Genomic DNA, 57,671 nt, shown 5'->3' with positions numbered 1-57,671 from the left:
GAATGAGAAACATGTTGATCTCGATAGTTGGGCGAAAGAATTCAACGATCAGAAATACGGAAGACAACTCGACCTGATCAACGGGCTCGGCGCTTACAAAGTCACAGCGTGGGACGACATGCAGGGAATTGTTCTCTCAAGAAAAACAAATCACTGGACCTCGAAGCTGGTCAAGCCCGATATGTACAATGTCAGTTATCCTGAAAAAATAATTTTTAAAGTCAATCTCGATGATGCGGCAATCGGGCAGGAATTGCTTCAGCAAACTATCGACGCTTCTTCGTGGGTGAGTACACTTGGTCTCGCAGAATTACAAAAAGACAGTTCCTTCAATAAAAATTATTATTCTGCTTTTGTCCAGAATTTCGATTACGAATTTCTGGGAATGAATGAAAAACCGGAAGCGGTGAATCGTCCGCCGTTCTTTACAGACATTCGCGTGCGTAAAGCCATCGCATTAGTCACACCGGTGGAAGAACTGAATAAAAATTATTTTATCGGGAAAGGATTCCGCATGACGAGTATGGTTTCACCGATCAAGCGTGATGTATTTGATAAAACTTTGCCACTGATTCAGTACAACCTCGATTCCGCAAAAAAATTACTTGACGAGGCAGGTTGGAAAGACACAGACGGAGATAATATCCGCGACAAAATGATCGATGGAAAAAAAGTGCAGTTTGTTTGTGAATGTCTTATTGCCACAGGGCCGGTTTATCAGCAGATCGCAAATGACATTGCTGCTGCCATGTATCCTGCAGGAATAAAAGTGACAGCTCGTGCGCAGGAACTTCCCGTATTGCAGCAAACTGTTACTGCTCACCAGTTCGATCTTTATCTCGGCGCGTGGCAAAGCACATTTCTTCCTGAAGATTACAAACAGATCTGGCACACGAGTTCTTATTCGAATGGCGGATCGAATTTCTGCGGATTCGGGAATGCAGCTTCCGACGCACTCATCGATTCTATTCGTGTTACGCTGGATGCATCAAAAAGAATTCCGATGGAAAAACGATTACAGAAAATAATTTACGACGATCAACCGTATGTTTTTATGTTTTCCACACTGAGAAAAGTGGTGGTGCACCGTCGTTTCGATCACGGTGATATTTATTTTGAAAAGCCCGGCCTTTATCTCAGTAATCTCCGCGCAATGGCGCCCGGAAAACTTTCGGAAATGACAACGATCAACTGAGTTTCTTTTCCCGATGCTGAAATATATTCTCAAACGGCTCGCGATCTTCATTCCTACTTTATTTGCAATTTCCGTTCTTGCATTTGCGATCAGCGTAAATTCTCCCGGCGATCCTGTCGAAATTTTTTATTCAGGCGCGAAAGGCGGCAATGGCGAAGGTGCGAATGCGCAGAATCAATCCATGATCCGCGGCAAACAGCAACTTCGCCACCAGCTCGGACTCGATCTTCCTGTTTTTTATTTCACACTCACTTCTTACGCTTACCCCGACACACTCTATAAGATTTCAGATCCACAAACTAAAGAAACACTCGATCGTCTCATCAGCGAATACGGAAACTGGAACGAGATCAGTCTGTGGTATCACTCACTTCTTGAAATGAAAAAGAGGATGATGAATATTATTCCTGATTCTATTTCGTGCTCCACATTGGGAAAAGAAATTGCTGAAAAAAATATCGACGATGCACAGCAGGAGATCAACGCACTTTTTCTCAGTTATGAAGAAGTAGTGATCCAAAGCAAATTCGACAAGTTGCAGAAATTGATGCGGAGTGAAAAACAACTCGGCCGGCACAGCGCTCTTGTTGTCCTCGATGAACCGCTTACGCAATGCAGAAATATTTTTGCTTCCGTGAAAAATAATTCCACCTCCTGGAAAACATGGATTCCCGCACTACATTTCTACGGTTACAATCAATATCACCGCTGGTTGCTCGGCGATGGAAATCCATTCACAGGAAATGGTGCCGTAAATACAAAAGGAGTTGTGCGCGGAGATTTCGGACGTTCGTGTTTTGAGAAATTACCTGTATCTGAAATAATCGGCGATGCACTTCCATGGTCGTTGTTCTTTACGTTAACTTCAGTTCTTCTCGCGTACCTCGTGAGTATTCCGGCGGGCGTGCGGGCGGCGGCCAGGCGCGGTGGAATTTTCGACCGCGGATCTTCTATTATTTTTTTCATGCTTTATTCGCTTCCGGTTTTTTTTCTTGCCACTTTACTCATGATCACATTTGCAAATCCGCATGTGTTTGATATTTTTCCAGCGCATGGCGTAATGCCCGGGCACGGTTACCCGGATGGAATTTCACTCTGGGGAAAAATAAAACTCTCGCTTCCGTACATCATTCTTCCGCTCATTTGTTACACGTACAGTTCACTTGCATTTCTCAGCCGCACCATGCGCGTTTCCATGCTCGAAGTAATTTCACAGGATTACATGCGCACGGCAAATGCAAAAGGCCTCTCTTATTTTCGCGTCATTTACAAACACGGAATGAGAAATGCTTTGCTTCCGATCATCACCATCTTCTCCAATATTTTTCCCATCGCTGTCGGAGGTTCTGTCATCATTGAAGTGATCTTCGGCATTCCCGGTATGGGACAGAAGATTTTCGATGCGATCGGTTCAAGAGATTACACCATGATTGTAGCGGTGTTCACACTTTCCGGTTTCATGACACTCGTCGGATATTTAGTCGCTGATATTCTTTACGCGGTTGCTGATCCGAGAATTTCTTATTCGAAATAATCCGATGGCAGAAGAAAAAATAAGTGAAACGCATTCGGTGGAACGGTCGGTGATCGTTACGCAGGAAACCGCTGTTTCAGGCGAAGCGGATTTTTCATTCAGGAAATATGCATGGAAACAATTCAAAAAAAATAAGCCGGCATACATTTCACTTTACATTCTTGGATTTCTCGCGCTCGTATCTATACTTGCGCCTGTACTTGCGAACGAGCGGCCGCTTTACATGAAATACAAAGGGCAGACATTTTACCCGGCATTTTCTTTCAAAAATAAATATTCGATCACAGATCCGAAGAATGGAAAGACAGAAGAACTTCAACTCGACATCACGAACTGGAAACGCCTCGATCTCGAATCGGTGATATGGGCTCCTGTTCCGTGGTCACCGCATCAACTGGAGCCGGATAAACCCAACCGGAAATTTGTCGGGCCGAACGATCCGCAGAAATTCATTGACAAAAATGGCGATACTCTTTACATGCCGCCGCGTTTCAAACATATCATGGGAACAAATCACGATGGAGATGATGTGCTCGCTGGAATTATTCATGGCGGAAGAATTTCATTGAGCATCGGTTTTCTCTCCATGGGAATTGCTGCTCTTCTCGGACTTTTTCTTGGCGCAATCGCAGGTTACTTCGGTAACAATGGTTACCAGGTAGCACGTGCAAGATTCTGGCTGGTGATCCTTTCAATTCCTTTTGCTTACTTCTTTGCATTCGGCAGAAGAATTTTCATTCTCAAAGATGCAATGGCGGAATCCGGTTTCACTTTTCTTTTTCAATTGATCTTCAGCATTTTTATTTTTTCACTCGTCATCGCAATATTTTCTTTTCTCGGAAAACTGATCAGCAAAGGAAAATTTCTTTCGAAACAGGTTACAGTGCCCGTCGATTCGTATGTTTCCCGTTCCATCGAAATACTGAATTCCATTCCTACGCTTATTCTTATTCTCTCACTTTCCACATTAGTGAAAGAACGCTCCATCGTTTATGTAATGGTGATCATCGGGCTCACCTCGTGGACAGGAATAGCGCGATTCACGAGAGCAGAATTTCTGCGCATCAGGAGTCTTGAATATATCCAGGCCGCGCAAGCCATGGGATTCACCAACAAACGAATTATAATTCGTCACGCGCTTGTGAATGGAATGGCGCCTGCCATGATCTCTATCGCATTCGGAGTCGCGGGTGCCATACTTATTGAATCGAGTTTATCTTTTCTGCACATTGGCGTTCCCGATGATTGTGTGACATGGGGAAAATTACTGAGTGAAGGAAAAGAAAATTTCAATGCGTGGTGGATGATCGTTTATCCCGGGCTCGCAATTTTTCTCGTAGTAACAATTTACAATTTGATCGGTGAAGGATTGCGTGATGCACTGGATCCAAAATTGAAGAAGTGAGGAACGCGGCAACAGAATGCTGAAATTGCGGATTTACTGAACGTGTATTTTTTGAACATTTATTTTCCACATACCTTAATTTTCTGCATTCCGATCCCTTCAAAGATTCTCCCGAAAAAAATTTATCGTCACTTGCAAAGCTGCCTTTGTTTCTTCCGGCAGCGTTGGAATTTCCCACGGATGCCTTCCGCCGAAAGTATGATTCGCATTTTCGATCAGCTCCAGCTGGGAGAACATATTCCACGAATGAAGTAATTCTGCTTCCTGCACCGGAACAGTTTCATCTTTTTTTCCATGAACGATCAATTGCGGGATTAAAAGTTTTTCCACCGCCGACTTAATATCGAGCTTTTCTCTGTTCGCATAAAAATCCTCGCGGAGAATGATCTTCTGCGGCATATCCTGCCCGGTTCTTGAGTTGTGTTGAAATACAACACCATTTTTCAGCCACTCTTCCAGGTTCGGAGGATTCACACGCGGTTCAAAATCACTCACGCCTGCCCATGTGCATACGGCGCGTATGCGGTCTTCATTTTTCGCAGCGAGTAAAGCGATCCCTCCTCCCCTGCTGTGCCCGAGCAAACCGATGCGGCAAGGATCGATCTGCGAATGAAATCCTGTTCTCCACCACAGATCTTCGATCACAACAGAAATATCTTTCACTTCCTGCGAGTAGGTATTGCGCGAGAACGCATCAAGATCAACAAATTCTTCAGGATGTTCCGGTGTTGTTCCATTCATGGAAAAATTGAAACGTACCGCAGCAAATCCCGATCGTGTGAAATGTTCCGCTATCAGTGGAAAATGTCCCCAGTCTTTAAAACCTTTCAAGCCATGAAGAAAAATAATTACCGGAACAGGGCGGACTCCTTTCGGTGGAAAATGAAAATCTACCGCAATAGGCGGATGATCGTCGTGGTGAATGATATCACTGATCACTTTATTCATTTCACTTCATTAAAATATTTTCATGTTTGCAGAGTTCTGCCTGGCCAATGCAATATTCCATTCTCCTTAAATTATCATTAACAAATTTGAATTTCACTTCCACTTTCGAATAATCATAGTCTTTGTAATACTGTTCATCTTTTTTCTGCGGATGATAAGTAAGCACGAGCGTGTCACTCTTCATTTCCTGTTTCATTTTCTGATCGGTGTACACATTAAGCAAATACGACTTCGGCATGCCAAGATAAATTCCGTGGCCGGTAACAAATTTTTTTTTCCCGATGAACTCCGGCCTTTCCCCGAAGATCGGTACAGGAAGATCATCTGTTTTCTGAAGCACAATGGAAAACGGGATCTCAAAAGTTTTTTTATCGATCACCCACACCTGCATCCACTCCGATTTATCGGAAGAGAAACAAAGTGTGACTGCAGTAGAATCATTTACCTTGTGTAAACTTGCCCCATGACGCAGGAGATATTTCCCGAATGAAGTACGGCTGCCGATAACAAGCGAATCGAACAACGTGTCAGGAATGAAAGGATAAACTGCACCTGTGCCGTTCATTATTTCTTTTGCAAGCGGATCTTTTTTCTTCGATGCAGAATCGAATGCAGAATCGTCGTTAGCGGGAGTAAAAAATCCTTCCGTTCCGCAGGAAGAAAGAATACAAACGAAGACAACAGAAAAAATAATTCTCATGATGAGTGAACATGACAAACTTAATCAAAAGGAAAGTATGGTAACTTTGAGAATACGAACCGCTGGTGTCTTACGAAAAAAATAATGATCCCTGGGCTTCGCTGAAGATCCGCGATTTTGCCCTTTATCTTTCAGCAAGATTTTTTCTTACGCTTGGCGTGCAGATACAGGGTGTAGTGGTTGGCATCCAGGTTTACAAAATTTCGCCGGGCTCTACCACAGACAAAGCACTCAGTATGGGATTCATCGGACTTGCAGAAGCGATCCCATTCATTGGCCTCGCAATTTTTGCCGGGCACGTTGCCGATATCATAAAGAGAAAAAGGATTATTCTGTTCAGCACTGCATTTCTCCTTCTCGCATCCTGGTGTTTGTTTTATATTTCATTTGATAAAAATCTTTTACTGCATCTTGGCCTTGCTCCGATCTATGGAATAATTTTTTGCACGGGAATAGCGCGAGGATTTCTCGGCCCTGTTTTTCCTGCTTTCCAGTCACAACTTGTTCCGCGTGCACTCTACGCGAACGCGAGTACCTGGAACAGTAATCTCTGGCAGACTGCAGCGGTGCTTGGCCCGGCGATCGGCGGCTTGCTCATGGGATTCATCTCTATTCGTTTTTCTTATGGCGTAAGTTCATCGCTGATGACGATCTGTTTTGTGCTGATGTGTTTTGTCAAAGATCATCCGCTTCCATTGCGTGAACAAAAAGAAAAATTTTTTAAAAGTCTCACGGCGGGATTTCGTTTTGTGTTCACGAATCAGGTTATGCTCGCGGCTTTATCACTCGATCTCTTTGCGGTTCTTTTCGGCGGAGCAGTTGCCCTCATCCCGATCTTCACGCATGAAATTCTCAAACTCGGTGACAAAGCCGACATCGCGGTGGGATTCCTGCGCGCCGCACCCGCCATCGGTTCCATTCTCACGGGATTGCTGCTTGCTTATTTTCCGCCGACAAAAAAAGCCGGAAGGAATTTATTTTTCTCCGTTACGTGTTTCGGATTGTGCATTATTGGTTTCGCATTTTCCACACATTTCATTCTGAGTTTTATTCTTTTATTGTTGAGCGGATCGTTTGACATGGTAAGCGTGATCATCCGCCACACAATATTACAACTCACTACACCCGACAATATGCGCGGAAGAGTTTCGGCCGTAAACGGAATTTTCATTGGCTCTTCAAACGAGATCGGTGAAATGGAATCGGGTGTTGCTGCGAAGATGATGGGACTCATTCCTTCCGTTGTTTTCGGCGGATGCATGACGATCGTGGTTGTTGCAATTATTTTTCTCTCTGCACCGAAATTGAGAAAACTGAATCTTGATAAATTAGTTTGAAATCAATCCAATAAAAATCCCGGTAGCAAACACTATCGGGACCGAAAAGCAACAAGGGCTTTTCCTGACCAGCGCCGGGGTTACGCGCCTACTTTAAACCATTTTTCTTCCGCGCGAATTGTAACCGAAAGAAATTCCGAATCTCCATCCTCCTCTTCCTGGAATTGCAAAAAAGTTCACCGGTATATTCAGATTTCCGCTGCGGAAAGTTTTTCCGAATGCAAAAACAAAATTCGATCCGAGCGAAGGAGTGCCGCGGCTGTCGAGTCGCTGAAAAAATGCCGGTGCCGTTTTATTAATATTCGCCGTATCATTCTGCCATTGCGTTCTCGTTATCCAATTGTGTTCGGGATCGTAATAACCATAATCGCGCTTGTAAACATTGAACGTGGGGCCGAATGCAAATTCCCACCCGTGTTTGTTTGCACGCAATCCGTTCATGATCGTAAAACTTGGAATGAATAATCCCTGGTCGAGTCCGGTTACCATAGGAACAAATTCAAACAGCGCCTGGAAATCTCCGGCTGCAAGATATTGCGCCTCGAACTGGTAACCGAATTGAAACATGAGCGGGAACGCGCTGTAACCTCCCTGCGAGCGCGGTGATGCAAGTACGCGCGCGGTTTCGCTCGTAAAAAAAGTTCCTCCCATTCTCGGCCCGGAAAGATTTATTTTTTCCGTAACAGGATTCCGTGCACGCGCATCATAACTGTCGGGTTTCATCAATTGCGTGATCACATTCGGATCGACCGGCTTATTGAAAAGTTCACGGATCATCACGGCGGTCATCGTCTGCAATTCATTCGGCAGATTTAAAAATTCAGTGACCTGCGTCCGCTCGATACTTTCTGTTTGCACATTAATGAATCGCATCGTGTAAATGATCACATCCCCGATCTGCTCCACACTTCCTGTAAGAATTTTATCTGCGCCGAGAACTTTGCCTACTTCCACGAGACAGATCTTGCCGTAACAATCGCCGATCTTGAGATTATTTTTCTGAACAAGATAATTCACATCATAGCGATCCATCACATCAAACGTGTCGAGTTTTTCCAGTTCTACACGAACCAGGTTTCCCATTTGTTCCGGAGCATACACGATTCCTTTCGTGTCGATGTTGAGTACGATCACTTTTTCTTTCACATTATCCGCAGAAATTTTTCCGAACGGATAAATAAAAAGCAGGAGTAGCAACAAGCTGTTACGGATTTGTGTTTTCATTGGCGATTGGTTTAGGTTTGATTATTAGTTTTGATTTTCTTTTTTTCTTTTTTTCCGGATGGCCATCAATTTCAAAGCCGCTGGTAAAATAAATCCGGATCCGAACAAAGCGAGGTACGACAGAAAAATGAAAATGAAATTCAACACAGACATCAGTACAGATAAACGGAACAACATTCCCCACATGGAATCATCCTGCTGCTTTACTCCGTTATTTAAATTCTTTTTTAACGGATCGGAATTTTTCTGTGCGAATGGCGCATTTCCTTTCACACCATCATCTCTCATTTCTTTTTTCCTGCGCACGGTAACACTCATATCCCTGAACTGCGAATTCTGCACAACTATCATTTGTTTTCCGGAAGCAGGTATAGCACGCGGGCGCACGGGAGGTTTTACAACAAGAAAATTTTTTCTCTCCACGGTGGAATCATTTCCATTTTTTCTTTCGCCCGCCATTTTCATGTAATACCCATTCGAGTAATGACATTTCTCGATCGTCACCGGCAGGTTGCAGGAATAAAAACCGGTCATTGTAATAATGATGCACAATACAACTGCACTGCGTTTCATTTTCTGAACGATGGCTTTCATAAGAATTGGTCTTGGTGTTGAGATCAAAACTATCATGACTATCACATGGACTAAAACGGGGAATCGCGGCACAACTCCTGCTTGTTGCAATAAGAATTAAAAAGGCATTTATAATTAGGAAAGCCCATGCTTTTTTGCGATTATTGCAAATAGTAATTTAATTTTAGTATTTTCCGCAACAAATAACCCCTCACAACTGCTCCCAAAAATGGCCAAACAGGAATTCACCGTCCAGTCTCAATTCATCAAAAAGTTAAAAGAAACCGTTTCTTCCAATACTTCGCTGGTAGATGAAATGGCAGATCTTCTGAGTGTGAGTACCGACAGCGCTTACCGGAGAATTCGCGGCGAGACAGCGCTTACTATTGATGAAGTGACAAAACTTTGTACCCATTATCGTATTCCTTTTGACTTCGTGGGCAAGCCGGAAAAATCTTTCGGCAGTACAGTTACATTTCATTACCACCATCTCTCCGATGATCTCGAAAATTTTCGTGGCTATCTCATGAATATTCTGAACGACATGAAACGGATAAAAGCGGCGGACCAGAAGGAAATTATTTTTTCCGGTGTAGATATTCCGATATTTCATCACTTCGGATTTCTGAATCTTTCTGCATTCAAACTTTTCTACTGGACAAAATCCATTCTGAACGTGTCGCAGTATGAAGGAAAAAAATTCGACATCACTGCAATTCCAACAGAGCTGAAAGATTTCATCGCTGAGATCTATTCGCTTTACCTTGAGATTCCTTCTATCGAGATCTGGTCGGAAGACACGATCAACAGCACGCTCAAGCAGGTGGAGTATTATTGGGAATCGGGATTATTCAAACACAAAGAAGATGCATTGCTGGTGCTGGAAGATATCAGGAGCATGATAGGCGGAATTGAAAAACAAGCTGCAGCAAGTACAAAATTCCGAGGAGAAGTTCCGCCAGCGGGAAGTACAGAAAATTATCTCCTCTACCTTTCTGATCTCATGATCGGGAACAATTGCATTCTTGTAACGATGAATAATAACAAAGTGACTTACCTCACGCATAATACTTTCAATTCCATGGCCACACTCAGTCCGTCTTTCTCTGAAGAATCGGAACGATGGCTGAGAAACCTGATCAAAAAATCGAATCTCATTTCGGGCGTTTCTGAAAAACAACGTTTCCGTTTTTTCAGGATGATGAATGACAAGATTGATCGCGTGGAAGAGAATGTGAACAAGGGTTGAATTATTTTTTTTTGAATTTTTTCTGATGAATCCTGCGGAGCTGAAAGATTTTCTCGATGCAAAAGTGCTGCAGTACAACTGCGAGTCGTTCATCAAAAATGACCCGATCTCCATCCCGCATTTATTTTCAAAAAAAGAAGACGTGGAGATCGCAGGATTTTTTACAGCAACCATTTCCTGGGGACAACGCCCCGTTATTGTCCGCAATGCAAAAAAATTAATGGAACTGATGGATATGGATCCTTTCCGGTTCACCATGAATTCTTCCGCCAAAGAAATGAAACGGCTTGGCCAATTCACGCATCGTACTTTCAACTGCACCGATGCACAATTTTTTATTCTTGCTTTGAGAAATATTTACCGGAAGCACGGCGGGCTTGAAAATTGTTTCCGGAAAAAAAACAGGAAAGAAGCAATTATTCATTTCCGGAATATTTTTTTCAGCGTAAAGCATCCTTCACGTTCTGAAAAACATATTTCTGATCCGGGAAAAAATTCTTCTGCCAAAAGGATCAATATGTTTTTGCGATGGATGGTGCGAAAAGATAAAACCGGAGTCGATTTCGGAATATGGAAAAATATTTCTCCTGCGCACCTGTGTGTGCCGCTCGATGTGCATGTGGGCAATACCGCGCGCGCGCTCGGGTTACTCACGCGCAAGCAGAACGACTGGAAATCGGTGGAAGAATTGACGGCAAAGCTGCGCGAATTTGATCCGAAAGACCCGGTGAAATATGATTTTGCTCTTTTTGGATTGGGGATCAATGAAAATTTTTCCTGATCAATGATCAATGATCTCGAATGAATCGAGAACTTTCCTGAGTTCTTCCCAAACTTCAATAGCATAATGCGACTCCGGAGACCACTGAATCTGCAGCATATAAATACGCTCATCCGTTTCAATGAATTTATAAGCACGGTAAATATTAAAATCCTGAAGCAGGCCATTCACATTGACTTTGATGAATGTCGCTCTGGTAATCATTATTATTGAATTTTCATTGTGAAATGAACGAAGCTCATCAATAGGTTCAATTGTTATCGACATCACAAATTTCATGAAGTTTGGAAGGATCTTGGATTCATCGTTCACATATTCAATTAATTTTTTATCAAAGACAGCAACGATCGCTCCAATTGTAAATGATAATTTTAATTCCAAGGACTCTCCCCGTACCAGTAATACCCTTGCCTGGCGAATTTCATCCGGAGTCATTTCACGTTTCTCTTCCTTGAGATAATTCTTCTTCTCCTTATCTAAAAGGTATTCTACTTCCTTCATCGTAGATTCATCGGTGAATTCCAGTACCACATCATCTCCAAACTGGAAAATGATAAATTGAGATTCCCAATACATTCTGCTGTATTGATGTTGCGACTTGTTTTGCGATTCAAGTTGTGCAATGTTTTCTTTCGTAGCCATTCCGAATTTTATCATATACTCAGCATAGCTCATGTATTGTTGTTTTTTCCATCCTCTTTCAGCCGGCCTGTAAAGTATGAATGAATTTCTTTCTTCTTTGAAATTCTGAACCAGCCTTTCCTTCTTTGAAATATCCATTTTAGCAATTGTCAGTCTATTATCTTCTGTAAGTCTGACTGACCCCAACTCTTTTGCCTTTAACTTTCTCTCCCCTGCCCTGTCGATCAATATTCCGATTATAGAAATCGGGATGATCACCACCATTCCAATCGGGTAAACGCAATAGTAGGATTTATCGGTTGGCGTGATGATCATTCCCACGCAGAACAAAAGAAAAAAAACAAGAACACCGAGTGCAATCAGTTTCTGCATATTCGAAATAGAATCGATGATGTTCTTCACCGATCTGAGCGCACGCAGAATGAAATTCAATTTGGGGTCGTCTTTTTCATTTCCCATATCGGAAAATATTTTTTATTTATTTTTTGTCATTTCAAATTCCTGATCGCTGAAAGGATTTGATTCCGGAATTTTTATTTCATTGAATTCAAACTTTGCATTATGATGGCAATCATTACAGGTAGCGGTCATGTTCGTGTAACTTCTTTCAAAAAGAGGTTCGTCATTCCTGTTAATTGCATCACTCACACTGTCGAGATCAGGAAGGATGATGGATGCAAGTTTGGTTTCCGGCCGGTCGGTTTCATAAGCAGCAATATCTTCGAACGATTCTATGATCTCGTGTATCTCGAAATCAGCCAGCGGCCAGTTTTTATTTTTTCCGGCAAACCAGAGTTTGATGTGATGCGTTTGAATATTACTCATCAGTTCACCAAAGCCGGGTTTGTAAAATTTTTCCGAATTTTTTTCAAGCGAATCTACACGCGTTGCAAGTTCATTCACTTTGTAATTGTCCTGCGGATGATCGCACGCAAAAAAAGCAACGGTAAATAGAATACCGGCAAAAAGAAAATATTTCATGGCAGGAATTTGCGGATAACTGAAATCAAATATAGTTTTTCCTTTTATTTCATTATAAAATATTCTCCGTTTCCAGAAATCTATTTTCGAAATCCTCTTATCGAATTCCAAAATCTCAAATCCCACTGCCCGAAACTCATAACTCATAACTATCAACTTTTTCCTAATTTCACACCACCTAATCTTCCACTATGAATCTCAGCAAATATTTTCTCCTGCTTCTCCCGCTTCAGCTTTTCTCACAAAAAGTTTCTCCGCCTCCTGCAGCACCTGATCCCAAAGGAACTTCTGCAACAGAACGTCTTGCCGGCCTCGACAAAAGAAAAAAATGCGAAGAGAATTCCATTGTTACTAATGTCAATTGCCGCAGCGTAGGCCCAAGCGTGATGAGCGGGCGCGTGGTGGACATTGATGCAAATCCCGATGATCCGACAATTTTTTTTGTAGCGTATGCATCCGGCGGTGTCTGGTTCACGAACAATAACGGAACAACTTTTTCTCCGGTGTTTGATAATGAAGCAATGGTTGACATCGGCGACATCGCGGTGAACTGGGAAAATTCTATTGCGAAAGATATCTGGGTGGGAACAGGTGAATCTAATTCCAGCCGCTCTTCTTATTCAGGAACCGGAATTTATCACAGCAGCAATGGAGGAATGACATGGGAATACAAAGGCCTGCCGGAATCGCATCACATCGGAAAAATTATTCTGTCAAAAACGGATCACAATAAAATATGGGTCGCCGCTATCGGCCATCTTTATACTCCGAATAAAGAGCGCGGAATTTTTAAAAGTACAGATGGCGGCGCAACATGGAAACAAACTCTTTTCATTGATGAAAACACGGGAGCCATTGATCTTTTTTCCGATCCTTCCAATGAAAATGTATTGTATGCAGTGGCGTGGCATCGCGAACGTAAAGCATGGAATCTTGTGGAAGGCGGAACTTCATCCGGAATTTACAAAAGTACGGATGGTGGCGATTCATGGAATCTCATCACCGGCCCTAAAAGCGGATTTGCGCAAGGAGAAAATGTAGGTCGCATCGGCCTCAGTATTTTCCAGGGCGATCCGAAAATGATCTACGCGATCGTCGACAATCAGAATCTTCCTTTAGATTCCGTGAAAAAGAAAGACCATCTCTCCCCGAATGATTTCCGTAACATGACGAAGGAACAATTTCTCTCGCTCGATCCTGGCAAACTCAGAAAATATCTGCTCGAAAATAATTTTCCGGAAAAATATTCAGTGAATGCTGTGAATGAAATGGTACGTTCCGGAAAAATTCTTCCTGTTGCACTTGCCGATTATGTTTCGGATGCCAACAGCGATCTCTTCAGTAAACCCATCATTGGCCCCGAAATTTATTTTTCCGCCGACGGTGGAGCAACGTGGAAAAAAGTGAACACGCAGCAACTCGACGGATTATTTTTCACTTACGGTTATTATTTCGGAAAGATATGGGTGTCACCTGCCGATGTGAATGAAATTTTTATTGCAGGCGTGGAGTTGATGAAAAGTACAGACGGCGGAAAAACTTTTCATTCTTCCAATGGCGCAAATCAACATGGCGATCATCATGCTTTCTGGATCGATCCGAAAAGGAAAGGACATCTCATCAATGGAAATGATGGTGGCGTAAATATTTCGTGGGATGATGGAGTCACTTGGTTCAAAGCAAACACACCTGATGTAGGACAATTCTATTCGGTGAATGCAGATATGGCAACTCCTTATAATGTGTACGGCGGATTGCAGGACAACGGCGTGTGGTGCGGGCCTTCTGATTATTCGCCGGATCTTTCCTGGTATGACGATGGCGCGTATCCATACAAGCGTGTGCTCGGTGGCGATGGCATGCAGGTGCAGGTGGACACGCGCGACAACAATACAGTTTATGCCGGTTACCAGTTCGGATATTATTTCCGCGTGAATAAAACAACAGGTGAATCAAAACAGGTTCGCCCCGAAATGGAGCTCGGTGAAAAACCAATGCGTTTCAACTGGCAAACTCCGATTTTACTGAGTGAACATAACCAGGATATTTTATACATGGCGTCGCAAAAACTATATCGCTCCATGGATAAAGGCGATCATTTCACTGCTATCTCCGCTGATCTTACGCGTGGCGGGCGCGCAGGCGATGTCCCTTATGGAACCATCACTACCCTCGCAGAATCGTCAATGAAATTCGGATTGATCTACACCGGCAGCGATGATGGATTGATCTATGTTACAAAAGACGGCGGCGTTTCATGGACAAGAATTTCCGATAAGCTTCCGCAGAACATGCGCGTGAATCGCGTTATCGCTTCTTCTTTCGTGGAAGGAAGAGTGTATGCCGTGCTCAGCGGATTCCAATGGGATAATTTTTCTTCACTGCTGTATGTCTCTGAAGATTTTGGCGCAACGTGGACGCGCATAGGAATGAATTTACCAATGGAACCTCTGAATGTTATGCGGGAAGACCCGGTGAATGAAAACCTTTTGTTTGTCGGAAGTGATCAGGGACTTTACCTGAGTTTCGATCGCGGAAAAAATTTCATGCGAATGACAAAAGGAATTCCTCCCGTTGCGATTCATGATCTCGTGGTACAGCCGCGTGAGCATGACCTGGTGATCGGTACTCACGGGCGATCAATTTACATCGCACACATTGCTGCGCTGGAACAAGTGAATGATACCATTATGGGAGAAGCAATTTTTGCTTTTGATCCCGGCTCTATAACTCAATCAATTTCTTTTGTTACGATCGGCGGGGACGAAAAAATGTTTCCGGCAACTTACGCATCACTCAGCTGGTACTGCGGTGCAAAAACAATCACCACCATAGAATTGTATTCCGGCGATGAGAAATTTCTTTTCGCTACTGCGAAGGACACGAGTGAGAAAGGATTCAACTTTATGCAGGAAGATCTTCTAGTTGATTCAGTGAATGCAGTCGCTTTCAAAGAATGGATCAAAGAAAGCGGTAAACCACCGAAAGCTGCCGGCCATGGAAAGTATGGGCTTGTACCGGGCGAATATGTTCTGAAATTTACGGATGAGTATATGGATGTAAAAAAAATAAAAGTGCATGTTCTCGCTGCAACAGAACGTTCGCATGAAAATAATATTCCATTGGAACCCGGAGAAAATATTCCTTCCGGTAAATAATTCCCGGCTATGAAATTAAAAGCGCTCACCATAAATATCATGTCGGAAAATGTGGACCGCGCTGCCGGTTTTTACCGCGATACATTCGGTTTTGAAATTCTCACCACTGTTCCCGGCCAGGACGAAACTATTTTCGCAATGATCAAGCGCGATGAGGTCAGCATCATGATCCAGTCGATGAAAAGTTTTGTGGAAGCCAACCCGGAATACAAGGATCACAAAGTGGGCGGAACCGTTTTACTTTACATGGATGTAACCGCCATCGGCAAATGGTATGAAACCGCGAAAAAGAATAACTGTGATTTTGTAAAACACCTGAACAAAACTTTTTACGGCACCAATGAATTCACGATCAGAGATACCGATGGGTATAGGGTAAGTTTTGCTGAAGATGAAACGGAATAAAGTTTTTCCTGTAAAAATTTCGCGGTACCTTTTTAAAAATGCTGCAGCCAACGCATCAGGAATTTATCATAAACTTCGTAATAAGGATTTTCCGCCATTGTATTCTGAAAGATCAGTTCTTTTTCCAGTAACGCCTCCATGCTCCGCGTGACCATGGATGAAGTGCCAAGCCCGTGTGCGCGGATAAAAAGGTGCGCATGTGGTTTGTACAAACGTGTTTCCTTCGCAATTGCCGTCAACAGTTTCCATTGTGGTTTGGTGATCAGGTTTCTGTACTGATAAAATAAATTTTCATTCCGCATAAGAATTTCAGTCGCAGCATTTCTTGTATCCTGCAGGCGAATATGTTTATTGCCGGTCGAAAAAAGATAATTACAGAAATACTGGATATAAAAAGTGTGTCCCAGCGTCCAGGTATAAATAAAGGAAATACTTTCCGGATCAATGACCCGCTTATATTTTCTGAATACCCGCTGTATGAATGATTCATATTGTTTGCGGTCAATGTAATCAAGGTGAAGATTGCTGCAACTGGCGAAGAATGGCCGTTTGCCGCTGTTGAATATCTCATGCATCATTTTCTGGTTGCTCCCGCTGAAAATGAAAATCGTGTTTTTTGAATGCTGCATACAGGAGCGCAGTAATGCTTCGGTATTCTTCTCGGGATATTCCAGTATCTGCTGGAATTCATCGATAGCGAAAACTATTTTTATTTTCTGCCCGTCAAGAAAGTTGAAAAGCTGGTGGATGGTATTTTCTGTTCTCCTGATCTCACCGGTTTCAAAACTCACTTCCGGCTGGCCGGAAAGCCCGTCATAACTGATCACCGGCCGCAGCATTCTTATAAAATCAATGATCTTTTTTCCCAGCGAACGCTGTTCAGGAAATCGCTGATAAATAGCTGTAGCGAGATGGTCGCAGAATTCCTTCAGGCTGGAAGTGCCGAGAATATCAATATAAATACAGGACGTTCTCCTACTGTCACGGTAACGGTCAAATACGTGATGAATGAGCCCTGTTTTCCCAATCCTTCGAATGGCAAATAACGTAGTATTGATATCATTCCTGATATTTCTCTGCAACTCCGCTGTCTCTTCCTCGCGATCGCAGAAATGCGCCGGCCCTTTATAAACGGTCAGCGGAAAGGGATTGAATTCTTTTTCCACACCCAAAGATATTTCTTTTCATCAAATTATACAAATTATATCACACATTTTGTGTGATACATTTTGTATGAAATACTTTGACACGGGAATGTGGAGAAAATACCATAGGGAGGAATGGAGAAAAGAACTATTTTTACACTGAACAAACCAACTCAAAAATGGAAAACACTCCAAACGCTGCTCCCGATCAGAAAGATATTGATACGGGGAAAACAAATGCTATTCTCGCTTACTGTACTCCCATCGGATGGATCATCGCCTATATCCTGCATGGAAATCAGAAAACAAAATTCGCTGCCTTTCATCTCCGCCAGGGACTTGGCCTGATGTGCATCGGGCTGGCGATCGTGATCATTTCTGTCATGCTCATCTTCATCATGCCTTATGTCGGGCTCATGCTTTTCTGGCCTTTACGCCTGATCAATCTTCTCATTCTCGGCGCTGCTATCATGGGAATCGTGAATGCCGCAGGCGGAAAAGAACAGGCCGTTCCTCTTCTCGGCGATATGTTTTCAAAAACTTTTTCGGGCATTAACTGATTTTTCTTCATGCAGAAAATTTTTCTGCTGTTCCTGCTTTACCCGTTTCCTGTTTTCTCTCAAAAGGAAGACAGCGTCATTATCTGGCAGAAAAATCATTACCAGGATACGCTTGCGCCACACTTTGATCTCACAGATGTGCATGGCATTCGCTGGAACAGCGATTCACTGCGCGGGAAAATGGTCGTTCTTAATTTCTGGTCGGTGCATTGCCCCGGATGCTATACAGAAATGCCTGAACTGAATAAAATACCATCGGAATTTTCTGCAGATAGCATTGTTTTTATTTCTGTAGTATTCGAAAATAATTCCTTCGCAGATTCTGCAATAGCCGCTCACCAGTTCAATTATCACCTCGTGGAAGGCGGAGTGCCCGTTCATGGCGATTTTTATAATAATTGCTATCCCACTCACATTATCATTGATCAACAGGGCATCATCAGGTACAATGTGTGTGGTGTGCTCAATGAAAAAATCCTCGTCACGGAAATCCGCCGCTCATCAGCAAAATGAATTTTATTTTTTAGCAATTTTTCAGAAAGCATTTCACACGAAAGGCGTCTTACCAATCACAAACTTTTAATTTTACAAAACAAATTTCACTATTGAAAAAGACTACGCTCCTGTTTTTTCTATTTCTTTTTCTCACCAGCACATTTCAACTTGCTGCGCAAACTCATGTTGTAAAAGGAGTGGTCACCGATTCGACGGGCAATAAAAAAATATTCGGCGCAACCGTTATTCTTTTTCATCCGCATGATTCACTCGCAGTGGCGGGCGCAATGACAGATTCTCTCGGAAAGTTTTCCATCGGCGGACTTGCAGATGGCCCTTACCGTGTTAAAATCCTCGCACCGGGCTATTCACCCGGAAGAAAATTTGCAATGGTGCAGAGCGCTGATATTGATCTCGGAAATATCTTTCTTAAAAACGATGGAGTGATCCTTGATGAAACTCAGATCAAAGAGATCCAGACGCGCGTAACGCAGAGTGGAGATACGACGATGTTCAACGCAAGTGCATACAAAACGAACCCGGATGCCACTGCAGAAGATCTGCTCAATAAAATGCCCGGCGTTACCAATGATGGAAGCGGCCCGAAAGTGCATGGCGAAGATGTGAAGCAGGTGCTTGTTGATGGAAAACCTTTTTTCGGTGACGATCCGAATGCTGCTTTGAAAAATGTTCCTGCCGATATGGTGGACCAGGTGCAGGTGTACGATGCATCAAGCGAACAATCACGCCTCACCGGTTTCGATGATGGTAATTCCAAAAAAACGGTGAACATCATTACCAAGAAAGGCGGGATGAACGGAACATTCGGAAAAATTTACGCCGGGTACGGAACCAATTCAAGATACAATTCCGGTGTGACAATGAATTATTTCAATCACAATCGCCGGCTTACATTCATCGGTATGAGCAACGACATCAACCAGCAGAATTTCAACACGCAGGATCTTTTCGGTTTACTCGGTGGCGGAGGCGGAATGAAAATGATGATGGGCGGAAAAGGAGGAAGCGGCGGAAATCACGGAGGCGGATCTTCCGGCAATTTCATGGTGGGCCAGCAGGGAGGAATTTCTACTACGCACGCATTCGGTACAAATTATTCCGACATGTGGGGGCCGAAAATAAAAGTCTCCGGAAGTTATTTTTTCAATTATTCTTCCAATTTCAATAATACAAAGCTCACCAGGAATTATTTCACTACCAACGATTCCACACTTATTTACAACGACACTTCCTCCGCGTACACGCGAAACGTGAATCACCGTTTCAATTTCCGTTTCGAATACAACATTGATTCCATGGATGTACTCGTCATCAATCCCCGCTTCACTTCACAATTCACCGATTATAATAAAACGGATAACGGCGTGAATGTTCTCGCCGAAGTGATCAACCAGAGTATGACGAACACGAGAAATGCTTCTGACAATCTCGGATTCACTTTTACAAACAACATCACTTATCGCCATCGGTTCGCAAAACAGGGACGTTCCATTACGTTCGATGTCGGGAATTCTCTGAACCAGCGGAACGGAACAGGAATTTATTATACCCGCAATATTTATTTTCCGAATGATACGACGGTACTCGATCAGCATTCCTCCCTTAATTCACTGAGTACTTCTTACACTCCGTCTTTATCGTGGACAGAACCTTTCAGGAAGAAAGGACAATTTCTTTTCACGCTCACACCTTCTATTACAAAAAATGATCTTCAGAAAGAAACGAACGATCACAATCCGAACAATGAATTGTACGACATGCTCGATTCTGCTTTGTCGAACAAATACAAAAGCACCTATACCACCGGAAGAAGCGGCGTTGCTTATCGTTACGCCGGAGAAAAACTCACTGTGATTATCGGATCGGATTACCAATATGCAAATCTTGAAAGTGACCAGACCTATCCTGTGAGCGGAATGGTGACAAGCAATTACCAGAATATTTTACCGAATGCGAATATCAATTACAAATTCAATAAAACCACGAACTGGAAAGTGATCTACCGCACATCAACAGTAGCGCCTACCATTTCCCAATTGCAGAATGTAGTTGACAATTCGAACCCGCTGCAATTGAAATCCGGTAACCCAAAACTCACGCAGGATTATGAGCATACTTTCATTTCGCATTATGGAAAAACAAATTCAGATAAAGGAACCGGATTTTTTATTTTCTTCTATGGTGGGATCACGGAACATTACATTGGCAACTCCACAACCATCGCATCGCGCGACACAACGGTGAACGGAGTTTTTCTCAATCGTGGCAGCCAGCTTACCCTGCCTGTTAATCTTGAAGGTTATAAGAACGGAAGAATGTTCGTGAATTATGCAGTGCCGCTCACAAAACTGAAAATGAATCTTGGCTTCAATGTTTCGACAGGATTCACGAGAACGCCGGGAATGATAAACGGGCGGATGAATCTCGCTGATAATTTCAATGTCGGGCCCGGTCTTACACTCAGCAGTAATATTTCGGAGGATGTTGACTTCACGATCATGTACAACGGAAGTTACAACATCATCAATAACTCGCTTCCATCGCAGGCCGGTTCCAATTCCGACTATTTCACACACACTGTTTCCGCAAGAATGAATTTGATATTTTTTAAACGACTTGTCGTGAATACATCACTCGATCAGAATTTTTATTCAGGGCTTGGCAGCGGGTACAACAGTAACTTTTTATTGTGGAATGCTTACGTCGGTTACAAATTTCTGAAAGATAAATCGCTTGAAGCAAAAATTTCTTCTTTCGACCTGCTGAAACAGAATTTGAGTGTGACGCGTTCCGTAACGGAATCGTACGTTGAAGACAGCCGCACCAATGTACTCAGCCAGTATTTCATGTTCACCATCACGTGGAATGTGCGGAAGATGCAAATGCCTGCCGATGCGGGCGGCGCAGGCCAGGGTGATAGCCATGGCGACGGCCATTGGGGAAAATGAGGATCATTCCTGGTCTTTAAATTAAATTTTTTCGCAATTTTATTTTAACTTTAAGTCAACATTCTTTGCAACTGCCCGCAAAGTTTTTTTCAGAGAAAATGGAAAGAAGATTTTTTATCAAAACCGCCTGTGCATTCTGTGGCGTTGCGGCAGTCGTGAGCTTAGCAGAAAGCTGTAAAAAAGAAAAAATAAATTTTACGGTCGACCTTGGTGATCCTGCCAACGCAGCGTTGACGCATGCCGGTGGTTACATTTATTATGAGACAGTGATCGTCGTTTGTGTCACAACATCAAATTATATGGCTTTCGCCAAAACGTGTACGCACAGCGGATGTACAGTTGCATTCAATGGAAGCAACGATCATCTCGAATGTCCGTGTCACGGCGGAACTTACGACACCAACGGAACGGTGATCGCCGGTCCTCCGCCGAAAAATCTCAAAAAATATACGGTTGTGCAGAACGGAAATATTCTCACTATCAACGGCTGATGTTATTCAACCATCTACTTATTGCCGGTAAACTGGAAGAGAATGCAAAAATATTTTCTGTTCTTCTAAGTAATAAAACGAGTGAAGAATTTTTGTGGAGGCCGGCACAGGGAAAATGGAACCTTCTTGAAATTGTTTCTCACCTTTTTGATGAAGAGTGTGATGATTTCCGCGCAAGAACAAAACATACACTTTCCACTCCCGAACTTCCATTACCAAAAACAGATCCGCAAGGTTGGGTAAAAGAAAGGAATTATGCTGCTAATGATTACGCGATTACGTTGAAGAAATTTCTCTCGGAAAGAAAAAATTCTGTTCAATGGCTGCGCGATCTGAAAAATCCGGACTGGGGAAAAACACATCATCATCCGAAAATCGGGCCGATCACTGCAAAACTATTTCTCGTGAACTGGCACGCACACGATCTGCTTCACATGCGCCAGATCATTCGCACCCAATTTGAATTGCTCAAACAAACCGGCGGGGAAAAACTGGATTACGCCGGCGATTGGTAAACTAAAAATTAAAAACATGGTGACTGTAAAATGTGCAATAAGCGGAAAAGATGTTCCGGAAAATGAAACGATCCGCGGCGAATTGTTGCGCGAAGAATTATTCGGACTCATTGTGACAGATCATCCTTCTTTTTCACGCAAAGATTATATCTCGATCGAGGAACTTATCCCGTACCGGAAAAAATATGTGGAAGGACTTATTCAGCAGGAGATCGGTGACCTCGATAAACTGGAGAATGAAGTAGTAGAAGCGATCACGCATAACAAAATTCTCTCAGAAAATATTGAAGATAATCTCGAAGATAAACTGACTTTCGGTCAGCGTATAGCTGATAAAATTGCGGAATTCGGCGGAAGCTGGACATTCATTATTTTTTTCTTCTCGTTCATCGTCGGCTGGATGGGATTGAATGCGTGGATACTTATGACACATGCATTCGACGTGTATCCGTTCATGGCGCTCAATCTTATTTTATCCTGTCTTGCCGCAGTGCAGGCGCCGATCATCATGATGAGCCAGAATCGACAGGGCGACAAAGACCGCGTGCGGAGTGAACACGATTATAAAATAAATCTGAAAGCAGAACTGGAAATAAAATTGCTGCACGAAAAACTCGATCACCTCATGATACACCAGAGCAAACGTTTGCTCGAGATCCAGGAAGTACAAGCCGAATTCCTGGAAGATATTCTCCGCGAAGTAAAAGAGAAAAAACAGTGAGAAAATATTTTTCGTTTCTTTTTTTTATTTCGATCGCTGTTTCCTGCGTTACCTACGATCCTTCGATCATTTATCACAGAAATTTTTCTCCCGGGACAAATTCATTACTGAGATTCGATGGCTATTATTCCGATACTTTATCGCCCGAAAAAGATCACGACGGAAAAAAAACTGCAAAGCCCGTGTTATTTTTCAGGGACGGCTCTGCATTTTCATTCGACAATTATTTTACCGGGGAAGGAAATGTTTTTGTGTATAAAGGTTCCTGGGGAAATTATTTGCTGAAAGGAGATTCCATCACACTCGAAAAATTTCAACTCATCGAAAGTAATTACACAAGAATAATTATGAAAGGAACTGTGGAAGAAAATAAAATTCACTGGACATCGCGCAAAGAACACAATGAAGATTACCAACCGGTGGACTATTCCATTTTATTTACGCCGTCTGTTTTAAAAGCGTCTCTCGACTCGACAAAAAATTTCACGAGAACGAAGAAGAAATACAATCAGTGATTCGTTGCTTTTGTTTCCTGGTTTCTTAAGTTTCCTATTGAAATCTATCGAATACCTACAACAAAGCAACACAAGAAACAAAACAACTATTTCGTACTGTAGTTCGGCGCTTCCCTCGTAATCACAATATCATGCGGATGACTTTCGCGAATTCCCGCGGAAGTGATGCGGATGAATTTCGCTTCCTGCAATGCAGCAATATTTTTCGATCCGGTATATCCCATTCCTGCGCGCAGTCCGCCAATCAATTGATAAACCACTTCACCCAATGTTCCTTTGAACGGAACGCGTCCTGAAATTCCTTCCGGAACTAATTTCTTGATATCATCTTCCACATCCTGGAAATACCTATCCTTCGATCCTTTTTCCATCGCGTCGAGCGATCCCATTCCGCGATACGATTTGAATTTTCTTCCTTCGTAAATGATCGTATCTCCCGGCGCTTCTTCTACTCCTGCGAATAAAGATCCCGCCATGATCGTGCTTGCACCTGCGGCAATTGCTTTCGGAATATCTCCGGTAAAACGAATTCCTCCATCGGCAATAACAGGCACTCCCGATTTTTTCAACGCATTCGCCACCATCATCACCGCAGAAAGTTGCGGAACACCCACGCCCGCGATCACACGCGTAGTGCAAATGGATCCCGGACCTATTCCAACTTTCACTCCATCTGCTCCTGCTTTCACTAATGCGAGTCCTGCTTCGGCGGTCCCAACATTTCCAACGATAATATCGGTATTAGGAAATTCTTTTTTCACGCGTTTCAGCATTTCGATCACACCTTTCGAATGACCGTGAGCAGTGTCTATGATCAATGCTTCCACTCCGGAATTTACCAATGCAGTCGCGCGCTCCATCGTATCATGCGTCACACCAAGCGCTGCAGCGACCATCAATCGTCCCATCGAATCTTTACTCGCATTCGGATGTTCTTTTACTTTGATGATGTCGCGATACGTGATGAGCCCTACGAGTTTATCGTTTTTATCTACAACAGGAAGTTTTTCTATTTTATGATGTTGCAATATTTGTTCTGCTTTTTTCAGATCAGTTCCCTGTTTTGTGGTAATGATATTTTCCGACGTCATCACTTCCTTCACCGGGCGTTTCAGATTTTTTTCAAAACGCAGATCGCGATTCGTAACAATGCCAATGAGTTTTCCATCTTTCGCCGTTACAGGAATTCCGCCGATCTTATTTTCTTTCATCAATGCAAGTGCATCGGCAAGTGTTGCATTATCATGAAGCGTTACCGGGTCCATGATCATTCCGCTTTCCGAACGTTTCACTTTGCGCACTTGTTCCGCCTGCGCTTCTATCGACATATTTTTGTGAATGACCCCAATTCCTCCTTCGCGCGCCATCGCGATCGCGAGACGGAATTCAGTCACAGTATCCATTGCAGCGGACACGATAGGTGCGTTGATCGAAATGTTTCTTGTAAACCTGGTGCGAATTTCAACTTCGCGTGGAAGTACATCGGAATAAGCAGGAACTAAAAGGACATCATCATAGGTGAGTCCTTCGCCGAGGAACTTGGAATTGTCAGATGACATAGAACGGTGAATTTTATGGTGAATAAAATTCGGGCAAAGATAAGGCAAGAAGTACGATTTACGATGTACGATTTACGATTATTGGGAACTATTTGTAGCGGCACACCTGTGCGTTAAATGACCTGTGTTCCTGCTCTCCGCTGCTACTCCTCGCAAGTTATGTGGCTATGAACTTTCATCACTGTGGGGTATCCGCTGCGATCAGGACTGGGAAAATTGGTCTGCGTTTCAAAAAATCTCTACCCGCCTGTTCAAATGAATCCAACGATCTAATCAGCCATTCCGGTTTCATCACATTGCTGTTCATTCCTCCAATTATTAATCAGCACATTATTAATTACCGGAGCAGCGTCACAATTCCCTTCTCGTCTATGTATTGTCCCGAAGCTGTTTTAAAAGTCAGCAACCACACATATACATCCGGTTCGCATCGGTGTCCTGCATATTTTCCGTCCCATCCGGCGGTGCGATCATTCGTTTCAAATATTTTTTCTCCCCAGCGATTGAACACGGAAAAATTATAATCTACAATGTCAACATAACCTGTCGATGGCATGAAAATATCATTCAGCCCATTATTATTCGGCGTGAATGCATTCGGAACATACACGAGTGGTTTCTGAACAACATCTGCAATATTCGACCAGGAACTATCTGCAAATCCATACGGATTTCCCGGAGCTTCCATCGCTTCCACCTGGTAAGAGAATTTTCCGATGTACTGAATATAATTCTGCACATCATCGGTGTAAATATTCTCGCCGGCATTTGTGAACGGAACTGTATTGACCGGAACAGGATCCCATACGCCATCAATGCTACGGTAAATATTATAATCCGCCACATTAGCCGGCCACTGCGCATAATCATTCCAGTAAAGTGTATTCGTAATCTCGTCATTACTTATTGCCTGCAGAAAAATTGTTCTTCCATAATTTGATATCATCGTATCTGTACCGCAACTGTCAACCGCCGACATCCTGTAGAAATAACTTTTCTTTCCTGTTTCCGCCTGGTTGTCTGTAAACACAACCATGCTGTTCGGTGGATTCGCAGCAACAGAGCCAATGAAATTATAAGGGCCGATGATCGTATCTGCACGATAGAAATTATAACTCACCACATCTGCATTCACATCCACATAACCGATCACATTCACAGAATTAGTTCCGGCAACAGTTGCCGTGCGCAGATAATTGAAAACAGGTTCCGTGAGAAAATTCGCGAAGAAACAGATCTCCTGCGATGTGGCAGTGATCGTAGTCGGATTATTGAACGCCTGCACATAACAGCAATACGTGTGAGCAGGAACAAGTCCGGCAATAGTGAAAGTAGTATCGCCCGCCGCGGTAGAACCGGCGAGTGTGAAAGGCCCGCCATTATCATTCACGAAAATATTATAACCTCCGCCGCCACCCGGCATGTTCTGATAATTATTCCACCACAAATTAGCACTCGACGTGCAGATGTCGAGCGAACGATTCAGAAAAATAGTTGAATGCACCAATGAAAAAGTACTCACATTCCCGCACGAATCCAGCGCAGCGATCACGTAACTCTCGCTTTGCTGTCCGGCATTACTGATCCCGTTAATGTATCCCGTGTTATTGATTCCCCACAACGTATCGATCGCAGTCCATATTCCATTGATATATTGATAAACAACATAACCGATCACATCGTGCGAAGTGCTTGCATTCCATCCTATCGTTGCCGTATTTCCTGCATTCACACTCACCGAATCAAGAAGAGGAATATTCGGAATAACATTATCAAGAAAAAGATCACCGTCAACATTCGAAACAGAAACGCACCCGAGCGAATCACCGATCTCAATTCTGTAATTCACCTGGTTATTGCACACCTGTATCGAATCAACATAATTCAGCGATTGCGTTGAATCGATCAATGTCCAGATGCCGGTCGGATATTCACGATAAATTCTGAACCATGGATATTGCGACGTTGGAGGAGGAATACTGATATTGTTCCAGTTGAGCAATGCCGCCTGGTTATTGCTGTTGTTCACTTGTAAATAAATTGAACTCATCGTATCGGCAGGAGGAGAAAAAATCAGTCCGCCGCAACCCGATCTCGTTTGCACATAATAGAAAACGGGTCCCGCATTTGCATTCGCGCCCACGTGTGTGTAGGTAAGCTGGTTGTAATTGAAAATAGAATCGAGGTGAATGAACGGGCCATTTACATTCGCGGAAGTGTAAATGTGATAGCTGTTGAAAGTTCCCCCCGTATCAGGTGGTTGTTCCCACGTGAGTGTAACATCGCCGTTGAGTTGTACTGCAACACAATGCACCTTTGGAGAATTTACCAATGGCTGTGCAAGAACAGTAATGGAAATTGTTGCAATGGTCTGTGCCGGTGCCGGACAAAAATCATCCGTCGTACGAAGAATGAAATCGTAAACGTTCGATTGCTGCGCACATTGATTCGTGTAGTAAACATGATTGCACGCTGTTTGCCAGTTGAAAGTTGTATTCAGATTTCCTATTGCAGAAACCGGTGGCGGTGCATTGAGTGTAGCGCATGGCGGATTGATACAACCGGCAGCCGCGTTGGTAAATCCTGCGCCAAATTCCTGTCCTGTTGCAGTAAGCGTCATCGTTTGCGGCGCACCATTACTCAGCGTATCATTATCCACAGCTGAAAAATTAAAATTCACTAATTGCCCTGCGTAAATTGTGAGATTAAAAGAAGTGTTTGCATTGAACGGCGGTGTAACAGCGGGAGGAGAATTATTTCCGCACGGAAGTAAAACCACCTGTATGTCGCGGTAAATTTCTGCAACGAGCTGTCCGCATTTCCACGCTTCCACTTTTATACACGTCACAAAATTTCCCTGCGTGAATGAGGTGTAAGAAATTTCGCCGGTAATAGGATTGATGGTAGCAGGAACATTTCCCGGATTCAACGCAGGCCCCGGCATCGGATTATTGAAAGCAAATCCCGCAACGAAAGGAATAGTAGGCGGATTTGTTCCAACAACAAATGCAGCAGGAGGCGGATTCAGGTATTCATCGAGCGGCTCAGCCCACGAATAGGAAAGTGAATCGAGTTCTTTATCTACTGCATTGTGATTGTAAGTGAAAGGATATCCTGTGCAGATAATGGTCTTCGGGCTCTCGAGAAATTCCGGTGAATTATCATAGCAGGGATTTGTATTCTGATTATTGTAGGCATACATTTTTGCGCGGAGTGTGAATCCTAAACTTCCTGCGCCGTTATTGATATTTGTCACCGACATATTCCGGCAACAATTTGTGTAAGCGAAAACCCATCCACCGGCAGGGGGAGTTCCTGAAATGGTAATGGGCGCCGACTGGTAAACGAATTCTTCCACTGCGCCCGGCACGGGCGTTGCGCTTGCAGGCCAGCCCGGTTGCGCCTGCGCATTCGCACATGTGATCTGCGGGCCTGTTACATTGCATTGTGGAGAAATATCTGTTTGCGAAACAAGATTCATGGCGATCGATGAAAGCGAAGGATTATTGAACACATCGATACTCGCAGCAGCAGGCCCCTGCACACCGTTGCAATCGCGGTATAATTTCATTTGGAAGACAAACTGCCCGTTACCCTGACAGATCCACGTGATCTCACCGCCCATGAGATGAGAGGCGGAAACGCTCAGCGGATAAGCTGCAAAAAAGAAAATAAATAAAAAAAATCGCGTTAGGGAACGCATGCTTCAATGCAATTTGCCTGTATAACAAAGGTAGGTTATTTGTCACCATTTTTTCCTGGTTTCGCTGGCCTGAATTCATTTGTTTCGAATAGAAATTTATTGTTTAATATTAAAATTCAGGATCAAAATTTCATTGGGGAAAAAAGAATAATAAGATCAGGAAAAGATCATTTATGGCGATCCGATAAGACTGATAACATGTTAAAAAAGATTGGTCAACAATTTGGCAGAGTGTGGGAAGCAACTATCTTTGCAGCCGCGTTAATAAAAAGCGTGGATTGATTCCGTAGCTCAGTTGGTAGAGCATAACACTTTTAATGTTAGGGCCCTGGGTTCGAGTCCCAGCGGGATCACCGAATACTCGTGCCACGCAAAGCGTGAGCATCACAAGCGGAAAATACCCACCGGGCATTTTCTTTTCGCTTGCTCTCCCAGTGGGATCACAGAATAAAGTTCTTTGTAAATTATGAAATCCGCAGGGACTCGTGCCACGCAAAGCGTGAGCATCACAAGCGCAAAATGCCCACCGGGCATTTTCTTTTCGCTTGCTCTCCCAGTGGGATCACAGAATAAAGTTCTTTGTAAATTAGAATCAGAATTTGGATCGGTAGTTCAGCTGGTTAGAATATCGCCCTGTCACGGCGGAGGTCGCGGGTTCGAGTCCCGTCCGGTCCGCAAAAATCCTCTCATCTCTGAGAGGATTTTTTGTTTTATTGTTTTTCATTCTTTGTATTAATATTTTTTTCATTGCATTTATTACCTCAAAATATCTGCATCATACAGTTTCTAACAATTAACCTCTCTTCCCCCACACTTCTTCAATTAATCCTGCATTAATCTTCATTTGCAACAGAAAGAAAAACAAAGCCGTATTTTTGTTTTGTCTCCCACAAGCATCCCGCAGAAGGAAGAACTGAAATTATGGTTTTTGCCAGTCTCACATTCCTCTACATTTTTCTCCCGCTCAACCTCATCCTGTATTACATCTCGAAAAATGATGTGTACCGTAACATCGTGCTCACACTTTTCTCCTTCGTATTCTATGCCTGGGGCGAACCTTTCTGGGTGCTGCTTCTCATCTTCACCGCATTCATCGATTACCTGAACGGACGCTTCATTGACAGATTCCGTCACAAAAAATGGGGAAAACTCGGAGTGGTCTCTTCCATTTGTGTGAATGTGGGTGTGCTCATGATCTTCAAGTACAGCGGATTTGTAATTGAAAATGTGAATCATGTTTTCGGAACAACTTTCCACAAACCCGGATTTACATTTCCGCTCGGTATTTCATTCTATACTTTCCAATCTGTTTCCTATGTGTTCGATGTTTATTCGAATAAAGTGAAAGCGCAGAAATCGCTTCTCAAGTTCATGATGTTCATTTCACTTTATCATCAACTCGTGGCCGGGCCTATTGTGCGATATGTGACCATTGCGCATGAAATAGATAATCGCAAACAGAGAATAGCAGATATCAGTTCAGGGATCGGAAGATTCTGCATTGGCCTTTTCAAAAAAGTTTGTATAGCCAATGTGGCTTATATCTACGTGCAAAAATATATGGGTGATCAGAGCATAGGCAATATTCACATTTTCGATCATCTTACGGTAACAGGTGCCTGGTTCGGATTACTGATGTATGCGTTCCAGATTTATTTCGATTTTTCAGGTTATTCCGATATGGCGATTGGTTTAGGAAGAATGTTCGGATTCCATTACCTCGAGAATTTCAATTACCCCTACACATCCAGATCGGCAATGGATTTCTGGCGAAGGTGGCACATTTCACTTTCCACCTGGTTCCGCGATTATATTTATATCCCGCTCGGCGGTAACAGGAAAAATCAGTACTTCAATTTATTTTTCGTGTGGTTCGTTACCGGAATGTGGCACGGCGCCAGCTGGAATTTTATTTTCTGGGGATTGATGTGGGGAATTCTTTTGTTCATCGAAAAAATATTTCTGGGCAAGTTCCTCAAAAAAGTTCCATGGTATCTTCCCATCGATCGCATTTATATTCTGTTCTTCATTATGATGAGCTGGGTGCTTTTCTATTTTATTAAATTCAATATGCTCGGCGCTTACCTGAAAGTTCTTTTCCATGTAAACGGACATGACTGGTGGGATCTGCCGTCGTGGCTCGACATTCAGGAAAATATTTTGTGGATCCTCCTTGCACTCATTCTCTGCACACCGGTTTACCGTTATTCAAATAGATGGGTCAAACAACTGATCGTAGCGCGCCGGCAGGATTATGTGTATGGCCTCACTTTTGTTTTCAACTTTCTGTTGTTGTTCCTTTCCACCTGCCTGCTGGTAGGGAAATCCTATAACCCCTTTCTTTACGGAAGAATTTAGCAGGAGTATGGGCAATGAACGGATAACTTTATGTTTTAAAAATGAAACGCAGTGCTAAAAATAAGTTCGCTTACATCAATACGGTTGTTTTTACAACCTTGCTGACTGTATTCGGAATATTGTTTTTATTCCAGAAGCACGGCGGAGTTTCAGAAGTGGAAAAAAGACAGCTCTCCCCTATTCCGGTCTTTTCATGGGATTCACTTTTCTATGGAAATTATATTGACTCCATCGATCTTTTTGTTGCTGATAATTTTCCTTACCGGGATAAACTTGTTGATTTTTCTTTCAAACTCAAAGATGCAAGAGGATTCAAGGATAAGTCGATCGGATTCTACACCAAGCCAAAAAAAATGCTGACCGGCACGAGTATTCCATTAAAAAAATCTGATTCGCTCAATGATTCTGCAATAGTGGATTCGGATATACCTGCAGAAGGCGGAGAAGAAGTGGACAACCTGCTTATCTATAACGGAAGGGCCATGGAAATTTTCGGTGGCAATGATAGAATGGCAAAAGCTTATGCCGATGTAGTGAATAAATACGAGGTAGCGCTCGCTGGTAAAGCAACTGTTTACGCTGTGGTTGTTCCATCTTCCATCGAATTCAATTCACCGGGAAATTATCGCGGAAAAGAAAAACACAATATCCAGGCGATGTATTCGAACATGATGCCCGGTGTGAAATGCGTAGATGCTTATTCATTGATTGCCGCACATCAGAATGAATATGTGTATTACAAAACAGATCACCACTGGACGGGGCTTGGCGCTTATTACGCTTACGTTGCTTTCTGCAATACAGCCGGGATCACTGCACTTTCACTTTCTCAAATGGAAATGAAAAGTAAAACAAATTATCTCGGAAGTTTATACTGGGATACGCGTGATTCACGTTTGAAAGATAATGCTGATACTGTTTTTTACTGGAAGATACCGAACGCTTTTAAACCTTACATGTACACCAAAAAAAACCAGGAAAAAGCAGTAGGCGGTTCGCTCTATGCCGAGCATGCAAGCGGTGCTAATTCCTACGGTGTTTTTCTCGGTGGCGATTACCCGATGGTGAGAATAGATTCTGATGTGAAGAACGGGCGCAAAGTAGTGATCGTGAAAAATTCTTACGGCAATCCTTTCTCCACTTATTTCCCGGCGCATTTCGAACAGACATTCGTGGTGGATTACCGCTATTACAATTATAATCTTCTTGATCTCATTGAGAAAAACGGAATTACTGATGTTATTTTCATCAATGGGGTTTTTTCTGCGAATACATCGTGGCACCTTCACATGATGGAGAAACTCATGAAAAACCCGAAAAGCAATGCCCCGGCGCAGAAAGAAGATGTCCCCTCGAATAAGGATAGCCTGAAAGCAAAAGAAAGCGATTCCATTAAAAAACCGAAAAAAGAAAAGAACTGATATGAAAAATAAAGCAGAAGAAAAAAATATCGCCGGGAAGGAAAGAACGATGGTCCGAAAATATTTTCCTGCTGCACTTATTTTCATTTTCATCATTCCGCTCCTGCACACGCGTTGTACGAGTGCGCTCGGGCAGCCGGGACAGGATCCCAACGGAACTTTTCATCTGAAGATCGATACGGCCATCGATTCTTCCATTCATCTTGAGTACGACATGATCCAGTTCTTTGACCGCGATGCACTCGACCATTTTTATAAAAGCTGGAAGAACACAAAAAATAAAAAAATGTCCATCGTCCATCTCGGCGATTCTCATTTGCAATCTGATATTTATCCGGCGCGCATCCGCAGAAATTTTCAGCGCATCCACGGCGACGGTGGAAGAGGAATGGTGTTCCCCTACTCCACTGCAAAAACTTATTCCTCGCTCGAATATAAAACCACGCACACCGGCGACTGGACGTATGCGAAGAGTCTTGTCCTTCCCCCGAAACTTCCACTGGGCGTAATAGGAATGACCTCGAACACGGTGGACTCTGATGCTTCATTCACGTTTACTTTCGATTCTGCTGTTCCTCCTTCTTACGACAAGCTGCGTATCTTCTGCAAAAAATCGCACAACAGTTATGATATGCAATTCACTTTCGCTGAAAAGATCATTCTTGTTCCGGTAGATTCTGTTGCAGGTGATTCATTGCCTTACATTGAAATTAAAATGCCTAAGACCGATCATGTCCTGTCTGTGAAAATGGTAAAGAATAATCCGTACGAAAGCCAGTTTGAATTTTACGGAATGAGTTTGGAAACCTCTTCCAATACGGGAATGATCCTGCACAATTGCGGAGTTGGTGGAGCAAAATATGAATCGATCCTCTATGAAGATCTGTTCGATCAGCAATTACCCGCACTTGACCCGGATCTTGTGATCATTGATTTCGGAACAAATAACTATATCTACGAAGACAGTATTCATCCTGATATGGATAGTATTATTATTGCAACTATTCAGCGTGTGCGCAAAGATGTTCCCGAAGCTTCCATCATTCTCACAAGCACGCAGGATATGGTGCGCAAGGGTCATGATATGGTGTGCGGCGAACAATTCTCCGATCTCGTGCGTGGAATTGCACGCAAATATCACTGCGGGTTTTTCGACTGGTACTGGATATCCGGCGGACGCGGCACAATGGTGAAATGGGGTGATAAAGGATTTGCACAGCCCGACGGAATACACCTTTCCATAAAAGGATATAAACTGAAAGGAGATCTTTTTACCAATGCTGTTCTGCAAACAATAGACTGGATGGATAAAAATCCGGCAGGCGATTCCATCGCTTTCAATATGGACAGCATCAAACTCCTTCAGAAAAAATTATTAGTAGTCGATTCCACATGGAATGATTACAAAACGAGCGGAAAAACGGTGATCAAACATAAGGTTACGCGCGGGCAGACGCTGGGAGGCATAGCGAATAAGTATGGCGTATCTGTTGCGCAGATCAAGAGATGGAATAATCTTCACAGCGACATCATACATAGCGGGCAGGTGCTGATAATTTACAAGCCGAAAAACTGTTTTGTTATGCGCCATTTTTGTCCATCCTTCGTTGCATTTCTTGGCCGTAGTCGCTCCACTATGGCCTGCAAAATGCGCCTCGGCTGAACAAAAATGGCATCATAACAATTCCAAAAAATGAATTTTAAACAGCCTCTTAACTATAACATAAAAATATTGCAAGTATTGTTTTGAATGACAATTTGTGTATTTTGCGCCCTAAATCCTTATTTACACAGCTATGAAAACAAGATTCACACTCGACTTCAAAGTATTCAGCTTAATGCTGAAAGAACTCCGCGGAATAAAAAGAGAACTTCGCAACCTTAAAAGTTCAGGCGGCGGCAATTCCGGTGAGCAACCGGTAAGGAATATCTCCGACAAGATCCACAGTTCAGAAGTAATGAGAAGACTGAAGATCTCTCCTGCTACTTTAATTAAATATGAAAAACTCGGACTTCTTAAATTCCACAAAGAAGGACATGTTAAAGTTTATTCTGAATCCGAAGTGGTTGCTTTCAAAAAAATGAAAGGCAGAAGAAAACGTCTCGGAAAAAATTTCTTCAAGAAGAAAAAATAATTTTCTTTCCTTCTTATTGAATCGAAGATTTCAAGGGAAGCAAACCTGCTGTTCCGTTAATCTTCTTTAGGGCATCTCTAAAAACACAGAAATGCAAGGCGGTGTTTACTATTCGTAAATGAGGATTTTGAGGATGTAGTCCAATGCAGCAGTTCGAAGTTATTAGAGATGCCATTTATCCTGTTTTTCTTTCGCGCACCTTCACCGCAGGGTTACCCTGGTAAATTCCATTCGCATCCAGATCATCAGTCGCTACGGAACCTACTGTAAGCACAGCGTGGGAATGACAGGTAACGCCAGGGCAAACTACTGCCTTCGCTCCTATCCACACACCATTTTCAAGAACGATACTGCCCGTAATGAGATCGAATGAGGTTTTCTTGTAGTCGTGATTCCCGGTAAGCAGAAATGCGCCCTGCGAGAGACAACAATTATTTCCTATCTGCACATTCACCAGGTTATCGATCCACACAAATTCACCGATCCACGCGTGATCTCCTATTACAAGTCTCCACGGGCTTTTAATATTCACTGATGGTTTTATGACAACACCTTTTCCAACTTTTGCACCGAATAAACGCAATAGAAATTTTTTGAATTTGCAGAAAGGAAATCTTGAATTGAAGAATATTGCATTGATACGGAACCACAATGCCCGCCTAATGAACGAAGCACCTGGATCGAATGAAGAATTATTGAACGTAGAAAGATCAACTTGTGCCATGAAGTAAAGTTAATGATTCAATTGAAGTCGCCTGTTTACCAATACAAATACGGCGCACTGCATCAAATCTTATTATCTTAGAAGCTGTTTGAAATTCCATTTTATTCATATCCTGTTTTTTCTTTTGCTGCTGGTTGCAGCGAAAAATTCTTCCGCGCAAAAAAATAAAAGCGATAGTATTTACCGGCTCCTTACAAAATCTCCCGGCGATCGTTCCCTTCGCCACGATTTCATGGCTGCCTACAGGAAATTCTCGGCCGACAGTGCGTTGATGTACGGAGAGCGTGCGCTGAAATTTTCATTGGCAAAAAAAGACAGTCTTGCCATCGCCGACTGGTATTTGTACAATGCCGGTTCACTCGATGCGCTCGAAAGAAAACAGGAAAGCAAAGATGAATTTTTGAAATCGGCCGCAATACTTCGTTCTCAGAATGATACTTTTCTTCTTGATGATGCGCTGAATTCTCTGGGCTTCATTGAAACCAAAGAATTTCATTTCAAACAGGCGAAAGATGATCTGGAAGAAGCGAATGCAATGCGCATACGCGCGCACGACACAGCGGGCCTTGCGGGAAATCTTCTGAACATCGGTTACATGTATGGTGCCATGGGCGATTACCCGCGATCACTCGAATATTATTACAAAGCGCTCGATTGGGCACGGCTCATTGAAAATAAAGATCCAACCTACATGGGCAAGGTGCTCAATAATCTCGGCTCTATTTATATGGATCAGAAAAAATACAAGGACGCGATCGGATTTTTTCGCCAGGCGCTCATTTATAAAAAGAAACTCGGAAATAAAAACGATCTCGCCAGCACGTATAATAATATCGGTTCCAATTTCATGGAACAGAAACAATATGATTCTGCATTGTATTATTTCCGCATTGCACTCGATCTGCGCGAACAGACGCACGACTCGCATGGACTGGCGATCATTCACAATAACGTGGGACAGGTTTTTGAAGAGCAGGGACAACTTGCAAAAGCAGAAGAGGAATACCGGCTTGCTCTTGATCTGCGCGAAAGCATCAACGATAAAAACGGAATACTGGGTTCACTTACTTCATTGGGGAAATTACTCTGTAAAACCAATCGTTCGCCGGAAGGAATTTCACTTTTGCGCAGGGCGAACGATCTTGCCGTGCAGGAAGGAGCGCTTTCACAACGGTACGATGCATCGCTTGCTTTGGCCAAAGGATTGAATTACGCCGGGCAATACCAGGAGGGCTTGCAGTATTCACTCCTTGCACTCGACCTGAAAGATTCTATTCTGAATGTGGCGGCCGATGAGAATGCTGCCGAAATGAAAGCGCGTTACGATCTTGATCAGTCCACACGCGCGATCGAAAAACTGAAACAGGATCAGAAAGAAACTGCATTGAAAAATAATGCCGAACAATCGCGCATGCTCACACTGCTCATCTCCGGAAGCGTAGTCGCGGTACTCATCATTCTTTTCTTTTTTGTGCGTGTGCGCGAGAACAGGAAAGCGAGAAGAGTGCTGCAACTTGCGAATGATGAGATCGGGATGAAAAATAAAAATATCACAGACAGTATCAATTACGCAAAACATATTCAGCTTGCTGTTTTACCGGAGAAAGAATTGCTCACACAATATTTTCCGGACAGTTTTGTTTTGTACAAACCGAAAGATATTGTTTCGGGCGATTTTTTCTGGATACATCCTTCAGAAAATAAAATATGGTTCGCGGTTGCAGATTGTACCGGGCATGGCGTTCCCGGCGCATTCATGAGTGTACTCGGTTCTTCACAGCTTACAAATGCAGTAACAGAATCTCCTCATTCAACTCCATCAGAAATTCTTCACCGCATCGATCATGGAATCCGCAAGCAGTTGCACCAGGACAAAGCAGGAAGCGGTTCGCGCGACGGAATGGATATTGCATTATGCACCTGGGATCAGAAAAAAAGGGAATTGATTTTTGCAGGCGCGAACAGGCCTGTGATCATTTACAGAAATACCGCTCAACTTGAATTTCTTCTGCCGCAAAAAACTGCCATCGGTGGAATGGTGGATGAAGAAAAGAATTTTTCCGATCAATGCATTGTACTCGAAAAAAATAATGCGCTCTATTTGTATACCGATGGATTTCCGGATCAGTTCGGCGGGCCGAAAGGAAAAAAATTCAAATCGGCGCAGTTCCGCGATCTGCTTGTGAAATTCTCATCGGCAGATATGGAACATACCGGGATGGAGCTTGATCAAATGTTTGATGAATGGAAAGGAGAACTCGAACAGGTGGATGATGTGTGCGTACTCGGCATCAGGTTCTGATCGTCATTTTTTCCGAATGATATAGCTGAAGCCGACGGACTGCCTTAAACATTCCAGCTGGAAATACATCTTCGCCATTTTTTTCGCTTCAGCACGTGGCAATTTTCTTCTCCATTTCAATCCGAGAAAAGCAAAAAAAGATTTTATCCTGATGATATTCCTGATCATTGCCGCTCTTATGGGCCGCACCCATTTCACAGGAAGCGGATAAAACAAAACTGCTTTATGATAATCGATACCAAATCTTTTTCCGCCGGAAATTTTTTCCAGTTTCATTCCGTTGATCTTCGAATAATGTTCGAGCGCCTTGAACGATAAATGCGAATAGGATATTTCATGAAAACATTCCATGTAGGCAACGTAGCCGATGAAATGCCCTCCCTGTTTCAAAACACGCGCCACTTCGCTGAATGCTTTCCCAACATCAGGAATATGTTCGAGCACAGCATCCATGATCGCCACATCAAACATTTCATTTTCAAACGGAAGATTTTCTGCATCGCCCACCACCGTATGTGCGCCGCCTTCGAAGGGTTCTACTCCCGTCCACTTTCCGCCGGCTTTCTCCACGATGGACCTGTTCCTTCCATACCCGCAACCGATGTCCACCACATTTTTCCCGCGACAGAATTCCGCGAGATCATAAATATTTTCGTTGATGAAAATTTCGCAATCGGGCAACTGATCAGCGAGTGTGAGTTTGCGAACACCCATTCCCGGTACAATTTTTTTCTGAGAAGAGACTTCTGTCAACTGACTTATTTTTTCCAAAGATAGAATCTTCCGTTCACCCGAAGCTATTGCACATTTTGTAATCCACACAAGATGAGAGCAGCATGCGATGAATATTCAGTAATCAAACGTCTCCGGCGATTGTCGTATATTTGCATCCACTCCACACGGAACACGCCTCTATGGGCAGCGATCTTCTTCTCATTTTTTTCCTCATTCTCATTAACGCATTTTTTGTTGCTGCGGAATTTGCTATTGTAAAAGTACGTTCATCACAGATTGACCTGAAAGTGAACCAGGGCAGCAGCCGGGCAAAGATCGTTCGTCATATTCTCAATCATCTCGACGCTTATCTATCGGCAACACAATTGGGGATCACCGGTGCCAGTCTTATTCTCGGTGTTGTGGGAGAACCTTACGTAGCTGCGATGCTTCTGAAAATTTTTCAGAAATTTCATATTGTTATCCAGGAAAATCTGCTTCACAATATTGCTTTCATCACCGGGATAGTACTGATCACAATATTTCATATGGTACTTGGTGAACAGGTTCCGAAAATTCTTTCCATCCGCTATTCACTCGAAACTTCTCTCTTCGTTGCTTATCCACTTCGTCTCGCCTATATTATTTTTGCGCCTTTCACCTGGATGGTGAATAAAACAACGCGCATAGTATTGCGATTGTGTGGTGTAAAATTTTCAGCTGATCATGAAGCGATCCATTCCGAAGAAGAATTGCGTTTACTGCTCACGGAAAGTGAAGAAGGCGGCGCCATCAAACAATCGGAGCATGAACTGATCCAGAATGTTTTTGAATTCGATGACCGCACGGTGAAAAGCATTCTTGTTCCAAGAGTGAAAATCTCGGCGATCGATATCGATCTTCAGCCCGATGAAATTTTAAATAAGGTGATCGAAGAAGGTTATTCGAGAATGCCGGTGTACAGGGATTCGCTCGATAATATTCTTGGCGTTATTTATTCGAAAGATCTTTTGCGGTTGATGAAATTCGGCAAGATGGATCGTGTTTCAATCGAAGGAATTATCCGCCCCGCACATTTTATTCCCCAAAGCAAACACATCAATGATCTGTTGCGGGAATTTCAAACACTCCATATCCAGATGGCGATCGTTACCAATGAATTCGGCGGGATCACCGGGCTTGTGACGATGGAAGATGTGATCGAAGAACTTGTGGGCGAGATCCAGGACGAATACGATGAGGAAAAACCAGTGGTTGAAAAAAAGAGCGATCGTGAATTTATTGTGAATGCCATGTCGGCAATTCTTGATGTGAATGATTTTCTGCCGATCGCTTTGCCGGAGAGTGAACATTATGAAACGGTTTCGGGGCTGATGAATTATTTATTCGGAAGGATTCCTGCGGTGAATGAAAAAAAACAATTCGGTGGTTATGAATTTCTGATCCTGAAAAGATTCAAGCACAGTGTTGATACCGTGAAGATGACCGTGCTGAATGATGATCAATATGACACCGAAGAAAATTCCTGATCAGGAAAATATTTTTCTGTTACTTTCCATCAACTTTGTATCACTCGCATAACGTACTGCAAAACGAACAGCTCCTTCCGTCCATGGCCGGAATGCGCGTTCATCCATTTCCGCGATCTCATTTATTTTCCTCGCAAAAGTTTTCGCATCATTCAGCGGAAGATCCCATCCTGCATAATTTTTCGCAAGAAATTTCCACGGAGTTTTATCGGAAATAAGAACCGGTAATCCATTCTGCATGGCCTCAATGATCACATGGCCGAAATTTTCTCCTCTGGTCGGAAGAAAAAGAACATCGTGCGCACTCATAAGCGCGGGAATAGAATCGGAATCCACGGCTTCATGAAATTCCACATTCACGCATGCCGGCAACTGGCGCGCCATCGCTTCACACTCTTTCCAATAAGAATGATCATAAACGGGGCCGTAAAAATCGGCGGCGACGTTTGCTGTAACATGCCTGAGCGATTCAAGTGCAAAAAGAATATTTTTTTCGGGAGCGATTCTTGCCACCGTAATGAGGCGCAATTTATCACGCTTTTTATCTTTTGCTATCGCGTTGACTATCGAACGGCGAGGCAGGTTTCCAGCGACGAGTACATTGACTTTACCGAATATTTTCCGCGTTTCCTCTTTTTCTTTTTCTGTTGTAGCGTGAAAAGTTACGGCGCTGAAAAGTCTGCCGAGTTTTGCAAGAAGAAGAAAAATATTCTTTTTCGTTTTCCTTATCGCAAGCGCCGATGGGGCGAGCATTCCGCGTACCGCAACAACAGTTCTTATTTTATTTTTTTTTGCTATGCGCAAGGGCCAGTGTGTAAATGCCTGCGACCATATCCCGTTCAGATAGACCATGCCGGGTTTTTCATCCAGAATTATTTTTTCAATCGTTTCCTTTTTCAATTCACCTTTTGAAATGTAATAAACACGTTTGCCATCCGGAAGAATATTCCATTGATCACTCTTAATATTTTTGTACGGTATGTGATCGGTATAGTCGGTGTCTGCTGTCACCACTGAAAAATCGAATTCATTTCCGAGCTGTTCCATGAGATTTGCACACGATCGTACAGGGCCTCCTGCTTTTTCTCCCGGCAGGAACCAATCAATGAAAATAAGTATGCGTTTGCGTTCAGTCATCGATCCCGTTTTTATTCAGCCAATGTGCGAGCGCAACGAGCGGCCACACGCGCGACCACGTGACGCGAGGATCATCCTGCAGAAATTTTTTCCAGAGTTCATCGAGCCCTTTGGCGTTGAAATATTTTCTTTCGCCGAGTGAATGCAGCCGCACTTCGCAAAAACTTTTCAATTCATTCTTCATCCAGTTTTTCCACGGAAAAGTAAATCCCATTTTCGGACGGTCAACAATTTCACGCGGGAGAAGATCTCCCAATGAATCTACCAGTAATTTTTTGGGCGTTGACGGATATTTTATTTCATCAGGAAGAGAAAGTACATATTCCACCAATTTATAATCGAGAAAAGGAACGCGCACTTCCAGCGCATGCGCCATGGCCATCTGGTCGGTATCGCGTAACAGAACATTCTGCATGTACGTTCCTATCTCCAACATGGAAACACGGGAAAGTAAATGATGAGAAGAATTGCCGGAATTAATATTTTTTATTGCCGAATCAAATGCGCTTCCTCCCCGGGTTCTGCCATCGTAAATAGTCCTGATCTGATCTTCCATGAGCACCATCCTGTAAAAAGGATACGCAGAATTAAAATCGACAGCTGAAGAAGAAAGAATTGCCTTTCTTTTATCGCCGGCAACTCCACGTTTTAATTTCGAAGCAATATTTCCACCGGCACTTCTCATGGCGCGCGGAACAACATTCAGCCATTTTTTTCTTTCCAGTTCGGCCGCCTGCTTAAAAATACTGTATCCGCAAAAAAGTTCATCGCCACCCAAACCGGAAAGCGCCATGGTAATTCCGGCCTGCTTCGTTGCTTTTGAAACAACATAAGTATTCGGCCCGTCTCCACCGGGATGATCCATCGCATCAAGAGCAGCAGGAAGTTCATGCAGAAAATCTTCAGGTGACAATTTTATTTCATGATGTTCCGTTTTGAATTTCTCCGCGATCCTTCGTGCGTAAACCGCTTCACTGAATTCCGAATCATCAAACACTACTGAAAATGTTTTCACTTTTGAAACAGCGACTTCAGTCATCAGGGCAACGATGGCGCTTGAATCAATTCCACCCGAGAGAAACGCACCGAATGGAACATCAGAAACAAGACGGCATTCAACTGCATCGCGCAGCAATTGGCGCACTTTCTTTTTTACATTTTCATAATTAAATTTTTCTTTACCTGCTTCGATCTTCGGTGACCACCATTGGTGAATTTCTTTTTCTTTCTTCGTTCCGTTTTGATTATTCCTTATCTGCATATAGCTTCCCGGTGGAAGCATTGAAATTCCTGCAATGATCGTAGAAGGAGCATGAACGGTCTGGTAAAGGAAATAATCCCTGGTCTGTGTTTCGCTGATCTCCGGCTTCATCAAACCCGAAGCGATGATGCCGCGTATTTCAGAGGAAAAAATAAATTCATTTTCATTTTGAAAAAAATACAAAGGTTTTATTCCCATCCGATCTCTTACAATGAAAACTTCGCCGGCAGCATGCTCATAAACTGCAAATGCAAACATGCCGTTGAATTGCATGAGACAATCAGATTTCCATTTTGCATACGCAGCAAGAACAACTTCGGAATCTGAATTTGTTCTGAAAACAAATCCTTCCTGCTGAAGTTCTTTTTTTATTTCCCGGAAATTATACAATTCACCATTGAAGATGAGTGTATATTTTTTTCCGGCATGCTCGTACTGCATCGGTTGGTGCCCGGCAGAAGAAAGATCGATGATTGAAAGACGGCGATGACCAAGCGTAATCCCATTCTCAGAAAAAATTCCTTCATCGTCGGGTCCGCGGTGCGCGAGCGCGTTGTTCATGCGCTGAACTTGTTCGCGATGATCGCTTTTTCCGTTAAGGCCGATAATTCCGTTAATTCCGCACACACTATTTTTTATTAAAGTTAATCAAGAAGCTGTGAAGTGTTTTTGCCCACGAAGCCGGTGTTATACGCTGCGCAAATTCATGGCTTCTTTCTCCCATTGTAAAAAGCTGTTCATCCTTCATTTCTGCTATTTTTTTTATTGCACGCACGATCTCCTGGACATTTTCCGACAGAAACATAAAACCATTTTTATTTTCTTCGAGAAAAGTTTCTGCAGCGCCCACTTTATTGCTGAGCAGAAGCGGAAATCCAGCTGCAGAAAATTCCTGTACGGCTACACACCAGGGCTCGATCCTGCTCGGCAGAATAAAAACACCTGCATCACTCATGATCTTTCCCATTTCACCCGGTTGCACAAAACCGAAATGACGGATGGAATCATGTTTCACCGGAACAAGATCGCCCGTACCGAGACACCATAATTCCCAATCATTATTATTTTCTTTTTTAAAACGGATGAATGCTTCCCATAATTCTTTCAGTCCTTTGAAATCATAATAGCGGCCGGCATAAATGAATTTATGTGGAAATTTTTTCTTCTTCTCATTTGCGGAAGTAGAAAATATTTCATTGAAGAATGCCGTGTCGGCGGAATAAAATCCGGTGCGGATATTTTTTTCCTGGAATCCCAGTTTCATCGCGAATTTTTTCTGTGCATTGCCGGGTACCCAGGCATGCGTGAAAGTTTTTCCGACTGTAAGAGATGAAATAATTCCTGCCACTTTTTGACGAAGCGTTCCTTCCCATTTGTTGTCCATGGCCAGCACCACCGGAATCTTATTTTTGAATTTCCGGCAAACAGCCGTGTACTTTTTATCAATCCATCCGCTGCAGAGAATCAGTTCCGGTTCTATTTCATAGGCAAGTTTCAAAAGCTGGTCGCCGTACATTTTTTTTCCATCATATTCTTTGAAAGAAATTTCATTCCTGAAAATAAAAGGAGCTTCGTCATTCACCGGGTAACGCACAAGATGGATCTCGAATTCACCGAAGCGAAGATTGAATTCCCTGATGCAAGCCAGTGTATAACCGGCTATTTCAGTGTACAGGATCAGTATTTTCCTCTTGTTCGACATTGGCAGGTATGGAATTTTCGACTGATTTATTCTTACGTTGTTTTCCGCAGAAGTAATAGATCCAAAAGAAAAGTGGTAATCCATTAAGGAAATAATTTCCCTGGCGGATGAGGTAAAGCATAATAAGCACGAGCACTGCATTGGAAATTATCCAGAGATCGTCAACATCGCCGTCCCGTTTCCTTACGTAAAAGCGAATAATGAACACGATGATGAAGATGACTCCCATCAAACCTGTTTCAGAAAGAAGCCTTACAAATAAAGAATTTCCATCCGCCTTATTGAAGTGAATGTCGAGTACACCCTCATTTTTAGTAAGCGAATATTTATCGAATGCAATCTGGTGAGAACCGAGGCCGGTTCCGAAAAAAAAGTTGCTTTTAAAATTTTCGGAAGCAATGTGAAAATTATTGTAAAGGACAAAACTGGAAGAATTCACATTCTCCGTCGAAAGCTCCTCCGTTTGCCACAAAGACATGGACGTGTCGATCCTGCTTTGGAATTCAGGCACGTTGTTATATAACACAACCCCACCCGCAATGATCACCGCCGTACCCATCACGAAATAAAGCGCTCTTCCATAATTGAGAATGATGAGAAAAAGTGAAATAAAAAAACCGATATAGCCGGTTGAAGAAGTGGTGAGGATGATCACAGCGAGTATCAACACAGATTCAAATTTCGTGAGCTTGTAGCGCTGCACACCTGGAAGAAGATTCAGGAATGCAATGAAACCTGCAGGAGAAAGAACAATTGCACACTGTGATGCTTCAGAAAAAACAGAGTTAATACGTATGCCGAAATTACTAGTGACGAATGCCCATTTATTAAAAAGCCAGGAATAATTATAACCAGGCGAAAAGTGGGCGTAATAAGAAAAGAACTGGATGATACCGATGTAAGAAATAAGTACAGCACCTTTCAGGTAGAACGTGAAAAGTTTATCGAGATCCATTTTGAAATAATGCACCACGCCGTAATAAAAAATTATGGAGAGTGTCATCCCGATGAAGATCTTGAGAAAAAGGTCCCACGTATCATTGCCGATCAGGATCTCAATCACACCCGTTAAAAGGAGCGCCACAAGTATGGCAATGCTGTTGCCAGAAATTCCGAAACGGGTAATGAACACCGGCAAAAGCAGAATGAAAACCAGGTAGTGAATATATCCTTCGAAAGGTTCCTTGAAAAAAGTAATGGAACTGATGAAAATGGAAATCCAGATAAGAATATTGATTATCCTGGTTTGTCTCATTGTGCGGATTTTGCTTCATTGCCGCTCATCACTTTCGTGAATTTCTTTTTCATGCGGATGAAAGTCCTCTCATAAATATAATAAGACAGAATGGATATCAGAACAGTTCCGGCGATTCCCAAACCATAATGAGCAATGTCGGCCTCAATTCCACGTAAACCAAAAGTAAATGAAGAGAGGCGGATGACGAACACTAAGACAAACATGTGATACATATACATTCCGTAAGACACATTTCCGAGTAAGTTGAATACTCGATTCTCCAGTTTCAGAAGCGATTTTGTATTGGAAGAAACATTCATGATGATGACCAGGAAAAGAACGGAATAAAAAAGATGAATTCCATCCTGGATCGCTTCCGGCGTAAAAAAGATGAGCAAAGGGATCAGAATATAAGCGCTGAGCTGAACAACAGGAAGGTAAATGAGTTTAAGAAATTTTTCTTTTTTATTAAATAACAAACAGGCGCCGAGTCCGCCAATAGCCATGCATTCCATTTTTGTCATTGCAATAAATGCTTTGATGGAATTGATCCAGTAATTATGCGGAATGAAATGAACAAGCACAAGCATCGCACACTTCAGCGCAACGATGAGTATGATGAAAATAATGAGCACGCGGAAAAGATTCGAAAATTTTTTCGCGATCCACGGCCAGATGATATAAAATTGTTCTTCAACTCCTATCGACCAGGTTTGCCCGATGTGAGGAACGGACGGGAACATAGCGAGCGCAAGATTCGGAAGCATAAAAAAGAAAAGCCCGAATTTGAACCAGAAATGCTGCGGAAGAAATTTCTGAAAATAATCAAGATGAAGAAATGAGATATGTGGAAAAATAAAAAATCCGGCGAATATGAGCAGGTAGTACACCGGCCAGATACGGAATATCCTGCGCAGGTAGAATGCCCTCACTGAAATTCTTCCTTCCTGTTTTTTTTCTGAAAGCAAAAGATACGTGATAAGAAAACCACTGAGCACGAAGAAAAAATAAACTCCCAATCCTCCGAGGTTGAAGAACACCGGTTCATTCCACCTGCTCCTGAGCCCGATCATCGTCTTCAGCATCTCAACGTGCGTGATGATCACGGCCAATGCCGCAAAAAAACGGAGACCGTTAAGACCTGGAAAATAAACCTTGGTTTTGTGCTCACTCATAGAGCGGAATTGGCACACAAATCTAACGATAAACGACCTATTTTTCCGAATAGAATTCCAGCACTTTTTCGCACACGCGCGAAAGTTGTTCTTCCGTCAATTCATGAAACAAAGGCAAACGCACAAGACAATCGCTGAAGCGATCGGCATTCACAAGTTTTCTTCCATCGTGCCGGTTCCGGAAGAAAGGGCTTTTGTGCAATGACTGGTAATGAAAAACAAGATGAATATTCTGTGCGGCGCAATCGCGGATAAGTGCATCGCGCTCTTCCTGTGAACGGCAAACAAGAAAAAAGATATGCCCGTTATGATCCGTTCCTTTTTCAATTTCGCAAACGCCGATTCCTTTTTTCACAAGAGCATCATGCAACCGATCGTAATAATTTTTCCAGTTGGAAATTCTTTTTTTATTGACCACGTCAATGCATTCCAATTGTCCGCAGAGAAATGCCGCGTTCAGATCCGAAAGTGAAAAAGAAGAACCGAGACTGGTCCATTCATAACGATTCACTTTTCCACTGAGAAAAGATCTCCTGTTGGTGCCATTTTCATAGATCTCCTGCGCACGTTCCACCAGCGATGCATCATTCACACAAAGCAACCCACCTTTTCCCGCGATCACATTTTTAGTTTCGTGAAAAGAGATCGTTCCGAGATCGCCAAAAGTTCCGAGATATTTTCCGTCGCACTTTACATCGATCGCGTGTGCTGCGTCTTCTATGAAGTGAATATTATTTTTTTCGCAGATCATTTTGAGTTGCGCAGGATCGCATGGCACGCCTGCGTAATGCACGCAAACAAGCGCACGCGTACGCGGGGTGATGAGTTGCTCTACCGCTGCCACATTCATATTCGGATGATCCTTCGTTGAATCGGCAAAAATAATTTTCGCTCCCATCAGCACAAATGCATTTGCAGTACTCACAAAAGAATACGAGGGCATGATCACTTCATCACCGGGGCGGATGTTCAGCAGCAGTGCCGACATCTCGAGTGCAGAAGTACAGGAATCGGTGATCAATGCGCTTCGCAGTCCATATCGTTTTGTAAAAAAATCTGCGGCGCTTTGTGCGTATGGGCCATTACCCGAAATATTTCCCGCCTCCACAGCTTTGCGGATATATTCCAGTTCCCTGCCAACGACAGCAGGTTTGTTGAACGGTATGAAATTATTTTCAGTCAGGTATTTAGAAGCCATCTCAAAATTGCGTTTAAAACTTTTTCACCGCGAAGGCGCTAAGAGCGCAAAGCCACTGTGGTAATTTTGGGATGGCTTCTAATTATTTTCGTCGCAGAATTTCTGAATTGAATGTACGGTTTTCATTGCAATATCATTCCACAGGAAGTTCTGTTTCACTTTTTGTTTTGCCTTTATTTTTTTCTGCATCAGTTCTTCCCGTGTACAATTCAACACCTCTGAAAAAACTTTCTGCAGGAAATCACGGTCACCGGGCGGAATGAGCCAGCCCACAGAATCATCGACCATCACAGAAGTTGCACCTGTATCTGTAGCGATCACGGCCATTCCGCAGGCAAGCGCTTCCATCACCACATTCGGCATTCCTTCAGAATGGCTGGGGCAAACGAGCACATCTGAATCGACCAGTATCTTTTTTATTTCACCGGCTTCCCGCATTTCGCCATGGTATTTTATTTTTTTATTCCTGATCTTTTTACTTTCAGGAACAGGCCCGATGAAATGAAATTCAAAATCCTCTTTCAGATTTTTCAATACGTCGTTGAGTTCTTCCACTCCTTTGCGCCGTTCATTTCTGCCAATGAAAACAATTTTCCGAGGATCATGAACTTCACTCACTTTGTCAGTCGTCCACTCCGGTGAAATTCCTGTCGGTAACTCTATTATTTTTTTGCGGGGAACACCGAGCACTTCGATGAGCGGAGTTATTTTTCCGCCATAAGAAAAAACAACATCGGCATTTTTCACATTGTACAAAACAGGATGACGGAGCAATAACCTGCTTTCGAGAGATGACCTGAGCGAAGGTTGGCGCTGAAACATTTCGTACCCGTGAAAATTCACGCCGACCAATGGAAACTGTTCTCCCTTCGATCTCCGGTTGAGTATTTCCCATGCTGTGAATCCTTTCGCATAAATAAAATCAGGCCTGGATGCTTCTTTCATTTTTTTATAAATGCGAATAGAGAACTCATACGATTCACGGATGTAATGCCCGGGCATTTTTCCAAAATCGGGAAATACAACCGGAACAGAGCGGATATTTTTCTTTTCTTCCTCCGAGAATCCATCCAACTCATCGTATTTGTCATTCACGATATGATACAGATCGATCTTCATGCCCGCAGCCGCAAGAAATTTTGCGAGATAGAAACTATGCTTCTGCATTCCACCGATCACGTGCGGATAGATCCCGTCTGTAAGCAAAGCGATCTTCATCGGAGGATCTTTTTATATTGTTCGGTGAAATTCTTTTTTGTAAAATATTTTTCAGCGAGATCTTTCATCCTTTTTTTCTCGTCCATGTTTACCGCAGAAATATTCTTCATGTCATTTTCATGCAGAAGAATTCCTGCATTATTCTCGACGGTGAAAGCAGAATAATCGCCAAGCCCGGGAGAGATGATCACTTTGAGCCCGGCGGCAAGGTACTCTGCAAATTTTACCGGTGAAGCCACTTCATTTGTCACACTTTTTTCGCGCACCAGCCAGCCATAATCGCAACTGGAAAGCAGCGCATTCACTTCCGTATGTTCCACCCAAATATGTTTTACGCGATCTGGAAATTCTTTTTTCAACTGAAGTTCTTCGGGAATCTGTTTGGTCATCATCAGTAAACAAAGACGCTCATTATTTCTGAACATTTTTTGCAGAACCTCATCCAATTGCCGGAGCGATTGCCATCCTGCTCCTGAACCGGAATATGCGATAACAATATTGCCGTTTGCAAATCCGTGTCCTGTTTTTTTTTCATTTGAATTATTCTTTTGCATTTCGTTGTTAAGCGTGCAGGGAATCACTGCATGTTCATCGTCATTGTACCCGAAATTTTTTTTCCAGTATTCTACGAGTTTTTCAGAGACCGCAATACGGGAATCACATTTCCGCACAGCAGTTTTCTCGAGCAGAGAAATTTCTTTTTTTACTTTTTCATCGGGAACAACATTGTATTCATTGAGTTCAGCCGTGTAAGCGCCGCGTGCATCAAAACAGATCTTCTCATTTCCCCTGTATTCGAGAGCAAGATTTGCCGCAAATGGCCCACGTGCAATGATGACGTCCGGTTTTACTTTACTGATCACTCTTTTCAACGCAATGGAATTCCATCTCCAGTTCCTGGTGCGTGGAAACATTCTTTTGACGATAGCTTCGTGGAATTTACCGGTGATCGCCATTTTATTTCTGCTGTAATCACGGATAGAAATGAGCGCAAATAAAGTGACCTTGCATTGCAATTCTTTTTCCAGGAACCTGCACACATCGATCACCTGCCCTTCGTAAATCCCGGAAGGGGCATCATTGTAAGTAAAAAAGAGAATACGTTTCAAAGCAGGCCGGCTAATTTTTCAAAAATGCGTTCTGTGGCTTTTCCATCCCAGTATTCCGGAATTTTCCCCCTTTTGAAATTTCCGTTTTCAATTTCAGAGATTTTATTTTTGATCCGTTCATTATCGAATGAGAGTAAAACATTCGTTCCTGTAGTGACCGTTACAGGTCGTTCTGTATTCGGCCGGAGCGTAATGCAGGGAATGCGGAGGAAAGTGGTTTCTTCCTGAATCCCGCCGCTGTCTGTAATTACAAATTGAGAATTCCGGATCAGTTTCTGAAATGAAAAATAATCGAGCGGTTCTGTAAGCCGTATTTTTTCATTGACAATGAATTCTTTTTCCAATCCGAATTCTTTCATTTTATTGCGCGTGCGCGGGTGAATGGGAAAAACAACCTGGTGCGAAACTGAAATATGGGAAAGTAAGTCGGCCATTTTTCCGAGCCCTTCTTTTGTATCCACGTTCGAAGGGCGATGCATGGTAACGAGAATATATTTTTTATTCCCGATACCGAGCACTTTTTCCACCTCAGAGTCGCTGATCTTTTTTTCAAACGCAACCATCGTATCGATCATCGTATTCCCGACAAAAAAGATTTGTTCCTTTTTTTTATTTTCTTTTTCAAGGTTATCGATGCCGCTTTGTTCCGTAACGAATAAAATATCGCTGAGTTCATCGGTGACAATTCTGTTGAATTCTTCCGGCATGGAACGGTCGAAACTTCTGAGCCCGCTTTCGATATGAGCTAATTTCACTCCGGATTTATTCGCGGCTAGTGCGGCAGCAAGAGTTGAATTGACATCACCGGGAACCATGATGAGATCGGGCTTTTCATCACGGATCACTTTTTCGAGCCCTTTCATAATGGCGGCGATCTGCTCTACCGGTGAACCCTGTCCTATATTCAGATTTATATCGGGTTGCATTCCGAACTGGTGAAAAAAAACAGCAGCCATCTTATCATCGTAATGCTGTCCGGTGTGAACGATCTTCAAATTGAAGTGGGAATATTTTTTCGCCACTTCACGAAAACGTGTGACCTTGATGAAATTCGGGCGCGTGCCTACAACAACGAGGATTTTTTTCATGAAAGAGGATATGTGAAGATAGGATTCCGCAATGAAAAGAAAAAACCGGCCTAACTTCTTCCTGCCATCTTCGATAAACGTGCGGCGAGGTTGAATCCGAAATTTCTCACGAGAAAAGCATACATTCCTGAAACGCCGGGACCGGATCGGATACTGTATCGCCCCTGGAAAAGGGAATTGTAATATTTCATTGCGAGAATTTTATCATGAGAATACAAACGAAGCAATGCACCTGCAATATTCAGCATGAGCGCCTGTTTTCTTTTTTCTGTCATCGACCGGTTTTCTTCCAGCCACTCTGCGATCGCGCCCCTGAGCGCGAGATAACGTTCAATATTTTTCGCCGGCTCTGCTGATGAAATGGAACCGGAAGTACGGCCGTGCACAATGGTATTTGTTCGCTTATCAAAAACAACACGACAATTTTTTTTCAGCATCCGGAACATGAGTTCGGCTTCCTGGCTGCTGCCGAGATCTTCCGGCCAGCCGCCACATTCTTCCAGCGAACTTTTCAAAAAAAGATTGGAACAGGTACAACCCAATTTTCCTGCAATCAGCGCTTCAACCGGATCTTCAACCGATACATCAACACTCCATTCTTTTCCAGAACTTTCTTTACGATATGCGCCTGCGATGAGCCCGGGATTATTATTTTGTTCTGCAAGTTTGACCTGTGTTTCAATTTTTGCCGGAAGTAATTCATCATCGGCGTCGAGGAACTGAATATAAATTCCCGTAGCAGCGCGCGTTCCTTTATTTCTTGCACTGGAAGCACCGCTCTTCGCCTGCCGCTGAAATTGAATTTTTTTCGGAAATTTTTTTTTATACTTCGCGATAATTTCATTCGTCCCATCGGTGGAGCCATCATCGACGAGAATGATCTCTGTATCGGAATACGTTTGATGGATAACAGAATCGAGCGCCCTGGAAATAAATTCCGCAACATTGTAACAGGGAATGACAACAGAAACTTTCATTGCGGTTTAATTGCTCCGTCTTTTTCGAGCGCATCGAGGAAAGCATTCGGATCATCCATGTGGTTCACCTGCTTTTTCAAAACTTCATCAGGAAGATTCCACCACTCCGATGCAAGCAATCGCGCAATAGTTGCTTCATCAAAACGATAAGCCACTATGCGCGCGGGAATGCCGCGCACGATCGCATAAGGAGGAACATTTTTATTTACGAAAGATCCTGCAGCAACAACTGCCCCGTGGCCGATGCTTACGCCGGAAAGAATTATGGATTGTGATCCAACCATCGCATCGCATCCCACTTCGGTGAGACCGCGGCTTCCCTCATCATATAATTTTTTATCGGTCCAACCCCGCTGTGGATTATAAAAGATCCTGTTCATACTTACAAATTGAACAGGATGGCTATCGAATCCAAGCATTACGCCCCAACCAAGGCCGGAAAAATCACCAATGGAAGAACAATAACCGATGTAACAATTTTTACCGACGACCACATGCTTTCCCATTTTTTTAAAACATGGAGCAAAGAGCACATTTTCTTCCACCACAACGCCATTGCCGAAATTTATCCAGCGCGGAATGATGGATTTAACCCATTTGTATTTTTCTTTTTGCGGATAAACAAAACGAAGCGTAAAAGATGTTTTCCATCCTACGAGCACCTGATAAACAGAACGAAAAAATATTCTCATTGAAAAATATTTTGAATAATTCCAGGGTCAAATATCCCAAAAAAATTTCTGCTGTCGCCATGCAAATAATCTTTTGTGAGCTTCTCCAGCGGATTTTCATTGGCAAGAAGACGACAAGCTACCCCTCCATCAACAATCCCGTTCACATAACCTTTCAGTTCGGGAGCAACATCCAGAGCGAAATTCTGCGAATTGCACCGTAACGCTTCGTAAAGCGTAGTGGAATAAATGGAGATATGCGCAACAGCAAGAGGAAATAGTTTTACAACCGGAAGATCAGTAAAGACCACATTTTTAAGATCATTGAGTGCGGAATAAAGTTCCCTTTTTTCATTGGGATGAAGTTTAACAAGAATAACATGATCCCCGAATCTTTTTGCGCAATCGGCAGAAAGCCATTCGATGTAACGGATAAAATGTTCGTGAAGGAAAGTCTGCGTGGTAACGAGAATTATTTTTTTTTCGGGATCCATTCCTGAAATTGAAACGGCAGAAGAATTTGTTTCATCTTCAGCGTGAAAATATCCGGCAACATGGATCGCCGCCGAAAGAAATTCGTACCCGGAAGACAATATCTGTTTCCAGTATTCACCGTAAACAAGTATGTGATCCGGAAACAAAGCACGTTCTCTTACAGTTTTTATATTTTCCGGCATGCAATAAAAAACATCTTCCTTCGAGATCAAACCATGTTGGGCTTCAATCACTGTTCTGCCGGCTTCGTGCATGGCATGAATAGCGCCTTCATGATGATAATGACAAAGCAAAACTATTTTTTTCTGAGGAAGAATTTCCAGGATGTACTTCCACACACGATACTCGTCATAAAATTTCTCCAGTGCAAAACCCACATTCTTTTGCTCCTCCACGTTGAAAAGATGTTTCGTATTCTGAAAAAAAGTACGTAATTCTTTCCTGAATTTTTTTTCATGCTCCCCGGGAGCGCACAGCTGAAGATATCCTGCGAACCGGATCACACTCAGATCGAAATCACTTTTTTCAGGGGCCTGATTTTCTTTGAGCATCGCAATGCGATCGCGGCCAATGGTGTCCTGCAGTTTGTAATAATAAAAGGAACGGATGCTTCCGTCTTTTTCTTTGTGAACCCGTGGAGAATGATCGATAAAAAGAAATGGCCGTTCAACCAACTGATGAAGTTTTTTCAATTCTGCTTCAGCAATTTTTTTTTGATCTGCATTTGAACGAATGCGTTGAAACGTTGACCGGAGATCATTGATCAGCTCCGGTTCATCGAAACTATTCCTGATCTTTCCCTTAGCAGAATAATTCACTTTCAATCCTTCGAGGACCACCTTCACAAGATTAACTGATCCGCAATCGAAAATTTTCAAATCGGGAAAACGCCGATAGAAATCGGACTTGAAAAGTTCGAATGAAATGATAGTCGTTTTCATTTTTCTGTGATAGCGTTCATTTCTCACCGCGAAGCAGATCTTTAGCGAGACAGTTTTCGACAATAGGTATCAATTGTGAAACCGGCACACGAATCTTTTCTGCAATGTCAATGAGATCGATAGTTCCGTCAGCATAGCTTAGTAAATGAAGGAGATCACGCGTCTGCTGCGCGAGCTGAGAATTCCCCCCCTGCTGCGGATACATTCCGCGTTTACCCAACTGTAGTTCGCAATAAGGTTGCGTGACCGTGTATTTCTGATTCGCACCGATAGCGTCAATGATCTCCGCGTAAACAGAAATAGTTTTTTCCATTGCGCTGAAATCAATAATGCTTTTATTGTCGAGCGAAGAATGATATTCGGAATATTCCTTGTAAGGTGTGCGCATGAGCGATCCAACGGGGAAATTAAAACCTGCGGAACAATATTGGCGTTCATCACTTCCTCCAATGGAAAAATCGCGAAGATCAAATTCTTCGCCGGAATATTTCAGCACATGTTCTGCCGTTTTATCAGCAATGGAATTTCCTCTTTTGGATCTTTTGTAATTTAATTTTCCAGCGTGGCCCACGCAGGTCACGACGTAACCTGCATCGAGTTTTTCTTTGAGATGCATTCCTCTTTCCGCAAGAAATGCAATAACACCGATAGTTTCCGGAGCAAAAACAAAACGGATCGTGTGCCGGCTTTTTTTATTTTCAGAAATTAATCTTTTATAAAGAAAAGCAGCAACCAGCGGGCCCGAAAGTTCATTCACCGCCATCGAAGGATGACAAACATAAGTGGAGATCAGAATTTCCCTGTCGCTGGTTCCCGGGATCACAGCTTCCCCAAAAGTGAGCGAACCGTTTTTCAATTCCGAATCGATCTTCACTTTGAATTTTCCATTCTTTGGCATTTCACTGAATTCTTTTTCTGACATGCAGAATCCCCATGTTTCTTTATAGTAAGAAGTGACGTAAGGAATTGCATTGGGAAGAATATGAAGATGATCTTTGAGTTCATCAAATGAAATTTCAGCATCAACAGGAACGGAATAATTTACAACATGAAGGTTGTTCTTTTTTAACTCCGCGTATTTTTTTCCATCCGGCCCGAGTATCCACGCGTCGCTGATATTCCATTCTTTCGGAATTTCCCAGTCGAAGACTTTTTTTCCTGTAGGCACTTCCTTTAACTGAAGCGGAATAATTTCGCTGATGATCTTTAAAGAATCACGCAGCCCGTTGCCGGTGATGCTGCGGCAAATAGGCCAGAGCCGGTCGAAATATTTTTCTATCTCTTTATTCATCGTGATTCATTGGTGAAGCTCAGCTAAGATAATCATTCAGGAGTGTTCCCTGCCCTTGTAAATTCATGTTCCGAACAGGCGGCGAAAGAAATTGGAGTTTCCTTTTTTTCCTGATGAAGAAATCGGCATTTGTTCTTTTCCTGAAAATTCTTTCCAGGCATCAGCAAGTGCAGGCAAATAAGCGTCAAAATCTTTTGTAGCTGCTTTTTTCCATTCACCGAAAGCGTGGAGGTAATCATAATATTTTTCAAAAGAAATATCGTTGAATGGCACGCTACCGGATCCTGCACCGGAAGTAATGGATGAAGGGGAGAGAATGCGCGCATAAACCGGATGTTCTTTTTCCGCCGCGATCTTTTTTTTGTTGCTGTAATACAAATGCCACGATTTGCTGTGGTCGGTATAGAGCAAATTTCCCACGGAAGAACTTCCTGGCCCATTCCACTCTTTCAGTAAATGTTCACTCCGGTGAATACAGGTACTTGCCATCCATTCCCGTTGCTGTTGCGTGATGACCCCGCTCGAAGAATCGATAAAAGTGTGAAAGGAATCGAAATAAATATCGAAATCAAGTCCGGCAGCGTTTTCAAGAATGTGAGGATTGATGAGGTCATCATCGTCGAGCTTCACAGTATATTTTGCTTCGCTGAAAAGTTTTTTTATTTCAGGACGTGAAAAAATATCTTTTATCGCTGCAAATTTTTCTTCACGCCCCGAATCCGGAAGGTGAACATAGTGGAATCTCCCTTCTGTTTTTTCTTCGTCCCCGAGAATAAGGACTTTCCATTCTTTCCACGTTTGTTCTTTAAGTGCGCGGAAATACAAAGCATTCAGCGCAGAACGCAGCTTCGAACGTTTTGCCGCAGGTGTAAGATGTGTTACAAAAAGAAAAGATGTCATGAACTTATTACTACTTCATCTTTAGCACACCGATACCGAAACGTTTCTGGTTCCAGTCTTTCACGAATTCCCTGTGCTCATAATTTTTTTTGATCTCCGCCCAGAATTTGTAAACGTTCGTTGTTTCATCAGGATGAACAACGATATCATGGAAAGCGACCCATCCTCCGGGTCTTACTAGTGCAGAATACATTTCAAAATCTTTTTTTACGCCGTCGTAGGAATGATCGCCATCAATAAAAAGATAATCTATTTTTTTACCGTCCAGATTTTTTTTCAATCCTTCGAATGTTTTCTCCGTATGCGAATCGTCGCGCACCAGTTCAATTTTCTGTTCATTGCAGGAAAAGGAACGATAGACCAGCACTTTGCTTTCAGGATAACCGCCACCGTAAGGCCCTTCGGGAAGATCGATGGAAACAAGGATCGCATCCGGTGCAGAAAGCCGCGCCGTCATAAAAAGCGTACCTCCATTTGCAGTGCCGATCTCCACGGCAACGGCAGGTTTTATTTCTTCGATCAAAGCTGCGAGTTGTTCCATTTCCTCCCTGAACTGCCAGGGGCGTATCAACTCTCCCTGTTTTGAAAAAAGAAAATCTATGACCCGTTCCGAATTCCATTTTTCCTCACGGGTTGTGTCTAAATACAACCGTAATCTTTCAAATCCTCGGCGGATAAGTATCTTTGAAACAAATGCAGGTGTCTTCATGCCGTTCAGTTAAACATATTCCATTTCAGAACTTCATCTTCTTTTATAGCGCGTAAAGATTTTTTACCAATGAGCTGATCGATATCTTTCGGGCTGATCCCTGATGCAGGGCGTTTCCACGTAAGGTCATCGAATTCCACCACTTTCCCTTCCGCTATATTTCTTTTTGCTACTAAGCTCCTGCGCGCATTCGCTCTCGATTTTTCTTCGCCCGTCAGCGGAAGTTTTTTAAAAGACCCCAGTACTTTGAAAGTGAAATCCATTTCACTGTTGAAATGTTTCAGATCATTTTTATCCATCGCATGGTAATGATCATTACCGGGAAGTGATTTATCATGCGTAAAATGTTTTTCGAGAAATGCAGCGCCAAGGTGAGTCGCCAATTTCAACACTTCCATTTTTCCCGGAAGTGTGTGATCGGAATAACCGGGAATGGTTTGCGGATAATGATGTACCTGGTCGATGAGCATTCCGAGATTTGCATTTTCATCAAGCGTAGGATAATTGAGAATACAATGCATGAGCACCACTTTATTCCCATGCTTTGCAATGGTGTCGAGCGCCTGCTGAATTT

At 42.9% G+C, this 57,671-nt stretch carries 48 protein-coding genes and 2 tRNA genes (2 of these 50 cut by a window edge); 23 read left to right on the top strand and 27 right to left on the bottom strand.

The features are described 5' to 3' along the window. The 3 genes in view from HY064_12430 to HY064_12420 are tightly spaced (at most 13 nt apart) and all read left to right on the top strand, a layout consistent with a single transcriptional unit that may run on beyond the window. Positions 1–1,195: the 3' portion of a hypothetical protein gene (locus HY064_12430; protein MBI3511463.1), read on the top strand. It extends 677 nt beyond the left edge of the window; only the last 1,195 of its 1,872 coding nucleotides appear in the window; its start codon lies off the left edge, out of view; it ends in the stop codon at positions 1,193–1,195. Positions 1,196–1,208: 13 nt separating this feature from the next. Beyond that, complete coding sequence (locus HY064_12425) at positions 1,209–2,729, top strand: ABC transporter permease (protein ID MBI3511462.1); 1,521 nt, start codon at positions 1,209–1,211, stop codon at positions 2,727–2,729. A 4-nt stretch (positions 2,730–2,733) separates the two neighbouring features. Continuing rightward, positions 2,734–4,134, top strand: coding sequence for an ABC transporter permease (locus HY064_12420; protein MBI3511461.1), 1,401 nt, complete (start codon positions 2,734–2,736; stop codon positions 4,132–4,134). A 99-nt stretch (positions 4,135–4,233) separates the two neighbouring features. Here HY064_12420 and HY064_12415 read toward each other — a convergent pair whose 3' ends face one another. Both HY064_12415 and HY064_12410 read right to left on the bottom strand, forming a co-directional pair. After that, positions 4,234–5,082: an alpha/beta fold hydrolase gene (locus tag HY064_12415; GenBank protein ID MBI3511460.1), complete on the bottom strand. Its 849-nt coding sequence runs from the start codon at positions 5,080–5,082 to the stop codon at positions 4,234–4,236. Between the two features lies 1 nt (position 5,083). Beyond that, a complete protein-coding gene (locus HY064_12410; protein ID MBI3511459.1) occupies positions 5,084–5,782 on the bottom strand; it encodes a hypothetical protein in 699 nt (232 codons plus the stop codon). Between the two features lie 62 nt (positions 5,783–5,844). Between HY064_12410 and HY064_12405 the strand changes: the two genes are divergently transcribed. Continuing rightward, positions 5,845–7,119 carry an MFS transporter gene (locus HY064_12405; GenBank protein ID MBI3511458.1) on the top strand — a complete coding sequence of 425 codons (1,275 nt, stop codon included), beginning with the start codon at positions 5,845–5,847 and terminating at the stop codon, positions 7,117–7,119. A 93-nt stretch (positions 7,120–7,212) separates the two neighbouring features. Here the strand turns inward: HY064_12405 and HY064_12400 are convergent, their stop codons facing one another. Both HY064_12400 and HY064_12395 read right to left on the bottom strand, forming a co-directional pair. Then, positions 7,213–8,343 carry a hypothetical protein gene (locus HY064_12400; GenBank protein ID MBI3511457.1) on the bottom strand — a complete coding sequence of 377 codons (1,131 nt, stop codon included), beginning with the start codon at positions 8,341–8,343 and terminating at the stop codon, positions 7,213–7,215. Between the two features lie 24 nt (positions 8,344–8,367). After that, on the bottom strand, positions 8,368–8,937 hold the full coding sequence (locus HY064_12395; GenBank protein MBI3511456.1) for a hypothetical protein: 570 nt from the start codon (positions 8,935–8,937) through the stop codon (positions 8,368–8,370). Positions 8,938–9,145: 208 nt separating this feature from the next. On the opposite strand from HY064_12395, the gene HY064_12390 reads away from it, so the two are divergent. Both HY064_12390 and HY064_12385 read left to right on the top strand, forming a co-directional pair. Beyond that, positions 9,146–10,165, top strand: coding sequence for a hypothetical protein (locus HY064_12390; protein MBI3511455.1), 1,020 nt, complete (start codon positions 9,146–9,148; stop codon positions 10,163–10,165). A 25-nt stretch (positions 10,166–10,190) separates the two neighbouring features. Continuing rightward, positions 10,191–10,946, top strand: coding sequence for a TIGR02757 family protein (locus HY064_12385; GenBank protein ID MBI3511454.1), 756 nt, complete (start codon positions 10,191–10,193; stop codon positions 10,944–10,946). On the opposite strand, the gene HY064_12380 is transcribed toward HY064_12385, so the two are convergent. Further along, positions 10,947–11,960 carry a hypothetical protein gene (locus HY064_12380; protein ID MBI3511453.1) on the bottom strand — a complete coding sequence of 338 codons (1,014 nt, stop codon included), beginning with the start codon at positions 11,958–11,960 and terminating at the stop codon, positions 10,947–10,949. Positions 11,961–12,062: 102 nt separating this feature from the next. Beyond that, positions 12,063–12,569 (bottom strand): hypothetical protein, encoded by a 507-nt coding sequence (locus HY064_12375; GenBank protein ID MBI3511452.1) that lies wholly within the window; start codon positions 12,567–12,569, stop codon positions 12,063–12,065. Between the two features lie 191 nt (positions 12,570–12,760). Between HY064_12375 and HY064_12370 the strand changes: the two genes are divergently transcribed. Beyond that, a complete protein-coding gene (locus HY064_12370; GenBank protein ID MBI3511451.1) occupies positions 12,761–15,727 on the top strand; it encodes a glycosyl hydrolase in 2,967 nt (988 codons plus the stop codon). A gap of 9 nt (positions 15,728–15,736) precedes the next feature. Continuing rightward, positions 15,737–16,132 carry a VOC family protein gene (locus tag HY064_12365; protein ID MBI3511450.1) on the top strand — a complete coding sequence of 132 codons (396 nt, stop codon included), beginning with the start codon at positions 15,737–15,739 and terminating at the stop codon, positions 16,130–16,132. A gap of 32 nt (positions 16,133–16,164) precedes the next feature. Here the strand turns inward: HY064_12365 and HY064_12360 are convergent, their stop codons facing one another. Further along, positions 16,165–17,298, bottom strand: a complete 1,134-nt coding sequence (locus HY064_12360; GenBank protein MBI3511449.1) for an ATP-binding protein — start codon at positions 17,296–17,298, stop codon at positions 16,165–16,167. A gap of 158 nt (positions 17,299–17,456) precedes the next feature. Between HY064_12360 and HY064_12355 the strand changes: the two genes are divergently transcribed. The 7 genes from HY064_12355 (at position 17,457) to HY064_12325 (ending at position 23,543) form a co-directional block, all read left to right on the top strand. Then, positions 17,457–17,837: a hypothetical protein gene (locus tag HY064_12355; GenBank protein ID MBI3511448.1), complete on the top strand. Its 381-nt coding sequence runs from the start codon at positions 17,457–17,459 to the stop codon at positions 17,835–17,837. Positions 17,838–17,846: 9 nt separating this feature from the next. Beyond that, complete coding sequence (locus tag HY064_12350; protein ID MBI3511447.1) at positions 17,847–18,350, top strand: TlpA family protein disulfide reductase; 504 nt, start codon at positions 17,847–17,849, stop codon at positions 18,348–18,350. 92 nt (positions 18,351–18,442) lie between these two features. Then, positions 18,443–21,301 (top strand): TonB-dependent receptor, encoded by a 2,859-nt coding sequence (locus HY064_12345; GenBank protein MBI3511446.1) that lies wholly within the window; start codon positions 18,443–18,445, stop codon positions 21,299–21,301. 155 nt (positions 21,302–21,456) lie between these two features. Further along, complete coding sequence (locus HY064_12340; GenBank protein MBI3511445.1) at positions 21,457–21,792, top strand: Rieske 2Fe-2S domain-containing protein; 336 nt, start codon at positions 21,457–21,459, stop codon at positions 21,790–21,792. After that, positions 21,792–22,307: a DinB family protein gene (locus tag HY064_12335; GenBank protein MBI3511444.1), complete on the top strand. Its 516-nt coding sequence runs from the start codon at positions 21,792–21,794 to the stop codon at positions 22,305–22,307. The genes HY064_12340 and HY064_12335 overlap by 1 nt, the downstream gene beginning before the upstream one ends. A gap of 16 nt (positions 22,308–22,323) precedes the next feature. Further along, the gene (locus tag HY064_12330) at positions 22,324–23,028 is read left to right on the top strand and encodes a DUF1003 domain-containing protein (protein MBI3511443.1); all 705 of its coding nucleotides are present in this window, start codon (positions 22,324–22,326) and stop codon (positions 23,026–23,028) included. Further along, positions 23,025–23,543: a hypothetical protein gene (locus tag HY064_12325; protein MBI3511442.1), complete on the top strand. Its 519-nt coding sequence runs from the start codon at positions 23,025–23,027 to the stop codon at positions 23,541–23,543. The genes HY064_12330 and HY064_12325 overlap by 4 nt, the downstream gene beginning before the upstream one ends. Before the next feature lie 86 nt (positions 23,544–23,629). Here the strand turns inward: HY064_12325 and guaB are convergent, their stop codons facing one another. Together guaB and HY064_12315 are read right to left on the bottom strand one after the other, a co-directional pair. Then, a complete protein-coding gene (gene guaB, locus HY064_12320) occupies positions 23,630–25,102 on the bottom strand; it encodes an IMP dehydrogenase (GenBank protein MBI3511441.1) in 1,473 nt (490 codons plus the stop codon). A gap of 337 nt (positions 25,103–25,439) precedes the next feature. Continuing rightward, positions 25,440–28,805, bottom strand: a complete 3,366-nt coding sequence (locus HY064_12315; GenBank protein MBI3511440.1) for a gliding motility-associated C-terminal domain-containing protein — start codon at positions 28,803–28,805, stop codon at positions 25,440–25,442. 280 nt (positions 28,806–29,085) lie between these two features. Between HY064_12315 and HY064_12310 the strand changes: the two genes are divergently transcribed. The 6 genes from HY064_12310 (at position 29,086) to HY064_12285 (ending at position 34,719) form a co-directional block, all read left to right on the top strand. After that, positions 29,086–29,158, top strand: a tRNA-Lys gene (locus HY064_12310). A gap of 248 nt (positions 29,159–29,406) precedes the next feature. After that, a tRNA-Asp gene (locus HY064_12305) sits at positions 29,407–29,480 on the top strand. A gap of 246 nt (positions 29,481–29,726) precedes the next feature. Further along, positions 29,727–31,163 carry an MBOAT family protein gene (locus tag HY064_12300; protein ID MBI3511439.1) on the top strand — a complete coding sequence of 479 codons (1,437 nt, stop codon included), beginning with the start codon at positions 29,727–29,729 and terminating at the stop codon, positions 31,161–31,163. Between the two features lie 41 nt (positions 31,164–31,204). Next, the gene (locus tag HY064_12295; GenBank protein ID MBI3511438.1) at positions 31,205–32,584 is read left to right on the top strand and encodes a hypothetical protein; all 1,380 of its coding nucleotides are present in this window, start codon (positions 31,205–31,207) and stop codon (positions 32,582–32,584) included. Between the two features lies 1 nt (position 32,585). Beyond that, the gene (locus HY064_12290) at positions 32,586–34,247 is read left to right on the top strand and encodes a LysM peptidoglycan-binding domain-containing protein (protein MBI3511437.1); all 1,662 of its coding nucleotides are present in this window, start codon (positions 32,586–32,588) and stop codon (positions 34,245–34,247) included. Between the two features lie 133 nt (positions 34,248–34,380). Continuing rightward, entirely contained in the window at positions 34,381–34,719 is a 339-nt protein-coding gene (locus HY064_12285; GenBank protein ID MBI3511436.1) for a MerR family transcriptional regulator, read from the top strand. A gap of 175 nt (positions 34,720–34,894) precedes the next feature. On the opposite strand, the gene wcaF is transcribed toward HY064_12285, so the two are convergent. Beyond that, positions 34,895–35,443, bottom strand: coding sequence for a colanic acid biosynthesis acetyltransferase WcaF (gene wcaF / locus HY064_12280; protein ID MBI3511435.1), 549 nt, complete (start codon positions 35,441–35,443; stop codon positions 34,895–34,897). A gap of 88 nt (positions 35,444–35,531) precedes the next feature. Between wcaF and HY064_12275 the strand changes: the two genes are divergently transcribed. Beyond that, positions 35,532–37,745, top strand: coding sequence for a tetratricopeptide repeat protein (locus HY064_12275; protein ID MBI3511434.1), 2,214 nt, complete (start codon positions 35,532–35,534; stop codon positions 37,743–37,745). 3 nt (positions 37,746–37,748) lie between these two features. On the opposite strand, the gene HY064_12270 is transcribed toward HY064_12275, so the two are convergent. Next, positions 37,749–38,498 carry a methyltransferase domain-containing protein gene (locus HY064_12270; protein MBI3511433.1) on the bottom strand — a complete coding sequence of 250 codons (750 nt, stop codon included), beginning with the start codon at positions 38,496–38,498 and terminating at the stop codon, positions 37,749–37,751. A gap of 161 nt (positions 38,499–38,659) precedes the next feature. On the opposite strand from HY064_12270, the gene HY064_12265 reads away from it, so the two are divergent. Next, complete coding sequence (locus tag HY064_12265; GenBank protein MBI3511432.1) at positions 38,660–39,988, top strand: HlyC/CorC family transporter; 1,329 nt, start codon at positions 38,660–38,662, stop codon at positions 39,986–39,988. Here HY064_12265 and HY064_12260 read toward each other — a convergent pair whose 3' ends face one another. The 16 genes from HY064_12260 to HY064_12185 form a co-directional block, all read right to left on the bottom strand. Continuing rightward, positions 39,989–41,125 (bottom strand): glycosyltransferase family 4 protein, encoded by a 1,137-nt coding sequence (locus tag HY064_12260; GenBank protein MBI3511431.1) that lies wholly within the window; start codon positions 41,123–41,125, stop codon positions 39,989–39,991. Beyond that, a complete protein-coding gene (gene asnB, locus HY064_12255; protein ID MBI3511430.1) occupies positions 41,118–43,013 on the bottom strand; it encodes an asparagine synthase (glutamine-hydrolyzing) in 1,896 nt (631 codons plus the stop codon). Before asnB ends, HY064_12260 begins: the two co-directional genes overlap by 8 nt. Before the next feature lies 1 nt (position 43,014). Further along, the gene (locus tag HY064_12250; protein ID MBI3511429.1) at positions 43,015–44,088 is read right to left on the bottom strand and encodes a glycosyltransferase family 4 protein; all 1,074 of its coding nucleotides are present in this window, start codon (positions 44,086–44,088) and stop codon (positions 43,015–43,017) included. After that, positions 44,051–45,343: an O-antigen ligase family protein gene (locus HY064_12245; GenBank protein ID MBI3511428.1), complete on the bottom strand. Its 1,293-nt coding sequence runs from the start codon at positions 45,341–45,343 to the stop codon at positions 44,051–44,053. The genes HY064_12250 and HY064_12245 overlap by 38 nt, the downstream gene beginning before the upstream one ends. After that, entirely contained in the window at positions 45,340–46,500 is a 1,161-nt protein-coding gene (locus tag HY064_12240; GenBank protein ID MBI3511427.1) for an acyltransferase, read from the bottom strand. The genes HY064_12245 and HY064_12240 overlap by 4 nt, the downstream gene beginning before the upstream one ends. A 37-nt stretch (positions 46,501–46,537) precedes the next feature. Continuing rightward, entirely contained in the window at positions 46,538–47,698 is a 1,161-nt protein-coding gene (gene rffA, locus HY064_12235) for a dTDP-4-amino-4,6-dideoxygalactose transaminase (protein MBI3511426.1), read from the bottom strand. 78 nt (positions 47,699–47,776) lie between these two features. Next, on the bottom strand, positions 47,777–48,916 hold the full coding sequence (locus HY064_12230; protein ID MBI3511425.1) for a glycosyltransferase family 4 protein: 1,140 nt from the start codon (positions 48,914–48,916) through the stop codon (positions 47,777–47,779). Continuing rightward, on the bottom strand, positions 48,913–50,025 hold the full coding sequence (locus tag HY064_12225) for a glycosyltransferase (GenBank protein MBI3511424.1): 1,113 nt from the start codon (positions 50,023–50,025) through the stop codon (positions 48,913–48,915). The genes HY064_12230 and HY064_12225 overlap by 4 nt, the downstream gene beginning before the upstream one ends. Further along, complete coding sequence (wecB, locus tag HY064_12220; GenBank protein MBI3511423.1) at positions 50,022–51,113, bottom strand: UDP-N-acetylglucosamine 2-epimerase (non-hydrolyzing); 1,092 nt, start codon at positions 51,111–51,113, stop codon at positions 50,022–50,024. The genes HY064_12225 and wecB overlap by 4 nt, the downstream gene beginning before the upstream one ends. A gap of 50 nt (positions 51,114–51,163) precedes the next feature. Then, positions 51,164–52,090, bottom strand: coding sequence for a glycosyltransferase family 2 protein (locus tag HY064_12215; protein MBI3511422.1), 927 nt, complete (start codon positions 52,088–52,090; stop codon positions 51,164–51,166). Then, positions 52,087–52,782 carry a CatB-related O-acetyltransferase gene (locus HY064_12210; GenBank protein MBI3511421.1) on the bottom strand — a complete coding sequence of 232 codons (696 nt, stop codon included), beginning with the start codon at positions 52,780–52,782 and terminating at the stop codon, positions 52,087–52,089. The genes HY064_12215 and HY064_12210 overlap by 4 nt, the downstream gene beginning before the upstream one ends. Beyond that, positions 52,779–54,197: a hypothetical protein gene (locus tag HY064_12205; protein ID MBI3511420.1), complete on the bottom strand. Its 1,419-nt coding sequence runs from the start codon at positions 54,195–54,197 to the stop codon at positions 52,779–52,781. The genes HY064_12210 and HY064_12205 overlap by 4 nt, the downstream gene beginning before the upstream one ends. Before the next feature lie 16 nt (positions 54,198–54,213). Further along, positions 54,214–55,488, bottom strand: a complete 1,275-nt coding sequence (locus HY064_12200; GenBank protein MBI3511419.1) for a DUF4910 domain-containing protein — start codon at positions 55,486–55,488, stop codon at positions 54,214–54,216. A 63-nt stretch (positions 55,489–55,551) separates the two neighbouring features. Continuing rightward, entirely contained in the window at positions 55,552–56,388 is an 837-nt protein-coding gene (locus tag HY064_12195; protein MBI3511418.1) for a hypothetical protein, read from the bottom strand. Positions 56,389–56,398: 10 nt separating this feature from the next. Further along, positions 56,399–57,097: a class I SAM-dependent methyltransferase gene (locus HY064_12190; GenBank protein ID MBI3511417.1), complete on the bottom strand. Its 699-nt coding sequence runs from the start codon at positions 57,095–57,097 to the stop codon at positions 56,399–56,401. Positions 57,098–57,102: 5 nt separating this feature from the next. Next, on the bottom strand, positions 57,103–57,671 hold the 3' portion of the coding sequence (locus tag HY064_12185; protein ID MBI3511416.1) for an N-acetylneuraminate synthase family protein. Its footprint extends 487 nt past the window's final position; 569 of the gene's 1,056 nt are visible here — the last part of the coding sequence; its start codon lies beyond the right edge, outside the window; its stop codon occupies positions 57,103–57,105.

This window comes from Bacteroidota bacterium, assembly GCA_016194975.1.
GTDB lineage: Bacteria > Bacteroidota > Bacteroidia > Palsa-965 > Palsa-965.
Note: the sequence above shows the minus strand (reverse complement) of the source record. Positions and strands in the feature narration are given on the sequence as shown.

What these genes read in the sequence shown, in the direction of transcription:
- HY064_12215 (MBI3511422.1), bottom strand. Translation starts at nt 52,090, where the DNA reads ATGAAAGTTTCTGTTGTCATTCCCTGTTACAATGTTGCGGAATTTATT.
- guaB (MBI3511441.1), bottom strand. Translation starts at nt 25,102, where the DNA reads ATGTCATCTGACAATTCCAAGTTCCTCGGCGAAGGACTCACCTATGAT.
- HY064_12300 (MBI3511439.1), top strand. Translation starts at nt 29,727, where the DNA reads ATGGTTTTTGCCAGTCTCACATTCCTCTACATTTTTCTCCCGCTCAAC.
- HY064_12375 (MBI3511452.1), bottom strand. Translation starts at nt 12,569, where the DNA reads ATGAAATATTTTCTTTTTGCCGGTATTCTATTTACCGTTGCTTTTTTT.
- wcaF (MBI3511435.1), bottom strand. Translation starts at nt 35,443, where the DNA reads ATGGCACAAGTTGATCTTTCTACGTTCAATAATTCTTCATTCGATCCA.
- HY064_12355 (MBI3511448.1), top strand. Translation starts at nt 17,457, where the DNA reads ATGGAAAACACTCCAAACGCTGCTCCCGATCAGAAAGATATTGATACG.
- HY064_12245 (MBI3511428.1), bottom strand. Translation starts at nt 45,343, where the DNA reads ATGAGACAAACCAGGATAATCAATATTCTTATCTGGATTTCCATTTTC.
- HY064_12260 (MBI3511431.1), bottom strand. Translation starts at nt 41,125, where the DNA reads ATGACTGAACGCAAACGCATACTTATTTTCATTGATTGGTTCCTGCCG.
- HY064_12415 (MBI3511460.1), bottom strand. Translation starts at nt 5,082, where the DNA reads ATGAATAAAGTGATCAGTGATATCATTCACCACGACGATCATCCGCCT.
- HY064_12365 (MBI3511450.1), top strand. Translation starts at nt 15,737, where the DNA reads ATGAAATTAAAAGCGCTCACCATAAATATCATGTCGGAAAATGTGGAC.
- HY064_12330 (MBI3511443.1), top strand. Translation starts at nt 22,324, where the DNA reads ATGGTGACTGTAAAATGTGCAATAAGCGGAAAAGATGTTCCGGAAAAT.
- HY064_12395 (MBI3511456.1), bottom strand. Translation starts at nt 8,937, where the DNA reads ATGAAAGCCATCGTTCAGAAAATGAAACGCAGTGCAGTTGTATTGTGC.
- HY064_12335 (MBI3511444.1), top strand. Translation starts at nt 21,792, where the DNA reads ATGTTATTCAACCATCTACTTATTGCCGGTAAACTGGAAGAGAATGCA.
- HY064_12295 (MBI3511438.1), top strand. Translation starts at nt 31,205, where the DNA reads ATGAAACGCAGTGCTAAAAATAAGTTCGCTTACATCAATACGGTTGTT.
- HY064_12370 (MBI3511451.1), top strand. Translation starts at nt 12,761, where the DNA reads ATGAATCTCAGCAAATATTTTCTCCTGCTTCTCCCGCTTCAGCTTTTC.
- HY064_12350 (MBI3511447.1), top strand. Translation starts at nt 17,847, where the DNA reads ATGCAGAAAATTTTTCTGCTGTTCCTGCTTTACCCGTTTCCTGTTTTC.
- HY064_12195 (MBI3511418.1), bottom strand. Translation starts at nt 56,388, where the DNA reads ATGACATCTTTTCTTTTTGTAACACATCTTACACCTGCGGCAAAACGT.
- rffA (MBI3511426.1), bottom strand. Translation starts at nt 47,698, where the DNA reads ATGGCTTCTAAATACCTGACTGAAAATAATTTCATACCGTTCAACAAA.
- HY064_12285 (MBI3511436.1), top strand. Translation starts at nt 34,381, where the DNA reads ATGAAAACAAGATTCACACTCGACTTCAAAGTATTCAGCTTAATGCTG.
- HY064_12385 (MBI3511454.1), top strand. Translation starts at nt 10,191, where the DNA reads ATGAATCCTGCGGAGCTGAAAGATTTTCTCGATGCAAAAGTGCTGCAG.
- HY064_12265 (MBI3511432.1), top strand. Translation starts at nt 38,660, where the DNA reads ATGGGCAGCGATCTTCTTCTCATTTTTTTCCTCATTCTCATTAACGCA.
- HY064_12190 (MBI3511417.1), bottom strand. Translation starts at nt 57,097, where the DNA reads ATGAAGACACCTGCATTTGTTTCAAAGATACTTATCCGCCGAGGATTT.
- HY064_12400 (MBI3511457.1), bottom strand. Translation starts at nt 8,343, where the DNA reads ATGAAAACACAAATCCGTAACAGCTTGTTGCTACTCCTGCTTTTTATT.
- HY064_12425 (MBI3511462.1), top strand. Translation starts at nt 1,209, where the DNA reads ATGCTGAAATATATTCTCAAACGGCTCGCGATCTTCATTCCTACTTTA.
- HY064_12230 (MBI3511425.1), bottom strand. Translation starts at nt 48,916, where the DNA reads ATGAAGATCGCTTTGCTTACAGACGGGATCTATCCGCACGTGATCGGT.
- HY064_12410 (MBI3511459.1), bottom strand. Translation starts at nt 5,782, where the DNA reads ATGAGAATTATTTTTTCTGTTGTCTTCGTTTGTATTCTTTCTTCCTGC.
- HY064_12420 (MBI3511461.1), top strand. Translation starts at nt 2,734, where the DNA reads ATGGCAGAAGAAAAAATAAGTGAAACGCATTCGGTGGAACGGTCGGTG.
- HY064_12380 (MBI3511453.1), bottom strand. Translation starts at nt 11,960, where the DNA reads ATGCAGAAACTGATTGCACTCGGTGTTCTTGTTTTTTTTCTTTTGTTC.
- HY064_12200 (MBI3511419.1), bottom strand. Translation starts at nt 55,488, where the DNA reads ATGAATAAAGAGATAGAAAAATATTTCGACCGGCTCTGGCCTATTTGC.
- HY064_12250 (MBI3511429.1), bottom strand. Translation starts at nt 44,088, where the DNA reads ATGTCGAACAAGAGGAAAATACTGATCCTGTACACTGAAATAGCCGGT.
- HY064_12210 (MBI3511421.1), bottom strand. Translation starts at nt 52,782, where the DNA reads ATGAGAATATTTTTTCGTTCTGTTTATCAGGTGCTCGTAGGATGGAAA.
- HY064_12240 (MBI3511427.1), bottom strand. Translation starts at nt 46,500, where the DNA reads ATGAGTGAGCACAAAACCAAGGTTTATTTTCCAGGTCTTAACGGTCTC.
- wecB (MBI3511423.1), bottom strand. Translation starts at nt 51,113, where the DNA reads ATGAAAAAAATCCTCGTTGTTGTAGGCACGCGCCCGAATTTCATCAAG.
- HY064_12390 (MBI3511455.1), top strand. Translation starts at nt 9,146, where the DNA reads ATGGCCAAACAGGAATTCACCGTCCAGTCTCAATTCATCAAAAAGTTA.
- HY064_12205 (MBI3511420.1), bottom strand. Translation starts at nt 54,197, where the DNA reads ATGAAAACGACTATCATTTCATTCGAACTTTTCAAGTCCGATTTCTAT.
- HY064_12290 (MBI3511437.1), top strand. Translation starts at nt 32,586, where the DNA reads ATGAAAAATAAAGCAGAAGAAAAAAATATCGCCGGGAAGGAAAGAACG.
- HY064_12315 (MBI3511440.1), bottom strand. Translation starts at nt 28,805, where the DNA reads ATGCGTTCCCTAACGCGATTTTTTTTATTTATTTTCTTTTTTGCAGCT.